This is a genomic window from Rhodopseudomonas palustris, from assembly GCF_003226555.1.
Classification (GTDB): domain Bacteria; phylum Pseudomonadota; class Alphaproteobacteria; order Rhizobiales; family Xanthobacteraceae; genus Rhodopseudomonas; species Rhodopseudomonas palustris_I.
Map to the genome: position 1 here is coordinate 775,789 of NZ_QKQS01000023.1, position 56,647 is coordinate 832,435.

Here is a 56,647-nt window from a genome sequence, read left to right on the forward strand (position 1 = left end):
CAATTGCGAGGTCTGGACGTCCTTGGTTTCGATGCCGGCGTTCTTCAACTCCAGCAGCACCTTGCCCATCGCAAGGTTGGTGGCATCCGCCGCAGCACGAGCGGACTTGGCGAAATTCGACACCCCGGCTTCGATCCGGGCGGTGTCGGGCGCGACCGATTTCTGGGCTTCGCCGCGCACGACGATGCCGGGCGGCGGGGCGTCCTGGGCGCGGGCCGGAAGCGCGACGAGCAAGCAGCAGGCGGCGACAGCGGCGGAGAGTGTACGGAGCATGTTCATTTCATCGGCACGTAAACGTTGATCACCAGCTTGTCTTCGGCGGTCTTCAGAGGATCGGTCATGTATTCCTCGATGAACGTGTCTTTGGCTTCCAGCTTCTTGTCGTCGAGGAAGTTGGTGATCGCCTCGTAGGTGTTGTCCATGTTGTCGTAAGAGCCGCGATGGACGAATTTCAAAGCCTTGCCGTCGGGCGATTTGCCGATGCTCATCGACTTGCCGAGGTTCTTCGGCTCCTGCGGCACCGGCACCTGGGCCTGGAACGTGAAGCCGGCATCGTCGGTGGAGGTGTAGACGATCATCGGGTTGCCGTTCGGCACGATGCCCTGCTTGTCGAGCAGCACGGTCAGCGACTTGAAGGCGTCCATCAGGCTGTCGAAGGCGTTGTCCCAGTTCGCCTTGCCCTTGAAGATCACCACCGTCTTCGGCTCCAGCGTGGTCTCTTCGCCGAACGGATCGGCGGTCTGGACCGGCGCAGGCGTGGTCGGTGCCGCCGGGGTCTCGGCCGCTGACGGGGCCGGCGTTGCGGGAGCCGGGGCAGCCGTCGGCGCCTCGCTCGCCGCAGGTGGTGTGGTGGGGGCAGGGGTCGACGGGGCTGCCGGCGTGGCCTGGGCCGGTGCCGAGACCGACGGCTTGTCCTTGGCGTCCTTGCTAGCGTCGGGGGCGGTCTGAGCCGAGGCGCCGGCGATCCCGAGCGTCAGCACCAGCGCCGGTATCAACCCGACACGCGTAAGACCAAACTGGCAGGGGCGTTCCATTCCATCTCTCCCAAGGCCACCGCGACCGTCGCCCGACCTTTCCGCGTGGCACGGCATCGGATGTCGCGCGAGACACCGAGTCGAGCGGCTTCTCATAACATCCGATCCACGATTTCGTCCTGTCCTGGCGAGCCATGCGATGGCGGTGTGGCTTCCCTGTGGCGTGCCGCCGCTGCGAGCGGCAGACTGGCCAAACCGGCCTCGGTTCGCCATATAGGCGCGGCGAGGACGAGAGCATGAGCGCGCTGAACAACCGCCTGTTCGCCAAGATGAACGGCATCGGCAACGAGATCGTGGTGGTCGACCTGCGCGATCAGCCGGCGCCGGTCACGCCGGCCGATGCGCGGGCGGTGGCGGCGCACGTGCCGTATGATCAGTTGATGCTGCTGCAGCCGGCCCGGTTGCCCGGCACCGAGGCGTTCGTCCGGATCTACAACAATGACGGCTCCGAATCCGGCGCCTGCGGCAACGGGATGCGTTGCGTCGCGCGGCAGATGTTCGCCGGCACCGACAAGAGCGGCCTGACCTTCGAGACCCGCGCCGGGCTGCTCAACTGCTGGCGCGGCCCGGCCGACGGCCTCTACACCGTCGACATGGGCGAGCCGAAATTCGGCTGGCAGGAGATTCCGCTTGCCGAAGAGTTTCGCGACACCCGCGGCATCGAGCTGCAGATCGGCCCGATCGACGCGCCGATCCTGCACACGCCGTCGGTGGTCAGCATGGGCAATCCGCACGCCGTGTTCTGGGTCGACGACATCGAGGCCTACGATCTCGGCCGGTTCGGGCCGCTGCTCGAGAACCATCCGGTGTTTCCGGAACGCGCCAACATCACGCTCGCCCACATCGTCGATCGCCAGCACATCACGATGCGGACCTGGGAGCGCGGCGCCGGCCTGACCAAGGCGTGCGGCTCCGCCGCCTGCGCCACCGCGGTCGCGGCGGCACGGCTGAAGCGCACCGACCGGACGGTGGAAATGACGCTGCCGGGCGGCCAGCTCACCATCGAGTGGCGCGACAGCGATAATCACGTGCTGATGACCGGCGGCGCCGAATTCGAGTTCGAGGGCCGGTTCGATCCGGCGCTGTTCGCCGGCGCGCTCGATTCCACCACCGCATAATGGCCGTCGAGGTCGTCACTTTCGGCTGCCGGCTCAACGCGTTCGAGTCCGAGCTGATCCGGCGCGAGGCGGAAGGCGCCGGACTCGCTGACACCATCGTGGTCAATAGCTGCGCGGTGACGAACGAGGCCGTGGCACAGGCACGCCAGCAGATCCGCAAGCTGAAGCGCGCCCGCCCCGAGGCCCGAATCATCGTGACCGGCTGCGCGGCGCAGACCGAGCCGGCGACATTCGCCGCGATGGCCGAAGTCGACCGCGTCATCGGCAACGACGACAAGACCCGGGGCGACGCCTGGCACGCCGCCAAGGGCGCGCTCGACGCCGGCGTAAATTTCGGACTCGACACCGAACAGAAGATCGCGGTCGCCGACATCATGGCGGTGCGCGAGATGGCGCCGCATCTGCTGGACGGATACCAGAGCGGACTGCCGCGGGTGTTCGTACAGGTGCAGAACGGCTGCGACCATCGCTGCACCTTCTGCATCATCCCGTATGGCCGCGGCAATTCGCGCTCGGTGCCGGTCGGTGCGGTGGTCGAGCAGGTCCGGCGGCTGGCCGAACGCGGCCACGCCGAGATCGTGCTGACCGGCGTCGACCTCACCAGCTACGGCGCCGACCTGCCGGGCGTGCCGAAGCTCGGCAGCCTGGTTAAGAAAGTGTTACGGCATGTGCCGGAGCTGCAACGGCTGCGGATCTCGTCGATCGATCAGGTCGAGGCCGATCGGGACCTGATCGATGCGCTCGCCACCGAACCGCGGCTGATGCCGCATCTGCATCTGTCGCTGCAGGCCGGCGACGATCTGATCCTGAAGCGGATGAAGCGCCGCCACTGCCGCGCCGACGCCATCGCGTTTTGCGCCGAGGTCCGCCGGCTGCGCCCCGACATCGCGCTCGGCGCCGATCTGATCGCCGGCTTTCCGACCGAGACCGAGGAGATGTTTCGGCGCTCGCTCGACCTGGTCGAGGCATGCGGCCTGACCTTTCTGCACGTCTTTCCGTACTCGCCGCGCCCCGGCACACCCGCAGCGCGGATGCCACAACTAGACGGCCGCGTGATCCGCGCCCGCGCCGCCCGGCTGCGCGCCGCCGGCGAAGCGGCGCTGCAGCGACGGCTGGCCGCGGAGGTCGGCGCAACGCGCTCGGTGCTGATCGAGGGCCCGACGCAGGGCCGCACCGAGCATTTCATTCCGGTTTCGGTTGGCGGCGAAACGCCCGGAACGGTGCGACGGCTGACGATGTCCGGGCACGACGGCACACGGCTTGTCGTCTAGATCAGCGAGACTTTTCCTTGACGAACCGCGCCGCGATGCGGCCGGCCTCGATCCGCACCACTGCGCACAGCCGACTGGCCATGCCCTGCGGCTTGAACTCCAGCAGGAATGTTCTGAGGTCCAGTCCCTGCACCGACTCGGTGTGGCTCAGCAGGACTCCGGATTCCGAAATATCCAGGAGCTTGCCGTCGCGTCGCCATAGACCGTCGGTGCCGACGATACGGATATCGATGCTGGTACTAGGTTTGAATTGCACGCGCTTGGCCTTGCGTTTGTCCCAGCTCATGACCGCTTCTCTCCCAATGCTTGATCACACCGAATGTGGCGGCTTGCGCTATGCGCTCGCTTGCGTGCTTTCCCGCACTTTCCAGAACCTGAGCATCCGCTGCGCGCTGGCTTTCGACAGCTTGGCGAACTCCTGCCCGATCCGGTCGAGTTCGGGCGCCGCGAGGGTGGCGCCCGAAAAGCGCATCTGCAGGATTGCGCTGACCGTCTCCCATCTGAAGTCGGCGGCACGGCACGGCACCAACAAGCCGTCGCAGCGCGGACTCTGCATCAGCGGTTTGAGAATATCGATCGGAGTCGATGCCAGCAGCGACAGCGCGGCGACCGTTTCCTCGTACTGGCCGGCTTTCGCGAACCGCAGCAGGTCCTTTTCCTGGAGTTCGCCCTTTTCCTTCAGAAGCTCGACGAACCTGCGGGCCGCCGCATAGTCGCGCGGCTGCGAGACCTCGTGATCGACGGCGCGGACCACTGAGTTCAGGATATTCTGGACCTCGTCCCGGACTTTCGCCGGCATCACCGCCAGCAGCCGCTCGCGAACCGCTTCCTTCGCCCTCAACAACAGATCGCGTAGCAGCTTGATCGGGATATCGATGCGCCGGCCCGCCTTTTCGGCAAGGAGCTCGTCCTGCTCGGCAGCTTTGGTCAGCACAGCGAAGCCGGCAGCCGAGATCGACGACGTCTCGTTGCTCAAGAGCCGATGAAACACCTCCATGTTTCCTCGCGCAACCAGCACATCCGTCACCGGGTCGGTCAGAGTCGGGCGTCCGGAAATCGCCAGCAGGTGAGCCTGCCCCTTGGTCCTTGCGATTTCCACGAGATCGCTCGTCGTCAGGCGCACCGATTCTTCGAGCACTGGTCCGGCGACCTCGATATCGTCGTTTCTCGCCAGGCTTCTAATCGTCTCCAGTGGCGCATTGTCGATCGGAGCCAGCCGGACGCTCAGCTCGGCCAGTGCCCGTGTTTCGATCTTCCGGATCAGCTGGCCGAGGACCTGATCGAAAACGGCGATCTGATCTTCGTTGAACTTGTTGCTGCCACCCAGGAAAAGGTCCGTGATCCGCCGCAGAGTCTCGAGACGACGCTCGGCCGAACCGGTCTGAATCGCGGACTCGAGTTCGTCGAGCAACGAGCCTTGGGTTTTTGCCGCCGTGGAATTGGGCACGTCGAATATCCTTGTAACTGATCGCTCTCGTCGACTACGCCATCGCTCGCTTATTTCCGTAGCGCGGTGATACGCAGTCGACACCCACTGCAATCTTTCAAGCACGGGTTAGACGGACATTAATGAGCAGCAAAATCGATATCGAAAATCTGCAAACACCTGGACATCCCGACGGCGCAGTCCTCAAATACTATTCGTACCATTGAGCCACCCAGACGTTCTGCTCAACACGCCGAGCGAGCAAACGGCCTGCTCGTGTCTTAAGCACTCCTAGCGGGCGCTGCTTCCAAGTTTGCTTTGAAGTACGATGAAAACCACGCTGTCATTGGCCCCATCGGCTGCGCTGCGGATATTTCATTTCGACGACATCGACCTGTACCGATCGGGTGCGGCTGCGCTGCAGTTTGAATTGACGCCGCTCGTCAGAAAGATCTCGGCTCGGCAGTTCATGTTGACCATGCCGGGTTGTGACATGTTGGTGGAGCGGTCGTTTCCGCGCCTGACCGGAGGGACGCTGATGCCGGGTCGCACGGTCATCGGTTTCTCGATGACCGACGAAGCTACGGGCCTGTTCAACGGCATCGATCTTAAGGTCTCGACACTCGTCCTCGGACACAGCGGCGCCGGTTATGTTGCGTATGAAAGTACGCCCCATTGCTTCGCACGGGTAGCGTTTGAGCCGGAGGTGCGAGACCGCGGATGGCCGGCCGCGGAGAACGGCTTTGCCCAGTTCTTCATGTCGCAGTCTGCCCATGACAGACTTCGCTGTCTGGTGATGGAAATCATGACTCTCGCCTCACGTTCCGCCGGCGACCTGCAGAGACCGGAAGTCGCACAAGGCGCCAAGGAATCGCTGCTCGCAGCGGCGGACGACGCTTTCGAGAACTCGTCCTTGGCGCTCGGTGCTCGGTCAGCTCATGCCGATCGGCTTCTGTGGATCATCAAGAGCATCGATGAGATCATCGCCGCCAACCCGGCGAACCCGATCTATAGCAGCGAGCTGGCGCACGCTCTTGGCGTTTCGGTCCGGACCTTGCACAACGCTGTGCTGCGATATCGCGGCATGAGCCTGCATCGTTACCTCAGGCTCAAACGGCTTTGGCAGGTCAGGCAACGTCTGTTGGTCGGCAACATCAGCGTCAAGGCCTGCGCCCTGGCATACGGCTTCTGGCATCTGAGCGATTTTTCGAGAAGCTACCGGACTCTCTTCGGTGAGCTGCCATCCCAAACCCTCGCCCTGGCGCATTAGATGCGCCGAGCCGATGCGCCAGCGGGCACCATGCAGGACCTCGAGATCACGGGGCACGATGCTTCGCGGCTAACCCAATAGGTTCACCAGCTACTTCAGTGTCCACACGCCGGTGTGCTTGATTTCGGAATCTTCCAGTTCGCGCGTCACCGGCACGCCGTAACTGGCGAGCTGGACGAGCTGGTCCTTCGGCAGATAGTAACGGCCGGGATCGCCGATCAGCACCCGTGCGCCTTGCGCCGCTCGCCTTTGCAGAAACGCAAAGGCCAGCCCGGCGATATTCTGCTGATAGAAGATATCTCCGGCGAGGACGGCCTCGGCCGGCAGCGGATGCGGCCCGGCGAGCAGATCGTCGCCGCAGACCTCGATCGCGACGCCGTTCGCCGCGGCATTGACCAGAATCGCCTCGCGCGCAAAGCCGTCGATATCGAACGCGGCGACGCGGCGCGCACCGGCCTTCATCGCCGCGATCGCCACCAGCCCGGAGCCGGAGGCAAGATCGATCACGTCCTTGCCGGCGACATCCTCCGGATGATCCAGCACGTAGCGCGCCAGTGCCTGTCCGCCGGCCCAGGCGAACGCCCAGAACGGCGGCGGCAGCCCGGCCTCGCCGAGTTCTTCCTCGGTCTTGCTCCACAGCGGCAGCGCCTCGTCGGCGACATGCAGCAGCACCTCCGGCACCAGCGGCACCTCGCGGAGCCGGGTGTTGGCATGGATGAAGGCGATGGGATCGGTAATGGCGGAGCTGCTCATCGCGCGGTGATGCGGGAGCGGGGGAGAGATGTAAAGCGTTGCTCTAAGGCCAACCACGTCATCGCCCGCGCAGGCGGGCGATCCAGTATCGGAGGGAGCCCGAGGTCGATCACGAATGCTCTGGAATACTGGATCCCCCGCATCCGCGCGGGATGACATCAGAACGCGCAGCGTGCGCTGTTCACTACAATCCGCCCATCTTGCAGACCAGTTTCCATTCCTCGGCCGTCACCGGCTGGACCGACAGCCGCGAGTATTTCAGCAGCGCCATGTCGGCGAGGCGGGGCTCGGCCTTGACGGCGGCGAGCGTCACCGGGGTCTTCAGCGGCTTGTCGGCCTTGATGTCGACGCAGACGAACTTGCCGCTGGCATCGGTCGGATCCGGATAGGCTTCGCGGATGATCTCGGCGATGCCGACGATCTCCTTGCCCTCATTGGAGTGATAGAAGAACGCGCGGTCGCCGCGCCGCATCGCCACCATGTGCAGCTTGGCGGAGTGATTGCGCACGCCGGTCCAGGCTTCGCCTTCGGCGCCCTTGGCGACCTGCTGGTCCCACGACCACACCGACGGCTCGGATTTCACCAGCCAATACGCCACGTCTATTCCTCCGCCTTCAGCGGCCGCGTCAGCAATCCTTCGATCGCCGCCTCGACGCCGATCTTGCCGTCGAGGATCGCGGCGACCGCGGCCGAAATCGGCATCTCGACGCCCTTGGCCTGCGCCATCTCCATCAGCACCGGCGCGGTGAAGAAACCTTCGGCGAGTTTGCCGTGCGAGGCGGCGTCGATGCTCTCGCCGCGGCCGAGCGCGGCGCCGAACGAGAAGTTGCGCGATTGCGACGTGCCGCACGTCAGCACCAGATCGCCGAGCCCGGACAGGCCGTGCATGGTCTCGATCCGCGCGCCGTAAGCCCTGCCGAACCGCACCAGTTCGGCGAAACCACGCGTCGTCATCGCGGCGAGCGCCGAAGCGCCGAGCTTCTTGCCCTCGACGATGCCGGCGGCGATCGCCAGCACGTTCTTGGTGGCGCCGCCGAGCTCGACGCCGCGCACGTCGGTCGAATGATAGGGGCGGAAGCTGCCGCAATTCATCGCCTGCGCCAGCGCCTGGGCGCAGGCCGCGTCGGTCGCGGCGATCGTCACCGCGGTCGGCAGGCCGCGCGCCACGTCGGCCGCAAAGCTCGGCCCCGACAGGATCGCCGGGATCGCGGCCGGCGCGCATTCGGCGATGATCTCGGTCATGAACCGATGGGTGCCGTGTTCGATGCCCTTGGCGCAGGCGACCAGCGGCGTCTTCGGTGCGACCAGCGGCTGCAGCGACGTCGCCACCTGGCGCAGCACCTGCGCCGGCACCACCAGCAGCAGCGCGTCGGCGCGCGCCGCTTCGGCCAGATCGCGCGTCACCTGGATCGACGGCTCCAGCGTCACGCCGGGCAGGAAGCGGCTCTCACGCGCCGCGATCAGATGCTCGGCATTGCCGGGGTCGTGCTCCCACAGCGTCACGTTTCGGCCCGCGCGCGCGGCGGTTTGCGCCAGTGCGGTGCCCCAGGCGCCGCCGCCGAGCACGGCAATCGAATTCAACGAACTCATCGCAATATCATCCAAGCCACCAACACAGCATTGCCGGCCTTAGAACCCGGCGCGCGTGTTGGCAAATTTGGCCGGCGCGGTAGCGCCAGCGTCGAGCAGCCAGCGCGCGCGCGGCGCGGTATCCATCGGGTCGGTGAGGCCGAGCGCCAGCCGTTCGGCGCCGGCCCAGGCGATCATCGCGCCGTTGTCGGTGCACAGCGCCGGCGGCGGCACGATCAGCGTGGTCTGCGCTTTGGCGGCGACCTCGCGCAGCATCCGCCGGATCGCCTGGTTGGCGGCGACGCCGCCGGCCGCGACCAGCGCCTTTGGCGGGCCGAACCGCTCCTTGAACAGCCGCAGGCCGGCGCCGAGCCGGTCGGCCACCGAGTCCAGCACAGCCGCCTGAAAGCCGGCGCACAGATCGGCGATGTCCTGCGGATCGAGCGGCGTCAGCTTGCCGGCCTCGTTGCGCACCGCCGTCTTCAACCCGGACAGCGAGAAATTGGCGTCCTGGCGGCCGAGCATCGGGCGGGGAAATGCAAACCGGTTCGGATCGCCGGCCTCAGCCGCTCGCTCGACCTGGGGGCCGCCGGGGTAGGGCAGGCCGAGCATCTTGGCAATCTTGTCGAACGCTTCGCCGACTGCATCGTCCACGGTGGTACCGAGCCGGACGTAGTTACCGACGCCGAGCACCGCGACGATCTGGGTGTGACCGCCGGAGGCGAGGAACAGGCAATAGGGAAACTCGACCGCATCGGTCAGCCGCGGCGTCAGCGCGTGGGCTTCGAGGTGATTGACTGCGATCAGCGGGGTGCCGTGGACCAGCGCGATCGCCTTGGCGGTGGTCAACCCGACGATCACGCCGCCGATCAGGCCAGGACCCGCGGCCGCCGCGACCCCCGACAGGCTGGCGAACGCCACGCCGGCTTCGTTCATCGCCGCCGCAATGATGCCGTCCAGCACGTCGACATGGGCACGCGCCGCGATCTCCGGGACGACGCCACCAAAGGGCGCGTGTTCGTCGGTCTGGGAACGTACGATATTGGAGAGAAGCCGGCCGCTGCCGTCGGCGCGGCGCTCGACCACGGCGGCTGCGGTTTCATCGCAGGTGGTCTCGATCCCCAGCACCAGCAAGGCTTGTTCACTAGTCAAATTGAGCCCTTGCGTTTGCGCCCGAACCGGCGTTCTCCTTGCCTCGCGTAGCATTGCGGGGTCTTGGAATGCAATCATCCCCTTGGCGCCCCGCAGCCCCGGCAGATTGCATGGGAGCACCGATGCGGGGCACTGCAACGCGACCGGTTTTCACGCGGCTCAGAATCTTGCGGCCGGGGCTCATCGGATTCATTCTCATCAATCGACAGCCGAGGACGTAACGCGTGGCTTTGCTCGTCACCCGCCCGCAACCCGACGGCGACGCGACTGCGAAGACGCTGCGCGCCAAGGGCTACGACGTGTTGCTGGCACCGATGCTGCGGTTCGAGCCGGTGCCGTTCCCCGACGATCCGGACGCACACTTCACGGGCGTGATCGTCACCAGCGCCAACGCGCTGCGGGCGCTGGACGACCAGCCGGTGCTGGCGCGGCTCCTCAAACTGCCGCTGTTCGCGGTCGGCAAGCAGACCGCCCGCAAGGCGCAGGAAGCGGGGTTCAGCGACGTCATCATCGCCGACGGCGATGCGGCCAAGCTCCGGATCAAGATCGGCGACAGCCTCAGTGGGACCGACAAGCGCGCCGGCGCGTTGCTGTATCTGGCGGGCGCTGATCTGTCGCGCGACCTCGCCGGCGAATTGCGCGAAGATGGCTTCGAGGTGGTGATGCAGACCGCCTACCGGATGGTGCCGGTGCCAAGCCTGCCGGGAGAGGTGTGCGATGCCTTCGCGGCCAATCACATCGAAGCTGTGCTGCACTATTCGCGGCGCAGCGCCCGGGCGTTCATCGACGCCACGCGAACGTCCGGCATCGAGATTTCGGCGCTGGCGATTCCGCAGTGCTGCCTGTCCGAGGCAGTCTCCGAGGTGGTGCGTGAGGCGGGCGCCAACCAGGTGATGGTGGCGCGCAAGCCGGACGAAAAGGCGCTGCTCGAAGCGCTGGATCGGGCCCTCGGCCCGACCAAAGTGAATTGATGCCGCGCCGGACCGCCGGCGCCGACAGGTAGCGACGAGGAAAATCCAGGGATGGTCCAGAACAGGCCCGAACACGAACAGGCCGCGGAACCGGCCGAGCAGACCCAGCCGACTGGCGAGGAAACCAACGCCACGACCGCCGAAACCGAGGCGGGGGCTACTGCGGAGACGCCGCCCGAGACCGAACCGGCTCGAGGGCCGGAGCAAGCCTTCGACATCGCCGCCGACCAGCGCGAGCAGGCCGAACAGGCCGCCGAACTGCCGGAGCCGGAATTCGCCACCACGACCGCTGCAGCCGATGCGTCGGCGACCGCGCACAGCTCGGCGCCGCCGCGCAGCAGCATCGCGTCGCTGATCCTGCCGCCGGTGCTGACCATCGCGATCGCCACCGGCCTCGTCGTCGGCGCCGCCAAGATGGGCCTGCTGCCGCAATTCCTGTCGTCGACCAGTGTCAACGCCCCGCAGGCCGATCCTGCGGCACTCGACGCGCTGAACGCACGCATTGCCAGGCTCGAAGCGGCTCCCGCCGTCGGTGGCGCCGGAGCGACGCCGGGCGACAGCCCCGCGTTGGAAGCGCTCGCACTCCGGATCACCAATCTCGAGGCGCGGCCGAAGGCGGCGTCCGATGGGGGAGGCGCTGCAGATCCAGCCGCCGCAGGCCGGATCGACGCGCTGGAAAAGACCGTGGCTTCGCTGCGGGACGATCTGACTGCGCTGCGTGGCCAGACCGATCAGCTCGCGACCACCGTCAAAGAACTGCAGACATCCGCAGCGCCCGACGGCGCCAAGCCGAGCACTGAGAACGCTGACGCAGGCAAGACGGCTGCGCAAGAATCCACCACTGCGGCCCTCGCAGCGATTGATCAACGGATCGGCGCGCTGGAGTCCGCCGCGAAAGCTGAAGCGGAGGAACCTGCGGCGAAGCCGGCGCCCGCCGAAGACGGCGCGCTGCGCCGTGCGGTCGCCGCCACCTTGCTCGACCTCGCCGTGACCCAGGGCCAGCCGTTCCAGGCCTTGCTGAAGGCTGCGACGCCGCTGGCGCCCGATGCTGCGGCGCTGAAGCCGCTCGATCGCTTCGCCGCGACCGGCATTCCGAGCGCCAAGGCGCTGGGGCAGGAGCTGATCGACGACTTGCCCAAGCTTTGGCCCGACAAGACCAGCGCCAGCACCAGCTTCATCGACCGATTCCAGGCCAACGCCGAGCGGCTGGTGAAGATTCAGCGCTCCGACGCGGTCGAAGGCATCGATCGCACCGCGATCGCGGGCCGGCTGACTGCGGCGGCCAAGCAGGGCGACATCGCCACCGCGCTCAAGGAGCTGAAAGCGCTTGCACCGGGTGACCGCGCTCCTGTTCAATCCTGGATCGACAAGGCCGACGCGCGTGAGAACGCGCTGGCCGCGTCCCATCAATTCGCCACCGCGGCGCTCGTCGCGCTGCAGAAACCGTCGCCATAGGTCTGCCCATGCTGCGCATCGTTCTGTTTCTCGTGATCATCGCGCTCGCGGCAGCGGGCGCTGCCTGGGTGGCCGATCAGCCCGGCGAAGTCGTGTTGTCATGGAACGACTGGCGGGCGTCGATGACGCTTCCGGTGTTCGCATTGGTGGTCGGTGCGGCGATCGTCGGCACGATGCTGACCTGGGCGATCATCCTCGGCGTGCTGCGCGCGCCCGGCTGGATGAAGCGCGGCCGCAGCTCGCGGCGCAGCGCCCGCGCGCGCGACGCCATCACCCAGGGCCTGCTCGCGGTCGGCCATGGCGACAGCAGCGCCGCCCGCGCCCATGCCAACACGGCGCGGCGGCACGCGCCGCATGATCCGCTCGCTTTGCTGCTGCAGGCGCAGTCGGCGCAACTCGAAGGCGATCGCGAAGGCGCCCGCCGCGCGTTCCTGGCGATGGCCGCCCGCAAGGACACCAAATCCCTCGGCATGCGCGGGCTGTACATCGAAGCGCAGCGCGCCGACGATCCTTACGCCGCCTTGGCGATCGCCGAAGAGGCGCTGCGGCTGCAGCCGAATTGTGCCTGGGCGTCGCAGGCGGTGCTCGGCTTCCGCTGCGCCCGCGCCGACTGGACCGGGGCGCTGGAGATTCTGGAGCGCAACCTGTCGGCGGGGCTGATCGACAAGAAGGCGTTTCGCCGGCAGCGCGCGGTGCTGCTGACCGCGCGGGCGACCGATCTGGCCGAAAGCGACGAGAGCCTCGCCCGCGACAGCGCGCTGGAGGCCAACAAGCTGGCGCCGACCTTGGTGCCGGCGGCGGTGCTGGCGGCGAAGTACCTGGCCGATGCCCATCAGGTCCGCCGCGCCATGAAGGTGATCGAGACCGCCTGGCAGGCGCAGCCGCATCCGGATCTGGCTTCGACCTACGCCAACCTGAAGCCGGGCGACACTGCGACCGCGCGGCTCGGCCGGGTCGAGAACCTGATCGGCAAGGGGCCGCAACAGCTCGAAAGCGCTGTCGCCCTCGCCCGCGCGGCGATCGACGCCGGTTCGTTCGGCCGCGCCCGCGAGGCGCTGCTGCCCTATCTCGACATGCCGACCCAGCGAGTGGCGATGCTGATGGCCGAGATCGAGCATGGCGACCGTGGCGATACCGCGAAGGCGCGAGCCTGGACGCTGCGGGCGGTGCGCGCTCTGCACGACCCGGTGTGGACTGCGGACGGCTATGTGTCCGAGCAATGGCGGCCGGTGTCGCCGGTCACCGGACGACTCGACGCATTCCAGTGGCAGGTGCCGGTTTCGGCTCTGCCATCGACTAAGGCCGAGGTGATCGACGACAAGTTCCACGACGCGCTGATCGCCTCAGCGGCCAGCGAGACGCTGCCAGCCAGTTCGGCGTCGGATGAAGCCGTAACGGTGACCGTGGAGCCCGCAAACGAGGCTCCGATCGTGGCTCCGAAGGAAGTACCCTCCGCCATCGAAGAGCCGGCCAAATCAGACAAGCCCGCCAAAGCGGCGGACGCGACGACCGAAACCGTAGTAGCTACGGCAACGCCGTCTCCGGCGCCGCTGTTCCACCGCCGCAAGGAAGCCGCGCCGGTGATCCCGATCGTGCGAGCGCCGGACGATCCGGGTGTCGACGAAGACGCCGCCCCGGAGGATTTCACCGAACAAGCGCAGGCACCGGCCGGTCAGAGCGGGTGGCGAGGCTACCGGCCACCGCGCTGAGCTTCCGGGTCGAAGTTCGATCGTCCAACGACGGAACAGAAAACGACATCGGCGGACGCTCCGACCGCCGGTTGTGACGCCCAGGTTCTTGCCAATCCGGCCGCCGCCCGATATCAGGAGCCGACGTTTCGGGCCGCTTCGTCAGCGCGCTCGCGGTCGCCGCAATAGCTCAGCTGGTAGAGCACGTCATTCGTAATGACGGGGTCGGGGGTTCGAATCCCTCTTGCGGCACCACCCTTCTCTTTCAATCGTCACGCCAGGCATCACAAATTGCGCGCGGCTCACCGGCCGGCGCGCAGTTGCGGTTCCACACGCCGTCTGCTGTTGGCCAGGTGTTTCCCGCTTCCGCCCCCGCGTCGCTGCACGGCGTGTTTGAGCCGGCCAGGGAACGCCTTCCGTGCGACGACCAGGCTGGCGCTCGACCGAATTGTTGCGGCTCCCGCCCGGCCGATGCGGTCATCGCCCCTTGGAGCTGCGCCCGCTCCAAATAGAAAAGCCCGCGGCGATGCGCGGGCTTTTGTTGGTGCCGGCTCACCCGCCTGGGTGAGCCTCGATGGTATTGATCTCAACGCGTGGTCTTGATCATCGCGCCTTCAATAACTCCAGGAGGCGCGTTCAGGGTTGCGAGGCGAGGCGCCGATCAGGCGCGCTTCGGGACGCCCAGGCCGTTGTGTAGCCAGTTGCTCCACGATCGCGATAGCGTCTCGCTGACCGTCCGTCCGTCCGTGAACAGCATCTCGCGGGCATTGCTGACCGCCCCCTTCAGATCCATCCACATTTCCTTGAGATTGGCCAGAATGCCGCTGGTGCCGTCGAGCACGCGATGACTCTTCAGCTTCGCCAGCTCGATCAGCGACTGCTGGATCTTGGCGATCGACCGCGCGATCCGGCCGATTTCATCCGAGCGGCTCAGCGCATGAATGCGAACGCTGGTGTCGCCGGAAGCGAGGCGTTCGACGTCCTTCTCGAGCTCACCGAGCGGCGCCAGCAGGCCGCGCGAAATCCGGGTCCCAACCAGACCGACCACGGCGAACACCACGACACCAGCAAGCAGCAGCATGGTGCGGGCGGCGCCGACACCGTAGTCAGGCGTCGAAGTCACGACCGTCTCGGAGGCCTGAACCACCAGCCCCTGGCCGTCGAACGAGGCAGGCATCACCACGGGTCCGGAATCCTGCTGCATTACCAGCATACCGACAATGCTGCCGTCCGCGGCGCGGACTGGCGACAGTGTCGCACCTCCTTGGCCCACCAGACGGTCCAGCGACGCGACGCGCGCCGTCTGCTTGGCGTGGCTATCGGTCACTTTGTGCAAGACCATTTCCCCAACGCCACCGATGGCGACCGAGGCGAACAGCGTAATTCCCAAGACGAGGATCGAGATCTTCTGGGCTAGGTTTCGGTTGGACAGATCGAATTGCATCGTAGTTCTCCAGCTTTCTTCAATTAGGGGCGGCTTGCCCCCTAAGGTGAACAGCGTGAACAACGCTTTACTTATTAACGTTAACGGTTCGCTAACTCCCGCATGGACCTGTTTCGGACATGCTAAGAAAACGCCTCACGCTGGAACGGTGAACGAGCGACTGGTAACCAGACACTCGTTCGAGAGAATCGCGAATCACCACGAGTCAATTAGCCGTCTAACTCTTTGATTAAACAGGTAGTTGCTCAGTAAGTCACGATCCGTGGAATCAGTTTTGCTCCGATTCGCGCGGCTGTAAATATACAGACAAGTCCGCAATCTCGCTTGACCCAAGACAATGGAGTAAGCGCTGGCTTCACTCCTTAGCGGCAAGTGATTCGAACGGTGTTTGCGTACTAATTCTCAGCACCGCGCTTCGGTATCAGGGTCGCTCTCGAGGTGCGGGAGCCCCAATTCTGAGCGGGCCTTCGCCTCTGAATCCGCCGCAGCTGAACTACACGTCGCGGCGTGAAGCAGGACTGTTTTGGCCCAGGCGGCGTGACCACGACGCCGGGCCCTCACCGGCCTGCCGCGACCCTATGCCGCTATCGCAGGCAGCCTCGCCCCGGTCGCGGGCGTTGCCGCCGCCGGCGAGGCAATTCCCTCCTTTTGATTTAGAGCAAGGACGACCGTGCGATTCCGGGGCTCCCTTCGCAACGCGGCAACGGTGCTGGCAGTTTGTGAACCGGCTCCCAGCCGCACGAGGCGATCCACTCCCTGCTTCCCCTCGGCAGCGGCTACGGTTCCATCGCATTCGTTCAGCTTCGTTTTCCTGTGTTTGAGGGCAACCAGATCGAGTGCATGCCGTGCAGACCGAAAGCATTGTCTCGACTGTTATTCCGCATCTCGTCGTCAAGCACACCGCCAAGACGCGCCCCGCGCAGGATCCGGCGGAAGCACGAGCCGCAGAACTGGCCCGGCTCCTGATCGCGCCGAATCTCACCGACGCGTTCGACCTGATCGACAGATCGCTCGCGCGGGCGTCGTCGCCGACCGCGATGTTCACCGGTCTGTTCGAACCGACCGCCCGCGGCCTCGGCAATCTGTGGAGCGAAGACGCCTGCAGCGAGTTCGAGGTCACCATCGGGCTTTGCCATCTTCAGACAGCGATGCGCCGGATCAGCTTCGATTTGCTGTCGGCGCCGCTCGCTCGCTCGCAGCCGCGCACCGTGCTGTTGGTGTCGCAGCCCGGCGAACCGCATTCATTCTGTGCAGCGCTGCACGCCGAGCTGCTGCGCCAGGCCGGGTGGAATACGGTCTCCGAGTTTCCCGACTCCGATCGCACGTTGTCCGACCTGGTCGCGAGCGGCTGGTTCGACGCTGTCAACATCTCGCTGTCGCCGGCGCTCCGCCGTGAGCATTGGCTGCCACGCATGGCGGAGACCATCCGCAAGATGCGCGCCGCATCGCGCAATCCGGCACTGGCCGTGGTCGCCAGCGGCCGGGTATTCGCCGAGCGCAGCGACGCAGGCGCGCTGGTCGGCGCCGACTCAGCCACGATCTCCTCGGTACAGATCGAACGCTGCCTGATGCGCTCGCTGCTCAACCGCAGTGCACGACCGGCGGCGAACTTCGCCTGGATCTGATCTGCGCCGGGCCTTCCGACATCTCGCGGCCGCTTCGGATACCGAGGCGGCCGTTGCGTTGAGTCGCGCACGAGATCTGTGTTGGCCGGATTGCCAACTCGCCCGACTCGCGCCCCACCGCCATATTCAATTCGTGCGTCAGTGCTATCGGTGATGCCTTCAGAGGGGCTGGTCATGCAATCCGAAACGAAATCCTATCCGTTCGATCACCTGCCGACGATCGACTACGACGCCCACCCGGCCTATGGGCGCGTGATGTCGATGCCGATGCTCGGCGCCCGGCTGAAGGCGATCACGATTTTCGGCTACGGATTCTGTCTCACCACCGCACAGCGGATGATCGATGTCGAGCATCTGCCGCGTCCCGCCGAAACCGGCAACCGCTTCGTCACGACGCTGCGCAGCCTGCCGACCTATTTGCGTCTGATCATGCTGCAGCGGCTCGGCCGGTTCAGCGCCGGCGCGGCCTATGCGCCGAAGACCGAGCGCGGCAGCGCTGTGTTCGCCCCGCTCGCCCGCGACGGCTTCGCCGCCGTGCAGCTCGGGCCCGATAAGATCGTCGAGCTGCGCAATCAGCTCGATGCCGCGTTCAAGACGCTGGAGCATCGCGTTGCGATTCCCGGCGATCCGGATTCGACCCGCGTGGTGATCGATCCGGCCACGGCTCCCGACCTGTACAAATGGTTCAACCAGGTCGCCGCGGATGCCGGCCTCACCGAAGCTGCCAGCGGTTACCTGAAGCGCCCTGTCGGCATCGGTCGGATCACCGCCGAGATGACGGAAGCGCCGAACGGCGCACTGTCCAGCCCGTTCGCCGATGTCAGCGTCGATGCCTCGCCGTGCGATGGCTTCAAGGTCGATACAGGCTACAACGTGCTGAAGATGGTGGTGTATCTCGGTGAGACCGGCACTACAAACGGCCCGCTGACGTATGTGGCAGGCAGCAACCGCGCCGGCCGCCGGTTCTGGGACGCGATGATCCGCCGCGCCAACGACCTGTGCGGACTGTCGTCGACGCTGCCAGCGGCACGCGAGACATTCTACGCATTGCCCGCCGGCCTGCAGCGCAAGGCGGCGTTCGGTGCCGATCTGGTCGCCGACAACAACTTCACCGCCGCGATTGCCGAGAACCAGGTCGCAGTGACCAGTAGCCAGGGCAATGCGGTGATCTACGATCCCGCCGGCATTCACCGCGACGGCGTGCCGAGCCAAGGGCGGCGCAGCGCCGTGATCGTCAGCTTCACCGAACTGCCGCGCTAAGGCGCGGGCAATCGCGGCGGGTGTCGGTCAGCGCCCGCCGAACGTCTGCAGCGCCGCCGCCAGCTCCGGATGGCCGGCAGCGTGATCCGCTACCGGAATGCCTGCCGCGATGGCGTCCCAGGCTTGCCGGATCGATGCTGCGCCGGCGGCCGGGCCCATCGGGTGGCCGAACACGCCGCGGCCGGGCACGAAGCCGAAATCGGCGCTGCCGACCTTGCGATACACAGTCTCCAGCGTCGCAGCGGAGTCGCTGCCGCCCGGCACTGGAAGACACGGCTTGATCGGTCCCATCGGCTCCAGGCAGGCGCGGATGCAATCGAGCACCTCGTGCTCCGGCGTCATCATCCGCGGACCGAAGCCCGGCATGATCACGACGTCGAAGCCGGCCAGCCGCTGCAGCCGCGTCATCACCCGCGAATGGATGCCGTAATTCGCCAGCCGGCTGAACGCGGCGATGAACGGGAAATGCGCCATCAGCGGCACGGTGGCGTGCTTGCGCAGCATCCGCACGGCGGAGAGGCCCACCGGCATCGCGTTGACCAAGAGCGCACCCGCGCCGTTGTTCACTGCGACATCGTGCAGCTCGATCAGGCGATCGACCTCGTCGGTGATGTTGGCGAGATAGATTTTCGGCACGCCGGTCTCGGATGCGGCACGCCGGCAGGCGTCGCCGAGCAGCGCGGCGCGTTCGGCGAGCGGACACCAATCGACGTCCGCCAGCATCTCGTCGTCCTTGGCGATGTCGAGACCGCCGCTCCAGCTCTGATAGCCGAGCTCGGCGAACGGCTGCGGCGGCAGACCGATATTCGGCTTGATCACGCCGAAGAAGATCGGGCGATCGAATGCCTGCAGCCGCTCGCGTAAGCCCGCGATGCCGAACCGCGGGCCATCGAACGCGGCGAGATACGCCTCCGGAAATCGGATGTCCTGCAGCCGGATCAGCGGAATGCCGGGCGAGAAGAACACGCCCTCGCCGCACACCGCCGACAACAGGTTCGGAATCTTGGCGCCGAAATTGCCGTGCGGATGCGCGATGGTGACGCGGCAGGCATGCACCGGGCCGCGCGCCGCGCACTCGACCGGAATGCTGAAGCCCGACGGGCGCGGCGCGACCGACAGCTCCAGAACCTTGGCGGCGAAGCGCGGCCGGAAATCTTCATCGAAGCCGACCCGCCGCCACTGCGCGGTCGACTGCTCGCTGCACAGATGCGCCGCCGCTTCGCGCGGATCGCCGGCGCATTCGAAATCGAAATCGAGCTCGATGTAATTGTCGAGGTCGAGATCCGCGCGCTTGGCGTAGAAGCCTGCGATGTCGTCCGGCGTCATGGCTGATGACCTGTTTGGTGATACCGCTGCGGTCATACGCGGGCGCAGCTCGCGTATCCATCCGTAGCACCCCGTTCTTTCGGTGGAGGCGCGGTCGCGACTAGCCCTGACCGATGATCTGCAATTCGACGCCGCGGCGCTCGCGCGGACCGTCGAGCTCGATGAAGAACACCGATTGCCATTCGCCGAGCACCATCGCGCCTTTGGCGACCGGGATCGTCTCCGACGAATTCATGAACAGCCCGATCAGATGCGAGTGTGCGTTGTCGCGGCCGTCGACCGGATCGAGATTGTGCAGATAGTCGCCGTCACGCGGCACGAACCGCTTCAGGAAGGTCAGCATGTCGCGCTCGAGCTTTTCCTCGCGCTCGTTGACGTTGATCCGCGCCGTGGTGTGCAGGCAGCTCACTGTGATCAGACCATCCTTGACGCCGCTCGAGGTGACGAAGCGGCGGACCTGATCGGTGATGTCGATCAACTGGATTGAAGCCGTGGTGGCGAGTTCGATGCGGTGACGTTGAATCTGCATGGCGTCGTCCTGACTGGAACCAATTCGAGTGTTAGCCCGGCCACCACGATGGGGCAACGCACTGCGATTCCTGCAGAGAAGACCTGCGACGAATTCGCAACGACCGACCCGTAACTTGACAGCTCCGGACCACTTCGCGATGACGCCGGGCTCGCATCGGTCCGCTCTGACCGCACACGCCGCGCTCAAATCGACTGAATTGCTCTTCCCAGGACGATAGTTCCCAATGAGACCTGCCTATCGCAGCGATATCGATGGCCTGCGCGCAATCGCAGTTCTGCTGGTGGTTGGGTTCCACGCCTTCCCTGCGGCGGTTCGTGGTGGTTTCATCGGCGTCGACGTGTTTTTCGTGATCTCGGGATTCCTGATCACGTCGATCGTCTGCCAGGCGCTCGACCGCGGCGACTTCAGCTTCGCGACCTTCTATGCGCGCCGCATCAACCGGATTTTCCCGGCGCTGCTGCTGGTGCTCGCGGCGTGCGCGATCGGCGGCTGGTTTCTGCTGTTTCCGGTCGATTATCGCGACGCCGGCAAAGCGATCGGCTTCGGCGCCGCGTTCCTGGCCAACATCGCGCTGCTGCATGACGCCGGCTATTTCGACACCGCGTCCGAACTGAACCCGCTGCTGCATCTATGGTCGCTCGGCGTCGAGGAGCAGTTCTATCTGCTGTGGCCGCCGGTGATCGTTCTGGCGTGGCGCTGGAAGAACGGCGCCGTGGTGGCGGCGGTGGCGATCCTGCTGGCATCCTTCGCGACCAATCTGCTGCTGACGCCGACACACCCGACCGCCGCGTTCTACCTGCCGGTGACGCGGTTCTGGGAACTGATGACCGGCTGCCTGCTGGCGATCGCCACGGCGAACCGCATGGCGCCATTCGCGCAGCACGCCGTCACGTTGCGCAATATCGGCGCGATCGCTGGCCTCGCGCTGATCGCAACCGGCGCTGCCCTGATTGACCGCAGCCGCGCCTTTCCGGGTTGGTGGGCCGTGCTACCGGTGCTCGGTGCTGCACTGCTGATCGCAGCGGGTCCGGACACCTGGATCGGACGGCGGCTGCTCGGCAACCGCGCGATGGTCTATGTCGGGCTGATCAGCTACCCGCTGTATCTGTGGCATTGGCCGGTGCTGGCCGCGATCCGGATCGCGCGGCTCGGCGAGGAGCCGCCGCCGCTGATGAAGCTGATCGCGGTGGCGGTGGCGTTCGGACTTGCCGACTTCACCTATCGGTTCGTCGAGCCCAAGATCCGCTATCGGCCGACCCGGGCGAAAACCGCCGCGGCCTTCGCCGGCGTCGCGATGGTCGGCCTAATCGGGGCCGGCATTTACCTGGCTGACGGCGTTCCGTCGCGCTTTGGCGCCAGCGTGCAGATCGTCACCCGCGACCATCAGGCCGAGGCGATGCCGGCATACCGGCTGGCAAGCTGCTTCCTTGGGTCAGGCTCGAGCTTCGCGCCCGACTGTGACGATGCAGCTTCGCCTAGCCTGCCGCGGATCGCACTGTGGGGCGACTCGCACGCCGCGCATCTTTATCCCGGCTTGCGTGCCTTGCAGCAAAGCGATGGCGGCTTCAGCCTCTCGCAATACACCACCGCGGGCTGCCCACCGATCTTCGGTTACGTCAGCACGCAGACGCCGGGCTGCACGGCCGCCAACGACAATGCGCGCGAACGCCTGAAGGCGCTGAAGCCGGACACCGTCGTCCTGGTGGCCCGGCAGTGGCACGATTACGACGGTCCCGACCGTGATCCCGCGGCGATCGACACCATGATCAAGGCAACGCTCGCCGAACTGCGCAGCATTGGCGTCCGGCGAATCGTGGTGGTCGGCAAGTTTCCGAGCTGGCGAACGCCGCCGAAGCGCGTTCTCGCTCAGGCCTACCGCGCCGAGGCCGCCGGCCTGATCACCGCGGCCGAGATTCCCACACGAGACGGCCCGCCGCGATTGGACCGCTCGGAAGCAGACGCCAACGAGCGGCTGCGCGGGTTCTTCACCGCGCAGGGCGCCGAGTTCATTTCGCCGACACCGGTCTATTGCAACGATCAGGGCTGCCTGCTCGCCGTGCCCGGCGACGGCGCGCCGGTGACGTTCGACGGCAGCCATCTCACCATCGCGTCGTCGCAGTTTTTCGTGAAGAAAGTGGCGAAGGAGCTGCTCGGCCGCTGATCGGTCAGGCGGGCAGAACCGCCGCACAGGCGCGCCCGGCGACGTCGGCGGCGGATGGATCGCGGGTCACCAGCGCCATCACGATCGCGCCGTCGATGACCAGGCCGAGGGTATGGGCGACCTCGGTCGGCTGCTCGATGCCGGCCTCGGCGCAGAGCGCCGTGAGACGATCGAGCACGATGGTCTTGTGCGCGATCGCCAGACTTCGCATCCGGTCGTCGTTCTTGTCGGACTCGCCGACCGCATTGATGAACGGGCAGCCGTAGAAGTCGCCGCGGGTGAACCACTCTTTCAGCGCAGGACCAATCCGCCCCAGCCGCTCGCGTGCAGTGCCGCCGGGCCCGTCGATCGACTCCAGAAACCACGCGCGCCAGCTCTGACCTTCACGTTCTAGCACGGCTTCGACCAGGCCGTCCTTGGAGCCGAACAGCTTGTACAGCGTCGTCTTGGCTGTGCCGGCCTGCTCGATGATGGCGTCGACGCCGACCGAGTTGATGCCGTAGCGGCAGAACAGACTGCGGGCGCTGTCGATCAGCCGGTCGCGTGGCGACAGCTTCGCCTCACGGGCGACATCGATCACGAGGTTCGCTGCGTCTGCCATGCTTGGCACATATCGCGACATTCGGGATTCCGCAATCGAGGAAACCTAATGGTCTGTTCACAGCGGAACTTTTGCCGCGCAAGCGGGCAATTGCCGCGGCGCGTGAACGGAAATGTGGCGCGCTCAAAGATTGAGCTCCGGGTCCAGATACCACCGTCATTGAAACTGCTCGGGTTTTTGTGAAGCGGGAATCTGGCACGCTTCGTGCTGATACAGAACGGTCTGTAGCTAATAGCGCTGCCGACCGAATGGCAGCCAGAGGAGATCCCATGACAAAAGCCGCCACCGCCGTGACCGCCTGCCTGACCCCCGATAGCCCGACCGCCCTGACCGGCTGCCTCGCACCGATCGACAAGGCCGGCCTCGACGATCTGATCGCCAAGGGCAAGGCCGACCCGACGGTGATCAAGACGCTGAAGTGCAAGACCATCGCCGAAGGCCGCTTCCGCCACCTCAACTTCATCCGCACCCTGCCGCCCTACATCGTCGACGAGCCGCCGGGCCTGCTCGGCGACGACACCGCGCCGAATCCGTCCGAAGCCTCGCTTGCCGCGCTCGGCTCCTGCCTCGCGGTCGGCATCCATGCCAACGCGGTGGCCCGCGGCATCACCGTCTACAAGCTCGAGATCGAGCTCGAAGGTGACCTCAACATCACCGGCGTCTGGGGCACCGGCGACCTGTCGGAGAAGCCGGTAGGCTTCACCGACGTGCGCGCCAAGGTGAGCTTCGAAGCCGACCGGCCGCGCGAAGAGCTGGAAGCGCTGGTCGCGCATGCGCGGCTGTGGTCGCCGGTCGCCAACACCTTCTCCCGCCCGGTCAATCTCGACGTCGCGATGGCCTGACCGACCAGCCCCTTCAAAACGGACGAGAACAACGATGTTGGATGTCCAGTCAGTGAGCAAAGGCGACGGCACGGTGCTTCCCGGCGCCGAAGTCGTCGAGGCGGTGCGTGCGCTCGCGGCACGCGAACTGCCCTCGCTGGTCAACACCATCGACGTCGACGGCCACTACCCGGAGCAACAGATGCGCGCCTTCGGGCGCCTCGGCGCCTATGCGCACCATCTGCCGGGCATGAGCCCGAACATCGATCTGATGACCGCGATCAACGCGATGGCGGCGGCCGGCGAACACTGCCTGTCGACGTCATTCTGCATGTGGTGCCAGGACGCACTGGGTTGGTACATCTACGCGTCCGACAATCAGCATCTGCGGACCAGCGTCGGCCCGCAGATCGCCACCGGCGCGGCGCTCGGCGGCACCGCGCTGTCGAACCCGATGAAGTCGCTGTTCGGAATCGAACCGATGCGGCTGAAAGGCCGCCGCGGTGACGGCGGCTATGTCGTCAAGGGCCTGCTGCCCTACGTTTCCAATCTCGGCGCCGATCATTACTTCGGCGCGATCTTCGAGGTCGAGGACGGCGGCAGCACCCGCAACGTGATGGCGGTGATTCCTTGCAACGCGGAGGGCGTGAGCCTCGCCGACAATGCCAAGTTCACCGCGCTCGACGGCACCCGCACCTTCGCGGTGCAGATGCGCGACGTGGTGGTGCCCGAAGCCTGGGTGCTGGCCGATCCGGTCGATCCGTTCATCAAGCGGATTCGCGCCGGCTTCATCCTGCTGCAGGCCGGCATGGCGTTCGGCCTGATCCGCGATTGCCTGCGGCTGATCCAGCAGACCAAGGGACCGCTCGGCCACGTCAACAAATATCTCGACGTGCAGCCCGAGCCGATCGCCGAACAGCTTGAAGCGATGGAGGTGGAGGTCGCGCGCCTCGCCGCCACGCCGTTCGAGGACGACCTCGGCTATTGGCGCGCGGTGATCGAGGCGCGCCTCGCCGCCGGCGATGCCTCGGTCGCCGCGGCACATGCGGCGATGCTGCATTGTGGCGCCCGCGGCTATGTGGCCGGCGCCGCCGCGCAGCGGCGGCTGCGCGAGGCTTACTTCGTCGCCATCGTCACCCCGGCCACCAAGCAACTGCGCAAGATGCTCGCGGACATGGCGCACTAGCCCGCGACGATAGACCGACGCGGCCGCGATCCGTCGCGGTCGCTCTTCATAAGCTCGGCCCCAGGGAACCGCCCTGGGCGATAGGCCAGACCAAACGTCTTGCAACAACAACGAGCACTGGAGCGACACATGACCGACAAAGTTCTCGTCACGCCTGCCGAACTTTCCGAGATGATCGCCGCGGGCGGCACCATGGTGATCGACACTCGCGATCCGGCGACCTATGCGGCCGGGCACATTCCCGGCGCCGTCAACATCCACGACATCTTCACCTATCTGGCGACCTCGACGCCCGACGGCGTCGCCGAGATGCGCGACAAGTTCGCGGCAATCTTCGGCGCCGCCGGCCTGTCCGGCGAAGAAACCGCGGTGATCACCGAGCAGTCGATGAACACCGGCTTTGGCCAGTCGTGTCGCGGCTATGTGCTGCTGAAATATCTCGGCTATCCGAAAGTGCAGATCCTGCATGGAGGCTACGTCGCTTGGACGGCCGCGAGCCTACCGACTACGATCGAGGTACCGACGCCGGCACCCAAGACCTTCAAGGTCGATCCGGCCGCCGCATCGATCCTGGTCGATCTCGAAGGCATGAAGGCCGCGGTCGGCGATTCCAGCAAGGTCAAGCTCGATACCCGCGACGTCGACGAATGGGTCGGCGAAAGCTCCTCGCCCTACGGCAAGGATTTCTGCCCGCGCAAAGGCCGCATCCCCGGCGCGGTGTGGATCGAGTGGTACCGGATGATGAAGCCGTCGCCGGCGGGTCCGATGTTCAAATCGCCGAGCGAGATCCTCGCGGAATGCGCAACGGTCGGCATCACCCCGGACACACCTGTCGTCCTGTACTGCTTCAAGGGTGCCCGCGCCTCCAACACGCTGGTGGCGCTGAAGGAAGCCGGCATCAAGGACGTCAGCCTGTATTTCGGATCCTGGAACGAATGGTCGCGCGATCCGTCGCTGCCGATCGAGCAGGGCCCGCCCTATGCGGCGCAGCCGCTGATGGCGGCTGAGTAATCGAGCCTTGGTACCGGCCGCGGCTGTGGCCGGTACCCTCCCTTCCCGATCTGCACGATACGAAGGAGCAGCGGCCCGCATGCCTGCATATCACTCGAAGAAATCATGGCCGGGCGCGCATATCGCGATCCAGGGCGTCAACCATCGCTACCGCCGCTCCAGCAGCAACGTCCTCAGCAGTATCGATCTCGAAATCAAGCCGTGCGAGCAGCTCGCACTGGTCGGTCGCTCCGGCTGCGGAAAGTCGACGTTGCTGCACATCATCTCCGGTCTGACCAAACCCACCACCGGCGAGATCCGGATCGACGGCGCGCTGGTCGAAGGTCCGTCGCCGCATTGGATCGTGATGTTCCAGCAGCCCAATCTGTATCCGTGGATGAGCGTGGCGCAGAACGTCGGACTCGGCATGAAGTTCGCCGGCCGTTCGAAGAAAGAGATCGCCGCGCGCGTCGATGAATTGCTGCATCTCGTCGAGCTCGACGGCTACGCGGGCCGCAACGCGCAGGAATTGTCGGGCGGCCAGCAGCAGCGTGTCGCGCTGGCGCGGTCGCTCGCCGTCGACCCCGAAGTGCTGCTGCTCGACGAGCCGTTCTCCGCGCTCGACGCCGTCACCCGACGCGCGCTGCAGCGCGACGTCCGCCGCATCGCCGAAGAGATGAAGATCACGCTGGTGATCGTCACCCACGACATCCCGGAAGCTGTGGCGATGGCCGACCGCGCGGTGGTGATGGCCTCCGATCCCGGACGGATCGCCGAGATGGTCATGGTCGAGATCGACCGCCGCGATCCTGATCCCGAACGCCGCGCCGCCAGCGTCGCTGCCGCCCAGGCGAACCTGCAGGCCGCATTCGAGCGCGCTACCGGCCGCGCGCTGCACGGCGGCGCAAGCCCAGCCGTTTCCGAAACCCCTCGCCCCGAATCGCTGAAGATCGTCGCCGCCGGCGCCCGCTAACAGGAGAACACCATGTGCATCAATTGCGGAGATGACGTCGTCCACTCCGAAGACGATCGCTTTCGGATCACCCGGCGGCAGACGCTCGACATGCTGGCCGCGGGCGGGCTCGCCGCGCTCGGTACGATGCTCGGCGGCTTCGGCCAAGCCGCGCGTGCGGCCGACGACGACGTGGTGCGGATCGGTTATCTGCCGATCACCGACGCCACCGCGCTCTTGGTGGCGCACGGCATGGGTTACTTCAAGGACGAAGGGCTCGAGGCCGAGCGTCCGACGCTGATCCGCGGCTGGTCGCCGCTGGTGGAGAGTTTCGCCGCCGGCAAGTTCAACCTGGTGCATCTGCTCAAACCGATCCCGGTGTGGATGCGCTACAACAACAACTTCCCGGTCAAGATCATGGCCTGGGCGCACACCAACGGCTCCGGCCTCGTGGTCGGCAAGGAGACCTGCATCGAATCGTTCAAGGACCTCGGCGGCAAGCAGGTCGCGGTGCCGTTCTGGTACTCGATGCACAACATCGTGTTGCAATACGCGCTACGCAAATCCGGCATCAAGCCGGTGATCAAGGGACAGGGCGAAGCGCTCGCCGCCGATGAATGCAATCTGCAGGTGATGGCGCCGCCCGACATGCCGCCGGCGCTGGCCGCCAAGAAGATCGACGCCTACATCGTCGCAGAGCCGTTCAACGCGCTCGGCGAAATCAAGGCCGGCGGCCGGATGCTGCGTTTCACCGGCGACATCTGGAAGAACCACCCCTGTTGCGTGCTGTGCATGAACGAGGAGGTGACGAAGAAGAAGCCGGAATGGACCCAGAAGGTGATGAACGCACTGGTCCGCGCCGAGATCTACGCCAGCGCCAACAAGAAGGAAGTCGCCAAGCTGCTGTCGAAGGACGGCGAGGGCTACCTGCCGCTGCCCGCGCCGGTGATCGAGCGGGCGATGACCTATTACGACGACAAGGCCTATGGCGAGACCCACGCCATCACCCACCCCGAGTGGAAGCTCGGCCGGATCGATTTCCAGCCCTGGCCGTATCCGTCGGCCACCAAGCTGATCGTCGAGTCGATGAACGACACCGTCGTCTCCGGCGACACCACCTTCCTGAAGAAGCTGGACCCGGAATTCGTCGCCAAGGATCTGGTCGACTACGACTTCGTCAAGGCGGCGATGCTGAAGTATCCGGACTGGAAGAATTCACCGAGCGTCGATCCGGCCGATCCGTTCACCCGAACCGAGGTGCTGGCGCTGTGAGTCTCGACCTGACCCTCGACGATACGACGGCTGTCACGCCGTCGCTGAGAACGGGTAGACAGCTCGTCGGTCCGGCGCGCAGCTTCGGCTATGTGCTGCTCGGCATCGCTGCGCTGCTCGCGGTGTGGTGGATCGGCGGAGCGATCATCGCCGCCAATCCTCGCACGGCCAGCTTCGCCGATTTCGCTCCGCTGCCGACGTTTCAGCGGCTGTGGTCGATGCTGCTCTCCGGCGAGGCGATCAAGATGGCGCTGCCGAGCCTGGCGCGGATCGGCGGCGGGCTCGCCTGGGCGATCGTGCTCGGCGTGCCGCTCGGAATCCTGGTCGGCCGGTTCAAGGGCATGCGCCAGGCCAGTTCGGTGCCGTTCCAATTCCTGCGGATGATCTCGCCGCTGGCCTGGATGCCGATCGCCGTGATGGCGTTTTCGAGCTGGAACGGCGCGATCGTGTTTCTTATCGGCGTCGCGGCGATCTGGCCGATCCTGTTCTCGACCGCGCACGGCTTCCGGCGGATCGATCCGGCCTGGTTCAAGGTCGCGCGCAATCTCGGCGCCCGGCCCTGGCACATGCTGTTCACCATCATCGTGCCGGCAATCATGCAGGATTCGCTGGCCGGCATCCGCCTCGCCGTCGGCGTCGCCTGGATCGTGCTGGTGCCGGCCGAATTCCTCGGCGTCACCTCCGGGCTCGGCTACGCCATCAACGACGCCCGCGACACGCTCGAATACGACCGGCTCGCCGCCACCGTGGTGATCATCGGCCTGATCGGCTTCACCCTCGACTTCCTGTGCGAACGCGCCGTCCGGCGGGCGAGTTGGGCGCGGGAGGAGTGATCGGGATCGGTCGTGCGGCATCCCGCAAGGCCACCAGTTGTCGCCGGGTCCTGCGCCGGCGATGCAGCGGGCTCCGCGCGGCGTCATCCCGTGCGGGGCCCGCTTTCATTCGGCAAGATCAAACTCAGGGCGTCGTGACGATCTGGTGCAGCAGCGACAAGTACTGCTGCCGTCCGATCAGGCTTTCATTCTCTTCGAGCAGCATCAGATCGACGTCGCGGACTTCGCGCAGATCGGCGTCGGACAGATGGTCCTGGCGCACGCCGCCGCGGGAGCGGCCGAGCTTGAGATAGAAATATTGCCCCAGCTTGGTCAGACACGCCTGCTCAGTCAGGACTTCGCTGACCGGGTCGATAAAGCTGGTCCCGACCAGGGCGGCATCGATCCGGGTCGCCTCGCGGCCGGCGCAAGGCGAATGACTGAAAGTCAGCTTCGGCGTCGGATAGTCGATCGGCGCCACCAGCAGATTGGCGAGTTCGGCCAGATCGCGGTCGCGTCCCTCTGCTGGTCGGCTGACCGTGACGGTGAAGCTGAACGGCGACAGCAATTCGCGCCCGGCCTCGGCGTTGATCGCATCCACGATCTGCCGGCTGCCACGCGCCATCGCCAGCTCGTTCCAGTGAACGCCACCGCGCGGGAACGGAGGCGTGGCGTCGCTCTGCATCGCATGGGTCGAGGTCGCCAGATCGAGCACGTCGATGCCGGCGGCCCGGAGCCGTGCCACATAGGCGGGGACGAGCTCCGCTCGCGCCTGCGGACTGCTCGGACAGGCGATCAGATGCGTGAACTTGTCCGGCATGTCGGCGACTTTGGACGGCGTCACGATGTAGAGGAACAATTTGCCGCGACCGCGATAGTAAGCCTGAATGTCGCGCAGCAGCGGGATCGCGGCATCCGCCATCGCGTCGGCCTGGCCGATCGTACGCGAGCAGTATTCCTCCAGATAACTCCGCTGCACGAGCTCGCCATCGCGCCCGATCAGAATACCGGGGGCGGTAATCTCGCCGAACAACGAATAGACGATCTGATTGTTGAGCCGGATCAGCGTTCGCCGTAGCGGCATCGCGTCCGCAATTCGCAGCGCTGCCGCTTTCTGCAACGCGCCGTCGAGGAAGCCGTGCAGTGAGAGGTCGAACGGCACCTCCTGGGTGACCCCGACCAGCGCCGGCCCGATCCGAACGGCGTGCGACGGCACCGCGAGATTCCACAGCGTCCACGCCGGCATCGCCACAAAGGCTGCGGCCGCGAAACGTCGGAGCCATCGTCCCGGTGATAATTTGATCGCCGCCATGCTCAGAACCGGAAGTAGATGAAGGGCTGAAACGGGATGGCCACCGCACGCGCGATCGCGATCGTTCCCAGTGCACCGAGGCCGACATAGCCGGCGAGCCGCAGCACGCTACTTCCGCGCCAGGCTGCGCACAGCGAGCCAAACGCCGGCAGAGCCGGGCTCAGGCTCAGCGCTGCGCCGAGCGCGGCGGTCCAGAGCACCGAGTCCGACGGAGGCAGCCACGCGGTTGCGTGACCGAAACCGGCGAGCGCAACAAAGAAACCACCGAGGTGGGCCGCACCCGGCGAGCGGAAGATCACCCAGCCGAGCATCACGATCAGCAGGGTCGCGATGGTGGCAACCACGGCGCCGCTGCGTTGCAGCCAGCGTTCGAGGAACACCCGGTCGAGCGTGAGGAACAGACCGTTATAGGCGCCCCACAGCACGAAGTTCCAACTCGCGCCGTGCCACAAGCCGGACAGCAGGAAGCAGATCCAAAGATTGCGATAGGTGAGAAACGCGCTGCCGCGGTTGCCGCCGAGCGGGATATACAGATAGTCGCGGATCCAGGTGGTGAGCGAGATGTGCCAGCGCCGCCAGAACTCGGTGATCGAGCGGGAGATGTACGGCATGTTGAAGTTCTCGCGCAGCGAGAAGCCGAGCATCCGGGCGATCCCGATCGCCATGTCGGAATAGCCGGAGAAGTCGAAATAGATCTGCAGCGTGAAGCAGACCGTGCCGAGCCATGCAGTGCCCATCGATAGCGTCGTAGGATCGGCGCCGAACACCTGGTCGGCGTGGTGCCCGAGCGGATCGGCGATCAGCAGCTTCTTGAACGCGCCTTGGGCGAACCGCGCCAGGCCTGCGCCGCAATCGCTCCAGTCAAAACCCCGTGGCACAGCGATCTGGCGATCGATCTCATGATATTTGAGGATCGGGCCAGCTAGCAGCTTCGGAAAGAAGAACACGAACAGGCAGTAGTCGGAAAACCGCCGCGCCGGCTTCGACACGCCGCGATAGCTGTCGACCAAATAAGTGATCTTCTCGAAGGTGACGAACGAGACGCCGATCGGCAACGCGATGTGCCAGACGGGCAGCGCGCCGAGCTTGCCGGCGGTGAGCAGCACGTTCAGGCTCTCGAGCGCAAAGCTGGTGTATTTGTAGACGATCAGGATCGCGAGGTTCTGCACCACGCCGAGCGCCAGCAGTGCGCGCCGGGTCGAAGCGCCTTCGCTCCGAACGATTTGTTGCGCCAGCAAATGGTCGATCAACGCCGAGGCGATCACCACCGGAACGAACAGCGGCTCGCCCCAGAGGTAGAACAGCCCGCTGCCGATCAGCAGGATCCAGCGCTTGGTCCGCGCCTCGCGCGCCGAGAAATACAGCACATAGAGAAACGGAAAGCAGGTCAGGAACAGGGGTTCGTAGAAAAGCATGGCGGATGGGTGGTTCCTGGTGCCTGCAGGCGATCGACCGGCCACCTATTCCAGATTCCGCGGGCTGCGCCCAGCCGAAGCAACCGGCCGCATCAAAGCAGCGCGCTTAAGACGTGACTGGTTGGGAAAGCAGGCGCCGGAACCGGCAGATCTCTGGAGCGGGCGAAGGGATTCGAACCCTCGACCCCAACCTTGGCAAGGTTGTGCTCTACCCCTGAGCTACACCCGCATCCGAGAAACGGCGCGCCGTGGGCACGACCGTGGGCAGTCCTATGCCAAATGCCGCGGGCGATTGCAACAGCCGTTCGACATTTCATCTGCCGGCTTTTTGACGGACGGGTACCCCGAGGCGATTTTGCCGCAAATACGACCGAGTGGCCCGGCTGCCACGTCCTTCGGCAGCGAAATCGGGGTCAAAACGGCCCGGGCGACCACAAGCCGCCATACCCGGTTCCCGTTGCAAATCGAACTTCCTGCGCCATCTAGAGGGGGCCGTGCTAAAACGGCGAACCGACGGAAACCAGCGAGGACGACGTGACGATTTTGGAGCAGGGCAGCGGTGCGGCGCCTCAGGCCGCCGATCTGATCAAGGACACCACGACCCAGAGCTTCGTCCGCGATGTGATCGAGGAATCCAAGCGCCAACCGGTTCTGATCGACTTCTGGGCGCAGTGGTGCGGTCCATGCCGGCAGCTCACCCCGATCCTGGAAAAGGCGGTCCGGGCCGCGAACGGCAAGGTCAAGCTGGTCAAGATGAACATCGACGAGCATCCGTCGATTCCGGGCCAGATGGGCATCCAGTCGATTCCGGCCGTGATCGCCTTCGTCGACGGCCGGCCAGCCGATGGCTTCATGGGCGCGGTTCCGGAGAGTCAGGTCAACGCCTTCATCGAGAAGCTGACCGCCGGTATGCCGGGCGGTGCGCCGACCGCCGCTGAACTGCTGCAGGAAGCCGAAGCGATCCTGGCGGAAGGCGACGTCCAGACCGCGGCCTCGATCTATGCCGAAGTCCTGCAGGCCGACGGCACCAATATCCCCGCGATCGCCGGGCTGGCCCGCTGCTATATGCAGAACGGCGCCACCGAGCAGGCCAAGAAAACCCTGGCACTGGTGCCCGAAGCCAAGCGCGAGGATGCCTCGGTCAAAGCCGTGCAGGCGATGATCGATCTCGCCGAACAGGCGGAGTCGCTCGGCCCGATCGCCGAACTCGAACAGAAGGTCGCTGCCGATCCGCTCGACCATCAGGCGCGATTCGATCTGGCGATCGCGCTGAATGCCGCCGACCGGCGCGAGGACGCGACCACGCATCTGCTCGACATCGTCAAGCGCGACCGCAAATGGAACGACGACGGCGCGCGCAAGCAGCTGGTCCAGTTCTTCGAGGCTTGGGGACCGGCCGACGACGCCACGGTCGACGGCCGCAAGCGGCTGTCGACGATCCTGTTCTCGTAGTTGCCATTCAAGCGGGGGAGCCGGCGATGCCGATCAATGCCGCCTATCGCGGGCCAGCCGACCTTCCCGAAGTGATTCCGGTGTTCCCGCTCGCCGGGGCACTGCTGCTGCCGCGCGGGCAGATGCCGCTCAACATCTTCGAGCCGCGCTATCTGGCGATGATCGACGATGCGCTGCGCGATGGTCATCGGCTGATCGGGATGATCCAGCCGGATGCGGCGCATTCGTCCGAAACGGCTGAGAAGCCGTCGCTGTTCAATGTCGGCTGTGTCGGACGAATCACCCAGCTCGCCGAATCCGGCGACGGCCGCTACATCCTGGAGCTGACCGGGGTGTCACGCTTCAAGGTCGTCGAGGAACTGCAGGTGCTGACGCCGTACCGGCAGTGCAAGGTCGACTATTTCCCCTTCGTCGATGATTTTACCGCTCGCAAGGGCGAGGACGAAGTCGACCGCGAAGCCCTGCTGTCGGTGCTGACCGACTTTCTCAAGGCCAACAATCTGAAAGTCGACTGGGACGGTGTCGAAAGTGCGCCCAACGAGGCGCTGGTCAATGCGCTGGCGATGATGTCGCCCTACGGGCCGGCGGAAAAGCAGGCGCTGCTGGAGGCACCGGATCTGAAGACCCGCGCCGAGATCCTGGTCGCCGTCACCGAGATGGACCTGGCCAAGAAGCGCACCAGCGGCGACCCTCCGCTGCAGTAAGACGCGCAGCAATTTGCGCGAACGCGTTGACGGCGCGGCACGTCCGTCCGATCAAATCCGACACCACTCCGTTGCTCTGGAGCCTGAAGCCATGACCCTTTCGCCGTCCGAGCGGCCCGACGCCGTCGACCGCAAGCTGCTCGACATCCTGGTCTGCCCGATCACCAAGGGACCGCTCGAATTCGACGCCGCCCGGCAGGAGCTGATCTCGCGCGGCGCCAAGCTGGCCTACCCGATCCGCGACGGCATCCCGATCATGCTGCCCGAAGAGGCGCGGCGGATCGACTGAGTCTCGGTCACGCCACCAATCTTGCCAGATCCGGCGCCGGCATGCCACGCTGAAACGACATCAGATCCAGCGACGGTGGCTCGGCCCCGGTCAGGATCGACAGGCAGGCATGGGCCTGGCCGCGGTGATGGGTCTGGTGATTGAAGAAGTGACTGAGGATCGCGGCGCGCGGCTGGCTGAACGACTTGCCTGAGGTATTTGAGTAGTCGACCACCTCGGCAAACGCTGCGGCGTCGTGGCCGTCGATCATCCGAACGATGCGTTCGTCCTCCGCGGCACGGGCACGGGCCAACTCACGAAGATCGTCGAACAGAATCACGTCGAGGCGGGTTGGCGGCTCACCCTCGCCGGTCAGCCGCTTCAGCCAAATCCGATCGGCCACGAGCAGATGGTTGAGGGTGCCGTGAAGGCTGCCGAAGAATACCCCGACAGACCGTCGATAGGCCTCGTCCGGGAGCGCCAATGCGGCCTGATACAATCTGGCGTTGGCCCAGCGGTTGTAGGCGGCGAACTGTGCGAAATGGCGTCTATCCATGCCTGTCTCCTTCGGCAGCACAGTAGACAGGAGCCACGTGGAGCAAGGCTGAGATATTCTCAGCCTGTCGCAACTCGCTGAGCGACGGCGCGCAGCCCGGGCCGTCGCTTGAAGACGAGCCAGCGCCGCGTTACAGCGCCTCGCCTCTCAGCAGCCGCGGCGTCTCGCCGGCGAGGCCGGCGGCTTGGCGGATGAAGGCGCCCTTCAGCGGCGGCAACCGGTCGACCAGGCCGAGGCCGATATCGCGGATCCCGCGCAGCAGCGGAGAGTTGTTCGAAAACAGGAAGTTGAGCCCGTTGGTGGCGACGCCCATCGCCATGGTGTCGAACCGCCGCCAGCGCTGATAGCCCTCCAGCACGTCGGCCTGCCCCGGATCGATGCCGAGCCGAGCCGCGTCGACCACCACTTCGGCCAGGGCCGCGACATCGCGCAGGCCCATGTTGAGGCCCTGCCCGGCGATCGGATGGATCACGTGCGCGGCGTCACCGATCAGCGCCAGCCGCGGCGCAATGAACGATTGCGCGACGAAATAGCCGAGCGGAAACGCCTTCGGCTTGTCGAGCGGTTTGACGTCGCCGAGCCGCAGCCCGAACCGCTTCTCCAGCTCGCGCTGAAAGTCCTTCTCGGGCAGCGCCAATATCCGCTCGGCATCGCGCCGGCTCTCGCTCCATACCAGCGACGAGCGCTTGCCGGTCAGCGGCAGAATCGCAAACGGCCCGGAGGGGAGGAAATGCTCTTCGGCGCAGCCATTGTGGTCGCGCTCGTGCTCGACCGTGACGACGATGCCCGATTGGTCGTAATCCCAGCCATAGGTCGCAATGCCGGCGCGCTGGCGCAGCTTCGACTTGGCGCCGTCCGCCGCAACCAGCAGGCTGGCATCGATCACGCTGCCGTCGCCGAGCGTGACGCCGATCGCTTCAGGCCGCGCATCGTAGGAGGTGACGGGCGTGGCGCGCAGCTCGACGCCTTCGGCCTCGGCACGCTTGGCCAGCGCCTCGACCAGATATCTGTTCTCGACCATGTGGGCGAACGGCTCGCCTGGCTGCACCTCGCCCGCGAAGGTCAGGAACACCGGTCGGGTCGCATCTTCGAGATGGCTGTCGGTGACGATCATGTCGATGATCGGCTGCGCGGTCGGCGCCACCTCGCCCCAGACCCCGAGCGCCTCGAACAACCGCCGGCACGCCGCCACGATCGCGGTGGCGCGCGGATCGCGGGAGGGCCGCAACGCCAGCGCCGGATCGGCGACAATCACCGGCACCTCCGGCCCGAGCCCCTGGCGCAGCGCGAGTGCCAGCGCCAGACCGGCGAACGCGCCGCCTCCGATGACAATGCTTCGCGGTGCCGTCATTTTTCTCACTCTTGCGCCATGGTCGGAGCTGGGCGAAACAGGCTCAGGAACAACCCCGCCGATCGCCGGGGGTTCTAACAGACATCGCCGGCAGTGTGAAATCACGGCCCGGCGCTTGAAGGGAGCGCTCGCCGGTGTCCAAAGGCCTGATCGACCTGATCTCGATTCTCGACCTCGAGCCGATCGAGGTGAACCTGTTTCGTGGCACCAGCCCGAAGACCAGCTGGCAGCGGGTATTCGGCGGCCAGGTGATCGGCCAGGCGATGGTGGCGGGATGCCGCACCGTCGAGAACCGGCTGCCGCATTCGCTGCATTGCTATTTCATCCTGCCGGGAGACCCGCAGGTGCCGATCATCTATCAGGTCGAGCGGCTGCGCGACGGCAAGAGCTACACCACCCGGCGGGTCACCGCGATTCAGCACGGCAATGCGATCTTTTCGCTGATGATGTCGTTCCACGACGACGAGCCGACCAATTTCGATCATCAGGACAAGATGCCCGACGTGCCGCCACCGGAGGCGCTATCGGCCGAGGAGATCATCAAGCAGCCGTTCTTCAAGGAGATGCCGGACTTCATCAAACGCTATTACGAGTCCGACCGGCCGATCGAACTGCGCCCGGTCGAGCTGTCGCGCTATTTCGGCCAGAAGATCGACGACGGGCGAATCCACGTCTGGATCAAGACCGCCGCCAAACTGCCCGACGATCCGGCGCTGCACATGTGTGCGCTGGCCTACGCGTCGGACTTCTCGCTGCTCGACGCCGCGATGGCGCGCTACGGCCGGACCCTGTTCGACAAGCGGATGATGCCGGCCAGCCTCGACCACGCGATGTGGTTTCACCGCCCGTTCCGCGCCGACGAATGGCTGCTGTACGCCCAGGACTCCCCGTCCGCCCAGGCCGGCCGCGCGCTGACCCGCGGCCAGATTTTCAAGACCGACGGTACCCTGGTCGCCTCCGTCGTGCAGGAAGGCTCGATCCGCGAACGCCGCGAGAGTCCGAAGAGCTGAGGGACGACGGGCTTCAAGCACGTTCGTTGAGCAGTCAATCGGCTTATTTTCTGCGCGCCTTGCCGCGAAACCCGGCATATACACGGGATCGGAGCACCGCCGCGGCGGTGCCAAGGGCTTTGCGTGAATTAAGGGGGCCAACGCATGAAACTCGTCGTCGCCATCATCAAACCGTTCAAGCTTGACGAGGTCCGCCAGGCGCTGACCGAGGTCGGCGTCCACGGCATGACCGTCACCGAGGTCAAGGGCTACGGCCGCCAGCGCGGCCACACCGAGATCTATCGCGGCGCCGAATACATCGTGAATTTCCTGCCCAAGCTGCGGATCGAGATCGCGGTCGATTCCGCGCTCGCCGACAAGGCGGTCGAGGTCATCACCCGCGGCGCCCGCACCGGCCAGATCGGCGACGGCAAGATCTTCGTCACGCCGATCGACCGCGCCCTGCGGATCCGGACCGGCGAGACCGACGTCGACGCGCTGTAAGCCGGCGTTCGACAGCCACTTCCCAAACCCCGCGGAGCCGGGGGGCGCCGCGCACAGTTCCAACAGGACGGGCATCATGACCTTGTTGCTACGCCGTGCGGCGCCGGCCGCGACGGGCTACATCCTTGCAACATTCGGCCTTGCGGCAGCCGGCGTGACGCCGGCTCTGGCGCAGGGAACGGCCACGGCGGCGCCGGGCATCAGCCCGGCCGATACCGCCTGGATGACGGTGGCCACCGCCTTCGTGCTGATGATGACGATCCCCGGCCTGGCGCTGTTCTACTCCGGCATGGTGCGCAAGAAGAACGTGCTGGCCACCATGGCGCAGAGCCTCGCCGCGGTGGCGCTGATCTCGATCCTGTGGGTGGCGTTCGGCTATTCGCTTGCGTTCACCGGCGGCGGCAGCCTGATCGGCTCGTTCGATCGGATCTTCCTCGCCGGCATGACGATGGACAGCGTCAACCCGGCGGCCAAGACCATCCCGGAAGCGCTGTTCATGCTCTATCAGATGACCTTCGCGGTCATCACGGTGGCGCTGGTCGCCGGTTCGGTCGCCGACCGGATGCGGTTTTCCGCCTATCTGTTGTTCTCGATCGGCTGGTTCATCTTCGTCTATGTGCCGCTGGCGCATTGGATCTGGGGCGGCGGCTTCCTGGGCGCGATGGGCGTGCTGGATTTCGCCGGCGGCCTGGTGGTGCACCTGTCGGCCGGCACCGGCGGCCTCGTGGCGGCGCTCGTGATCGGCCGACGGCACGGATACGGCATGGAGAACCTGTCGCCGTTCGACCTGTCGCTGGCAGTTATCGGCACCGGCCTGTTGTGGGTCGGCTGGTTCGGCTTCAATGGTGGCTCGGCGCTGGCGGCGGATTCCCGCGCCGTGTTCGCCATCACCGCGACGCATCTGGCGGCCTGCTCGGGGGCGCTGACCTGGGGCGCGATCGAATGGATGGCGCGGCGCAAGCCGTCGGTGCTCGGCATGATTTCCGGCGCCGTCGCCGGGCTCGGCACCATCACGCCGGCGTCGGGCTATGTCGAACCCTGGCACGGCGTGGTGATCGGCATCGTCGCCGGCCTGATCTGCTACTGGGCCTGCACCTGGCTGAAGCACCGCCTGCGCTACGACGACTCGCTCGACGTGTTCGGCGTCCACGGTATCGGCGGCCTGACCGGCACGTTCCTGGCCGGCATCTTCGCCACCGCCTCGATCGGCGGCGTCTCGGGTGCCATCGAGGGCTCGTGGATGCAGCCGCTGACCCAGCTCGCCGGTATTTTGGTGACTTTCGTCTGGTCGGCCGTGGCAACCTATGTGCTGCTGAAGCTGGTCAGCCTGTTCGTGGCCCTGCGCGTCTCCCGCGAGCACGAGATCGAAGGTCTCGATATTTCGCAGCACGGCGAGGCGCTGCAGTAGGCGCAGCGCCCGACTTTTGGCTAAGCGTTATGCCCTTCGGATGGGCAGCCATTGTGTCAGCACCCTGGCATGCCTGATTCTTGATCAGGCATGCCCACCTGTTGGGCGCGACCGAATAGCGCAGCTGGTGTCTCAGTGCCGCGCCGTGAAAAAGGCGCCGATTCCGAAATGATTCCAAGGCCCGGCCCGACTGGCACGGCATTTGATTCTAACGGGCCGGCTGTGCCCGCGTAGTGATGCTCTCCGCGTGGGGAATTTCAGTCGAGATCATTTCCTGGCCAGTTCGGCTGGGACCTAGCGGGGATAGGACCCATGAAAATTGTTATGGCGATCATTAAGCCATTCAAACTCGAAGAAGTCCGTGACGCGCTGACCGCCATCGGCGTTCACGGTCTGACGGTGACGGAAGTGAAGGGATACGGCCGGCAGAAGGGCCACACGGAAATCTACCGTGGCGCCGAATACGCCGTGAGCTTCCTGCCCAAGATCAAGATCGAGGTCGCGATCGCCAACGAGCAGGTCGAGAAGACCATCGAGGCGATCACCAGCGCCGCCAAGACCGGCCAGATCGGCGACGGCAAGATCTTCGTCCTCGGCCTCGACCACGCCGTGCGGATCCGCACCGGCGAGGCCGACGCGGCTGCCCTCTGATCGCCTCACCTTCATTGCTTCACTCAGGAGACAACAAATGACGTTCAAACGTCCCTACGGTGCGGGATTGGCCGTGCTCGTCGCCGGTACATTCGCGACGACAGCCGCCTTCGCAGCGCCGACCGTCAACAAGGGCGACAACGCCTGGATGATGACCTCGACGGTGCTGGTGCTGTTGATGACCATCCCCGGCCTGGCGCTGTTCTACGGCGGTCTGGTCCGCTCCAAGAACATGCTCTCGGTTCTGGCCCAAGTGTTTTACACCGTATGCGTCGCCTGCATCATCTGGGCGCTTTACGGCTACAGCCTCGCCTTCACCGGCGGCTCCGAGTTCATCGGCGGCTTCTCGAAGGCCTTCCTGTCGGGCATCACCACCGACTCGATGGGCGGCACCTTCACGGTCGACGCCAACATCACCGAGCTGATCTTCGTCTGCTTCCAGATGACGTTCTGCGCCATCACCCCGGCTCTGATCGTCGGCGCCTTCGCCGAGCGGACCCGCTTCGCCGCGGTGGCGCTGTTCATCCCGCTGTGGATCACCCTGATCTACCTGCCGATGGCGCACATGGTCTGGTACTGGGCCGGTCCGGATGCGGTCAACGACGCCGCCAAGGCGCTCGCTGCTGCGACCGACGAAGCCGCCAAGGCGGCTGCGCAGGCCAAGCTCGATGAAGTGATGGCCGACGGCGGCTTCCTGTTCAAGAAGGGCGCGCTGGACTTCGCCGGCGGCACCGTGGTGCACATCAACGCCGGTATCGCCGGCCTGGTGGGCGCCCTGCTGATCGGCAAGCGCACCGGCTACGGCAAGGAGCTGATGGCCCCGCACTCGCTGACCATGACCATGATCGGCGCCTCGCTGCTCTGGGTCGGCTGGTTCGGCTTCAACGCCGGCTCCAACCTCGAAGCCTCGGGCGGCGCCGCCCTGGCGATGACCAACTCCTTCCTCGCCACCGCCGCGGCGGCCCTGGCCTGGATGTTCGCGGAGTGGATCTTCAAGGGTCATCCCTCGGTGCTCGGTGCGCTGTCGGGTGCGGTCGCCGGTCTGGTCGCGGTCACTCCGGCCGCCGGCTTCTCCGGCCCGATGGGCGCGATCGTGCTCGGCCTCGTCGCCGGCGTGGTCTGCCTGTTCTTCTGCACCGTGATCAAGAACGCGCTGGGTTACGACGACTCGCTCGACGTGTTCGGCGTCCACGGCATCGGCGGCATCATCGGCGCGCTCGGCACCGGCATCCTGGTGAACCCGGCGCTCGGCGGCACCGGCGTGTACGACTACACGCTCGGCAAGGTCGGCGAATACGACTTCGGCGCCCAGATGATCTCGCAGTGCTGGGGCGTCGGCACCACGCTGCTGCTGTCCGGCATCGGTTCGGCGATCCTCTACAAGGTGGTCGACGTGATCGTCGGTCTGCGGGCCCCGGTCGAAGTCGAACGCGAAGGCCTCGACCTCGTCGAGCACACCGAGCGCGCTTACAACATGTAAGTTCTCCCGAGGGCGCGGTGTTCTCCAGAGAGCGCCGCGCCAACACCTACGGTTCGGGCAGATACCCGGCAATGCCCGAACCGTCGAGGGGTCCCAGCGCAAGCTGGGGCCCCTTTCTTTACGGCGCCCTCCCTGCATTCTGCGGGGTCCGAAGTCTGCTATACTGCGTTGATGGACCGCCGTACCGCACTCGAGATCCTGCGAAACTCCGAGGCCCCGCTTCGCGCGCGGGGCGTGCGTCGGGCGGCGCTGTTTGGATCGGTGGCCCGGGGCACCAACCTTCCCGACAGCGATATCGATGTACTGATCGAGATCGACCCGACGGCGCACATCACGGTGTTCGACTACGCGGAGCTGAAGGACTACATCGCTGGCCTGTTCGACCATCCTGTCGACGTCGTGAACCGCGACCAGCTCAAGCCGTCCGTCGCGCCGACCGCGGCGCACGATGCCATCTATGCGTTCTGATGCAACGGACGTCGCTTTGCGCGACATCCAACATCACATCGAGCTCGCGATCGAGTTCTCCCGCGGCCTGACCGAGACGGAGTTCAAATCCGACCTCCGGACTGTGTACGCGGTGACACGCTGCCTCGAGATCATCTCAGAAGCGTCCCGCCGCGTGCCCGAGGAGGTGAAGCAGCGACACGCCGCGATCCCTTGGAAGCAGATTGCCGGATCGGGCAACGTCTACCGGCACGACTACGAGGACGTGGCGGCGCAGATGATCTGGGATACCATCCATCGCGCTCTGCCGGCACTGAAAGCTGTCGTGACAGAAGAGCTTGTCCGTTCCGCCTAAGAGCGGGCGGAACGAAGTCCCTGTTGCCGCCCGTCGATGGTTAATCGCGTCTTAACCTCGCCGCACCTATGGTGGCTGATCTGTTTCCGCCCGATCCACCATGGCGATCGGGTGCGGTGAAAACTGGCGTAATTCGAATGGCTTTGTCCGCTTCCACCTCACCGGCGCGTGCGGCCGGCAGCGTCGACGCTACCGGGCAGAGCGAACGCTCGCCGTTCGCGCGGCTGACCGAACTGCTGGCGCCGTATCAGCCGGGCCAAAGCCTGATCAATCTGTCGGTCGGGGAACCGCAACATCCGGTGCCGGATTTCGTCGCTGCCGTGCTGGCGCGGCACACCGCCGAGTTCGGCCGCTATCCGCTCGCCAAAGGCATCGAGCCGTTCCGAACGGCCGCCTCCTCCTGGCTGACGAAACGCTTCGCGCTGGGTCGCGCACCCGATCCTGAAACCGAAGTGCTGGTGCTGAACGGCAGCCGCGAAGGCTTGTTCCTCGCAGCGATTGCGGCCGCGCGTTACGTCCCGAAGCGTGACGGCACGCCGGCGATCCTGATGCCCAACCCGTTCTATCCAGCCTATGCGGCGGGCGCCCGCGCTGCCGGCTGCGAAGCGGTGTTTCTGCCGACCACGCTCGCCAATGGTTTTCTGCCGGATCTCGACGGTCTCGACGAGGCGACGCTGAAGCGCACCGTGGCGATCTATCTCGCATCGCCCGCGAACCCGCAGGGATCGGTCGCGTCCCGTGATTATTTCGTGCGACTGAAGCAGCTCGCCGATCGCTATTCCTTCATGATCCTCAGCGACGAATGCTACTCGGAGATCTACACCCAGGTCGCGCCCGGCAGCGCGCTGCAGGTCGCAGGTCCCGATTTCCGCAACGTCGCTATTTTCCAGTCGCTGTCGAAGCGATCGAATCTGCCCGGCATGCGGGTCGGCTTCGTCGCCGGCGATGCGAACTTTCTCAAAGCCTATCACGAGCTGCGCAATGTCGCGGCGCCGCAGGTACCGATCCCGCTGCAGCACGTCGCGGTCGCGGCCTATTCGGATGAGGCCCATGTCGAGGAAAACCGGCGGCTGTATCGGCTGAAGTTCGATCTTGCCGATCAGATCCTCGGCGCCCGCTATGGCTATCGACGGCCGGCCGGCGGCTTCTGTCTGTGGCTCGATGTCTCCGCGCATGGCGGCGACGAGGCCGCGACGGTGAGCCTGTTCAAGGATGGCGGCGTCCGCGTGGTGCCGGGCAGCTATCTGGCCCGGCAGCAGAGCGACGGCAGCAATCCCGGCGCCGGCTATATCCGTGTCGCGATGGTGCAGGACAGTGAAACCACCGCAGAGGCGCTGCATCGCCTGGTGCGGATTCTCGGATGATGCGCAGGGCCCCATGAGCATGCCGGCGATCGAACGAGCCTTTCCTCTGGTCGGCCATCTGCCGCCCTCGGTGCGCGAAGTGCTGGCGCGGCGGCTGCGCGAACTCGCCGGATTCGGCCTGATCGCGCTCGCCGCAGTCGCTGCAGCCGCACTCGCCACCTGGTCGGTGCAGGACCCCAGCCTCAGCCACGCCACCTCGCGGCGCATCCACAATCTACTCGGCTATCCGGGTGCGATCGGCGCCGATCTGGCGATGCAGATACTCGGCCTCGGCGCGATCGGTCTGTTGATGCCGGTCGCGGTGTGGGGCTGGCGGATGCTGAATCACCGGCCGTTCGACCGCACCGCGCTGAGAATGGGCGCCTGGTTCCTGTGCACGATCTTCGCCGCGGGCTTTGCCTCATCGTTTCCGCACGACACCGCCTGGCCGCTGCCGACCGGGCTCGGCGGCGTGGTCGGCGACGCATTGGTGCGGGCACCATCGCTGGTGTTCGGCCCCGGCCTGATCTTCCGCATCATCCTCACCATCATCCTCGGCATTGCGGTGCTGGCGACGTTCGTGATCGCCGGCGGATTCGGATCGCGTGAACGCGAGCCCGAGGAGGCATCGGCCGACGAAGATCTGCCGCTCGAGGAAGAAGACGAAGACGACCGCGGATCCGTATCGCTCGGCTGGCTGGTCCACGCGCTGCTCAGTGCCAAAGCGCGGTTGTGGCGGCTGGCCAAGCTGTCCTACCAGGGCCTGGTCAGTAGTGCGCCTGCCACCAGCAAGCAGGCGTTCGAACGACAGGAGCCCCGGCTCGGCGGCCGCTCGGCGCCGCCGATCGCCCCCGAAGCCGATGATCACGACGACTACGAACCCGAGCCCGTCGACGAGATCGAGGAAGACGAGGACGAAGAGGAAGCCCCTCCGGTCGCTCGCACGCCCCGCAAGAAGGTCGCCCCCAAACCGGTGGCCAAGAAGGCCCGGTTCGACCTGCCCTCGGTCAACGTTCTATCGGCGCCAAAGGCGTCGGACCGGCAGCCGCTCAACAAGTCCGAGCTCGAGGCCAATTCTCGTGCGCTCGAAGGCGTGCTGCAGGACTTCGGCGTGCGGGGCGAGATCATCAAGGCGAGCCCCGGTCCGGTGGTCACGCTGTACGAGCTGGAGCCGGCGCCCGGCATCAAGTCTTCACGCGTGATCGGCCTCTCCGACGACATCGCCCGGTCGATGAGCGCGCTGTCGGCGCGCGTCGCGGTGGTCCCCGGCCGCAACGCGATCGGCATCGAACTGCCCAATGCTCATCGCGAGAAGGTGTATTTGCGCGAGCTGCTCAGCGTGAAGGACGCCAACGAGACCGTGCACAAGTTGCCGCTGTGTCTCGGCAAGAATATCGGCGGCGATTCGATCATCGTCGACCTCGCCCGCATGCCGCATCTGTTGATCGCAGGTACCACCGGCTCGGGCAAATCGGTCGCGATCAACACCATGATCCTCAGCCTGGTGTACCGGCTGCGGCCGGATCAATGCCGGTTGATCATGGTCGATCCGAAGATGCTCGAACTGTCGGTCTATGACGGCATCCCGCATCTGCTGACGCCGGTGGTCACCGATCCGAAGAAGGCGGTGGTGGCGCTGAAATGGGCGGTCCGCGAGATGGAGGAGCGCTACAAGCGCATGGCCAAGCTCGGCGTGCGCAACATCGACGGCTACAATACCCGGCTCGGCGAGGCCAAAGCCAAGGGCGAAGAGCTGACCCGCACGGTGCATACCGGCTTCGACAAGGAGACTGGCAAGGCGATCTACGAGGAAGAGAAACTCGACCTCGAACCGCTGCCCTACATCGTGATCATCGTCGACGAAATGGCGGACCTGATGATGGTCGCCGGCAAGGACATCGAAGGCGCGGTGCAGCGCCTCGCGCAGATGGCCCGCGCCGCCGGTCTGCATGTGATCCTCGCCACGCAGCGTCCGTCGGTCGACGTCATCACCGGCACCATCAAGGCCAACTTCCCGACCCGCATCTCCTTCCAGGTGACGTCGAAGATCGACAGCCGCACCATCCTGGGCGAGATGGGCGCCGAACAGCTGCTCGGCCAGGGCGATATGCTGTACATGGCGGGCGGCGGCCGCATCAGCCGCGTCCATGGCCCGTTCGTGTCCGACGAGGAAGTCGAGAAGGTCGTCAAGCATCTCAAGGCGCAAGGCGCGCCCGAATATCTCGAAGCGGTCACCGCCGAAGAGCCGGCCGAAGGTGAAGACGGCGCAGTGTTCGACGCCACCGGGATGGGCGGCGACGGCGGCGGCGATCTGTTCCAGCAGGCAGTGGCGATCGTCAAACGCGACCGCAAGGCTTCGACCAGCTATATTCAGCGTCGCCTGCAGATCGGCTACAACCGCGCCGCTTCGCTGATGGAGCGGATGGAGCTCGAAGGCATCGTCGGCCAAGCCAATCACGCCGGCAAACGCGAGATCCTCGTCGCTGAAGAGGATTCGAACTTTTGAACGGCGGGATCACGGGAATGCAGATGTCCGATATGGGGTCGCGAAATCGCCATAGCGTCCCTGTAGCGGCAGACGGACAACGCGACGGAGTTGTCGCAACCGTGCAGGACATGAGCTTGATCAAGCAATTCAATGGTTTGAAGCCGGTGTGGGCGACCGGAACCAACCTGCGGCGCGCCTGCGCGGCCGCCGCAGCGATTGTGATCGCCAACATTGCGCAGCAGCCGGCGAATGCCGAACCGATCCCGGCTCCGAAGCCATCGCCCCGCGCGCTGAAGCTCAGTGCCGCAGAGCCGAAACAGCGTTCGCCGCAGGCTCCAGCGCAGCCGCCGGTCGCGAAGCTGACCGCGCCGCCCGAGCCGGTGATCCCCGATCCGCGGCGCAACGTGCCGGCGTCGATCTTCACCACCTTCGATGCGGCTCAGAAGGCGGAGGCCGCCAAGGCCAGCGCGTATCTGTCGTCGCTGCAGACGCTGGTCGGCCAGTTCGTCCAGGTCGGACCGGACGGCAGCAAGCTCACCGGTGATTTCTACATCATGAAGCCCGGCCGGGTGCGGTTCGAGTATGACGACCCCAGCCCGATCTCGATGATCGCCGACGGACAGTCGGTGGTGGTGCGTGATCGCAAGCTGGCGACCCAGGACGTCTATCCGCTGTCGCAGACGCCGCTGCGCTATCTGCTCAGCGACCGACTCGATCTACTACGCGACACCAACGTCGTCAGCATCACCTCCGACGACCTGTATTCGAACATCATCATCGAAGAGAAGAATGCCGTCATCGGCACCAGCCGGTTGTTGCTGATGTTCGGCGCCAAGGACGGTCAGCTCAAGCAGTGGACCGTCACCGATCCGCAGGGCTACGACACCACGGTTGCGGTCTATAATCTCGACACGACCAAACGCCCCGATCCGTCGATGTTCAAGATCGACTACACCAACTATCAGACCCCGCCGGGTTAGAGCGGTTCATCGTTTGATTGAGACGATCCGATCTTTCCGAAGGCACTGAGTCCTCATCCTGAGGAGCTCGGCGAAGCCGGGCGTCTCGAAGGATGAGGAGACGGAAGAGCCTGCGGTTCATGCAGGCCCGTCATTGGCGGACTTGATCCGGCAATCCATCCCCTTCGCAGAATCCCGGACTGAATGCCCGGCCGGTTGTTCACACCATCGGCTTGCGTCCGACTCCATGCCGCGCAACAAGGATGCATCGCACCTCTTTCGGTGCCGTCCTGCCTCCTGCGACCGAGCTCCCATGCGCCTCACGCTCTCCACCTGGAACATCAACTCGGTGCGTCTGCGCATCGAGCTGGTGGCGAAGTTTCTCAAAGCCCAGCGCCCGGACATTCTGTGTCTGCAGGAGACCAAATGTCCGGATGACGCGTTTCCGCTGAAGCGGTTCAAGCGGCTCGGCTACGAGCACATCGCACTGAACGGGCAGAAGGGCTATCACGGCGTCGCGGTGATTTCGAAGCTGCCGTTTCTCAGCACCGACATCCGGACCTTCTGCGACATCATCGACAGCCGTCACATCTCGGTGGCGGTGAAAACGGCCGACGACGCGCCGCCGCTGGTGCTGCACAATTTCTACGTCCCGGCCGGCGGTGATATTCCCGATCCGGCCGTCAATCCGAAATTCAAGCACAAGCTGTCGTTTCTCGATGAGATGAAAGCCTGCGTGCCACTGCATCCGTCGGGCGATCAGCGGCACATCCTGGTCGGCGACCTCAACGTCGCACCGCACGAGCACGACGTCTGGTCACACAAACAGCTTCTCAAGGTGGTGTCGCACACGCCGATCGAATGCGAGAAACTGCTCAAAGTGATGACCGCCGGCAACTGGGTCGACGTCGCGCGCGATCGCATCCCGCTCGATCAGAAGGTCTATACATGGTGGAGCTATCGGGCCGCCGATTGGACGGTCGGCGACCGCGGCCGCCGGCTCGACCACATCTGGGTGTCGGAAGCACTGAAGGACCGTGTCATCGACTTCAAGATCCTGCGTGACGCGCGCAGCTGGGAACGCCCCAGCGACCACGTCCCGGTCACGATGACGATGGAGTTGTAGTTGGAGCGCTTCATCGATCGATCGAATTGGTTCGACGCGTTGTTGTCGCGCGACTCGGCAATCCAATTCGCTACGACGTCAGCTTGCTGCCGACTGTGACGATATCATTGGCGATCTGACTGGTGCGGGCGGCGAATTCGTCGCGGAGCCTCAGTGCCGCTCCGGGATCGCTTTCGAGCACCCGCTGGAACAGGCTGCGGGCGATCCGGACCGCAGACGAGTACTCGAGCGCGACCGCCGTCGACGGGCGCCGCATCGGCATCACCAGCGCCAGCTCGCCGATCAGATCACCCGGCCGCGCCACCATCTCGTGGAGGCCGTCGTCCTCCATGGTGATCTGAAATGCGCCGCGCTGCACCACGTAGCCGGCATCGGCCGGCTCGCCGGCATTGAACATCACGTCGCCGCGGGCAAAGTCGCGCTGCTCCGAGCCGATCGCCAGCATCCGCAGCGCCTGCTCGCCGAGCAGCCGGAGCGTCGGGACGCGCGCGAGCAGAGCAACATCATCTTCGATCGACATGCGGGACCGGGCAGCGGGTGAATCGGCCCCGTATTGGTATCACGGCACGAGTTTGTAGCCACCGGCCTCGGTGACCAGAATCTCCGGATTCGCCGCATCTCGCTCGATCTTTTGGCGGAGCCGGTAAATGTGAGTCTCCAGCGTATGGGTGGTGACGCCGGAATTGTAACCCCACACTTCCTGCAGCAGCGTCTCGCGCGAGACCGGCGCCTGTCCGGCGCGGTACAGGAAGCGCAGGATCGCGGTCTCCTTCTCGGTGAGCCGCACCTTCTTGGCATTGGCACCGGTCAGCATCTTGGAGCCGGGCCGGAACGAGTACGGCCCGACCGCGAAAACGGCATCTTCGCTGGCTTCGTGCTGACGAAGCTGGGCGCGAATCCGCGCCAGCAGCACGGCGAACCTGAACGGCTTGGCGACGTAGTCGTTGGCACCGCTTTCCAGGCCCAGGATGGTGTCGGAATCAGTGTCGTGGCCGGTCAGCATGATGATCGGCGCCTTGAACCCGCCCTTTCGCAGGGATCGCACCACCTCACGACCGTCGGTGTCGGGCAGGCCGACATCCATCAGCACCAGGTCCGGCGACAGCGCTTTGGCGGTCTGAACGCCCTTGGCACCGGTATCGACAGCGGACGCCTCGAACTCCTCGTGCAGCGACAATTGCTCGACCAGCGCATCGCGCAGATCGTTGTCGTCGTCCACGATCAGGATCTTGCGGGCGTTCGGCATGGGCGCTGTCCTTCCGTCGTCTGGCGGCGCACGGCTGTTAGCCGGGAGCGCACGCAAATCACGCGCGATTGTATCGCAGTTCAGCAGATAGGGAGCGATTCCGCGGAATTTAACTGCGGCAGCCTAAATTTGCCTCCATGATGCCGGCGGCAGACCTCCGGGCGCATGAAAAAGACAGCCAGACCAGAAGCTTCGCGAAGATCGCCGCAACCGCTGGCACGGCTGCAGGTGCGCGCCGCTGCCGGCCAGCGCAGCCGCGGCTGGCTGATCGCGGGCGGGCTGACCATCCCGGTGGCGCTCGGCCGCGGCGGCATTCTGGCGAATAAGCGCGAAGGCGATGGCGGCACACCGCGCGGCATATTTTGGCCGCTGCGGCTGTGGTGGCGGCCCGATCGCGGCCCGCGCCCCCGCACCCATCTGCCGATCCGCATCATCGGTCCCGACGATGCCTGGTGCGAAGACCCGGTCAGCCGGCACTACAACCGGCCGATCCGCCGGTCGGCGGCAGGCGACGGCGATCGCCTGATGCGCGACGACCACCTCTACGACCTGATCATCGAGATCGACCACAACACCCGGCCGCGCATCGCCGGCCGCGGCAGCGCGGTTTTCCTGCATCTGGCCCGCGACAATTTCGGGCCGACGGCGGGCTGTGTGGCGATGACCCGGCCAAACCTCACCCGCCTGCTGGCGCGGCTCGGCCCCAACACGAAGATCGTGATCGGGTAGATTGGTCCCATCGGCAGCGGCGCTGGTGTGATTACGCGGAGCATCGCTCCGTAACCGTCATCGCCCGCGCAGGCGGGCGACCCAGTATTCCAGAGCGTCGGAATTGGTCAGCAGCGCACTGCAATACTGGACCACCCGCTTTCGCGGGTGGTGACGGCAAAGAATGAGATCGCGCGGCAGCCGCCCTATCGATGCCCGAAGATCGCCGAACCCACCCTCACATGGGTCGCACCGAACGCGATGGCGGTGGCGAAGTCGGCGCTCATGCCCATCGACAGTTTCGACAGCCCGTTGCGCTTGGCGATCTTGGCGCACAGCGCGAAATGCGGCGCCGGGGCTTCATCCACCGGCGGAATGCACATCAGCCCGCCGATCGTCAGCCCCCAACGCTCGCGGCAGGCGGCCAGAAAAGCGTCGGCGTCCTGCGGCGCGATCCCGGCCTTCTGCGGCTCCTCGCCGGTGTTGATCTGCACGAACAGATCGACGTTGCGACCGGCCTGCGGCAGCACCTTGCTCAAAGCCTCGCACAGGCTGTCGCGATCCACCGAATGGATCGCGTCGAACAGCGCGACCGCGTCCTTGGCCTTGTTGGACTGCAACGGCCCGATCAGATGCAATTCGGTACCAGCAAACTCCGCGACCAGCGCCGGCCATTTGCCCTTGGCTTCCTGAACGCGGTTTTCGCCGAACACCCGCTGGCCCGCGGCCAGCACCGGGCGGATCGCGTCGGCCTCGAAGGTCTTCGACACCGCGATCAGCGTCACCTCGCTGCGATCGCGCCGTGCATCCTTGCAGGCGCGGGCGATCTCGGCCTCGACCGTCGCCAGATGATCCGCCGCGCTCATCGTGTCTCGGCTCCCTGAAGCCTGCGGAGACATGGTGAAGGCAACGTAAACGGCGAGAAGTGGGCAGCGAATTCTCTCACGAGGCGACTTTCGGTCAAATTGTAACGAATCGCGGAAAGGCTTTTTGAAGCCTTCCACCTAGGGTGATTGCGGGGGATCGAGGGGCAACGATGTCACGCATCGCAATCGTCCGCAACAAAGCCAAACTCAGAGCCTTGCTCGGAATCCGGGCCAGACTGGTGGTGTTGGCACTGATTCTGGTGTGTCCGCTGATGCTGGACCGGGTGCGTCTGCTCGAGCAGACCCGGGCTGCCCAGCTCGCCGCGATGACCAAGGAAATATCGACCCTGGCGCAGCGCACCGCCGACGCCGAGCGCGAGGTGATCTCCTCGGTCGAGGCCGTCCTGAAATCCGCCGCCTATGTGCATGCCGCGGCCGCGCAGGCCGGGCGGGGCTGCAGCATCCTGCGGGCAAGCCTGCGGGTCGACCTGCCTTCGATTCGGATGTTGATGGTGGCCGATCCGGACGGTGTCGTGCGCTGTTCGACCGCGTCGATGTTCGTCGGCAGCGATATCAGCGATCGGCCTTACTTCCGTAAGGCATTAGAAACGCGCGACTTTGTGGTCAGCGACTTCCTGGTCGGGCGCCAAACCCAGAAGGGCACCATCCTGGCCGCCTACCCGGTGTCGGCGATCGACACCGGCAAGGAAGCGGTGATCGTCGCCGGGATCAACCTCGACTGGCTGTCCGACATGATGAGCAATCTCGCCGGGCGAACGGGCGTCAGCGCGGCGCTGATCGACGGCGAAGGCACGGTGCTGGCGACGCCGCCTGACGAGCGCAGCCTGATCGGCAAAAAACTGAACAGGCTGGCGCTGTTGCCCGCGATGGCGGAAAATCCGCAGGGACAGCAGGCCGCCATCATCCGGGACGAGGCCGGACGGCTGCTCTCGATCAGCCGAATTCCCGGGACCAGCGCACGACTGGTGGTCACCATCGACGAAAGCAAAGTCTCGGCCGGCATTAATCACGAGATCCGCACCGCCTATCTGCAGCTGGCGCTGGTCTGCCTGTTCGTCCTGCTCGGCGCGTTGATTGCGGCCGAACGGCTGATCGTCCAGCCGATTTCGGTGCTGACCGCGGTTGCCAAAAGGTTTGCCGCGGGGGATTGGTCGGCCAGGGTCGCCCGGAAACGGCTGCCCTCGGAATTCGTGCCGCTGGCCCGGGCCTTCAACGCGATGGCGGCGCAACTCGGCCAGCGCGAGCGCGAGCTGGTCGCCAGCAACAGCCGCCTCAGCGTGATGGCGTCGATGGACCTGCTGTCCGGCCTCGCCAATCGCCGCGGCTTCCAGAGCCGGCTCGAGTTCGAGTGGCTGAGAGGCCAGCAGACCGGGCATCGGCTGGCGCTGATGATGATCGACGTCGACCACTTCAAGCTGTTCAACGATTCCTACGGCCATCCCGAGGGCGACGCCTGCCTGAGCCGGATCGGCGAGACGCTGGCGGCGATCGCCGACCAGACCAGCGGCTTTGCGGCGCGCTATGGCGGCGAGGAATTCTGTCTGCTGCTGCCGGACACCGGCACCGCACGGGCGATCCAGGTCGGCGAGCTCCTGCGCTCGACCGTCGAACAACTCGCGCTGCCGCACCGGACCAGCACGTTTGAGCACGTCACCGTCAGCATCGGCGTCGCCTGTGCGCTGCCGAGCGAGCAGGCCTCGCCGGCCGAACTGGTCGAAGCGGCCGACGCAGCGCTGTACGCGGCTAAACATCGCGGTCGCAACAATGTGGTCGAGCACGGCTTCACCCGCGCCTCCGACGGCCCGGTGGCCATGGCGAGCTGAGGCCGCAAAGGGGCGCCCGGCGGCGCTGCCGGCTTGCGCCATCCCATTGACCCGACACCATGTTTCATGGCCTAGTCCGCGCGCTTCGCGCGCGATTTGAACCGAGCCCCCGCACCGGTTGGCGACCTCGGCCGCGCCCTGTTTTCCGCCCTGATGATCCGCGCTCGAACCGGCCGGCCGTCTTCTGATGTTTCGAATCCTGATCCCATGAGCAACGAACGATACAACGCCCGCGAATCCGAGCCGAAATGGCAGGCGAAATGGGACGAAGCGAAGATCTTCGCCACCCGGAACGACGACCTGCGCAAGAAGTACTACGTGCTGGAGATGTTCCCGTACCCGTCGGGGCGGATCCACATGGGCCACGTCCGCAACTACACCATGGGCGACGTGGTGGCGCGGACGATGCGGGCGCGCGGCTACAATGTGCTGCATCCGATGGGGTGGGACGCATTCGGTCTGCCGGCCGAGAACGCTGCGATCGAGCGCAAGGTCGCCCCGAAGGCGTGGACCTACGACAACATCGCGGCGATGAAGAAGCAGCTCCAGACCATGGGGCTGTCGCTGGACTGGGCGCGTGAATTCGCGACCTGCGATCCGACCTACTACAAGCACCAGCAGAAGATGTTTCTCGACTTCCTGAAAGTCGGGCTGGTCGAGCGCGAGAAGCGCAAGCTGAACTGGGACCCGGTCGACATGACCGTGCTGGCCAACGAGCAGGTGATCGACGGCCGCGGCTGGCGCTCGGGCGCGGTGGTCGAGCTGCGCGAGATGAACCAGTGGGTGTTCAAGATCACCAAATACGCCCAGGAGCTGCTGGACGCGCTGGATACGCTGGACCGCTGGCCCGACAAGGTTCGGCTGATGCAGCGCAATTGGATCGGCCGCTCCGAGGGCCTGATGGTGCGGTTCGCGCTCGACAGCGCGACCACGCCGGCCGGCGAGACCGAGCTGAAGATCTTCACCACCCGCCCGGACACGCTGTTCGGCGCCAAGTTCATGGCGATCGCGGCCGACCACCCGCTGGCGCAAGCGGCGGCGGCGAAGGACCCGAAGGTCGCGGCGTTCATCGAGGACTGCAAGAAGCGCGGCACCGCGCAGGCCGAGATCGACACCGCCGAGAAGCAGGGCATCGACACCGGCATCCGCGCCGTGCATCCGTTCGACCCGAATTGGAAGCTGCCGGTCTACGTCGCCAACTTCGTGCTGATGGAATACGGCACCGGCGCGATCTTCGGCTGCCCGGCGCACGACCAGCGCGACCTCGACTTCGTCAACAAGTATCAGCTCGGCAATACGCCCGTGGTCTGCCCCGAAGGCCAGGATCCGGCGAGCTTCGTCATCACCGACACCGCCTATGACGGCGACGGCCGCCTGATCAATTCGCGCTTCCTCGACGGCATGACGATCGCCGAGGCGAAGGAAGACGTCGCCAAGCGGCTGGAGACGGCGCAGCTCGGCGGCGCACCGGTCGGCGAGCGCAAGGTCAACTTCCGCCTGCGCGACTGGGGTATCTCGCGCCAGCGCTATTGGGGCTGCCCGATTCCGATCATCCACTGCCCGAAATGCGATGTGGTGCCGGTGCCGGACAAGGATCTGCCGGTGGTGCTGCCGGAGGACGTGTCGTTCGACAAGCCGGGCAATGCGCTCGACCATCACCCGACCTGGAAGCACGTCACCTGTCCGCAGTGCGGCGGCAAGGCGGTGCGCGAAACCGACACCATGGACACCTTCGTGGATTCGTCCTGGTACTTCGCGCGCTTCACCGATCCGTGGAACACCGAAGCCCCGACCACGCCGGACGTCGTCAACCGGATGATGCCGGTCGATCAATATATCGGCGGCGTCGAACACGCGATCCTGCATCTTTTGTACAGCCGGTTCTTCACCCGCGCCATGAAGGCGGCCGGTCACATCGACATCCAGCATGACGAGCCGTTCGCCGGCCTGTTCACGCAGGGCATGGTGGTGCACGAGACCTATCGGAAGGCCGATGGTCACTTCGCCTCGCCCGCCGAAGTGGCGATCGTGGTCGATGGCGATCAGCGCCGCGCCACGTTGATCGATGGCGGCAGCCCGGTCGAGATCGGCCCGATCGAGAAGATGTCGAAGTCCAAGCGCAACACCGTCGATCCCGACGACATCATCGGGACTTACGGTGCCGACACTGCGCGCTGGTTCATGCTGTCGGATTCGCCGCCGGACCGCGACGTGATCTGGAGCGAGGAAGGCGTCAAGGGCGCGTCGCGCTTCGTGCAGCGGCTGTGGCGGATGGTGAACGATGCCGCTCCGATCGCCGCCGCGGCTCCTTCCGAAAAGCCGGCCAGCTTCGGCGCCGACGCGCTCGGCTTGCGCAAGGCCGCACACGGCGCGCTGGATAAAGTGCTGTCCGGCATCGAACGGCTCGCCTTTAACGTCAGCCTGGCGCACATTCGCGAGTTCTCGAATACCCTCGGCGACGTGCTGGCCCGGTCGCCGACGCCCTCACCCGATCTCGCCTGGGCGATCCGCGAATCGGCCATGATCCTGGTTCAGCTCTTCCACCCGATGATGCCGCATCTTGCCGAGGAGTGCTGGACAGTGCTCGGCCAGACCGGCCTCGTTTCCGAAGCCCTGTGGCCACCGATCGAACCGGATCTGCTGGTCGAGGACAGCATCACCCTGCCGGTGCAGGTCAACGGCAAGAAGCGCGGCGAGGTGACGGTGCCCCGTGACGCCCCGACCGGTGAAATTGAGGCTGCCGTTTTGGCGCTCGATGCGGTAAAACAGGCCCTGGGCGACAAGCCCGTTCGCAAGGTGATCGTGGTTCCGCAGAGGATCGTGAATGTCGTCGGCTAAGCCCGCGGAGCTCAAGAAGTTCGTCGCCCGGTTGGCGTTGGCGGTTGCGCTGGCGGCATCGGTCGCCGGTTGTTTCCATCCGATGTACGCCGATCGCGGCGACGGTTCGCCGACGCTGCGCGACAAGCTCTCCGCCATCGAAGTGCCGCCGCTCGACATTCCGAACGGCTCGCGCAACTCGCGCCTCGGCGTCGAGCTGCGCAACAAGCTGATGTTCAAGCTTTACGGCAGCGCCACCGGGGCGCCGGCGCTGTACACGTTGAAGATCGCGATCTCGACCTCGCGCTCGTCGCTGATCGTCGATCCCAGCACGCAGCTGCCGACGATCGAGAACTACGCGATCGATGCCAGCTACCAGCTCAAGGACATCGCCACCGGCAAGACGGTGATGACCGGCAACACCTTCTCGCGGGTCGAATACGACGTGCCCGGCCAGTCGCAGCGTTTCGCCCGTACCCGCGCGGGGCGCGACGCGGAAGACCGCGCCGTGCAGGAGATCGCCGAGAACATCAACACCCGGCTGGCCTCGTTCTTCTACGCCGGCATGTGAACCGCGATCGCTCCGAGCACGCGGTGGTGGTTCAGGTTCGGCTCTGGCGCTGAGTGATGGTTGCGCTGCGCGGCAAAGACGCCACTTCGTTTCTGACCCGGCCCGATCCCGGTCGGCCGATCGTGCTGTTGTACGGGCCGGATGCCGGCCTGGTGCGCGAACGCGCCGATGCGCTGATCGCGGCCTCGCTCGACGATCCCAAAGACCCATTCGCACTGGTGCGGCTCGACGGTGATGAACTCGCCGCGGAGCCGTCACGGCTGGTCGACGAAGCCCTCGCCATTCCGATGTTCGGCGGCCGCCGCGCGATCCGGGTTCGCGCCGGCTCACGCAGTTTCGTCGCCGGCGTCGAAGCGCTGATCGCCTCACCGCCGAAGGAATGCCGGGTGGTGATCGAGGCCGGCGACATCAAGCCCGACAATGCACTGCGTAAGGCCTGCGAAAAGGCGGTCACCGGCGCGGTCGCGATCGGCTGCTACCCGGATGGCGAAGCCGACATCGCCCGGCTGATCGACGACGAATTGCGCGGCTCGAATCTGCAGATCGCCAAGGACGCAAGAGCGGTGCTGGCGACGTTGCTCGGCGGCGATCGCCAGGCCTCGCGCAATGAACTGCGCAAGCTGGCGCTTTACGCCCACGGCAAGGGCGAGGTCACACTCGACGACGTGATCACTTGCGTATCGGATGCATCCGACCTGAAGCTCGATGTCATCGTCGACGCGGCGTTCTCGGGTAAGCCCGTCGTGGTTGAAAGCGAATTCGCCAAGGCCATGGTGGCCGGCACTTATCCGGGCCAGATCATCCTCGCGGCGCAGCGCCATGCGGCGTTCCTGCACAAGACCAGCCTGGCGGTCGAAGGCGGCACACCGGCCGCGGTGGCCCTCGACTCCGGATTCCCGCGGCTGCACTTCTCGCGCAAGACCGCGTCGGAAACTGCGCTGCGCAATTTCTCGGCGACGCGGCTGGCGCAGATCATCGATCAACTCGCCAGCGCCGCGCTCGAAACCCGCCGCCAGGCCACACTCGGCGCCGCCATCGCCCAGCGCACGCTGCTGTCGATCGCGGTCAGTGCGAGGCGACGGAGTTAGTTGGTATCAT

53 protein-coding genes and 2 tRNA genes (1 of these 55 cut by a window edge) are annotated in these 56,647 nt (G+C 65.6%); 35 read left to right on the plus strand and 20 right to left on the minus strand.

The genetic code is table 11. The annotated features are described in order from the left end of the window. Positions 1–279 carry the 5' end (the start) of an SIMPL domain-containing protein gene (locus DNX69_RS16105; RefSeq protein WP_110786961.1) on the minus strand. Its footprint begins 420 nt before the window's first position, so 279 of the gene's 699 nt are visible here — the first part of the coding sequence; its start codon is at positions 277–279; its stop codon lies off the left edge, out of view. Then, the gene (locus DNX69_RS16110; RefSeq protein ID WP_110786962.1) at positions 276–1,034 is read right to left on the minus strand and encodes a GyrI-like domain-containing protein; all 759 of its coding nucleotides are present in this window, start codon (positions 1,032–1,034) and stop codon (positions 276–278) included. Before DNX69_RS16110 ends, DNX69_RS16105 begins: the two co-directional genes overlap by 4 nt. 236 nt (positions 1,035–1,270) lie before the next feature. On the opposite strand from DNX69_RS16110, the gene dapF reads away from it, so the two are divergent. Together dapF and mtaB are read left to right on the plus strand one after the other, a co-directional pair. Next, complete coding sequence (gene dapF, locus DNX69_RS16115) at positions 1,271–2,152, plus strand: diaminopimelate epimerase (RefSeq protein WP_110786963.1); 882 nt, start codon at positions 1,271–1,273, stop codon at positions 2,150–2,152. Continuing rightward, a complete protein-coding gene (gene mtaB / locus DNX69_RS16120) occupies positions 2,152–3,423 on the plus strand; it encodes a tRNA (N(6)-L-threonylcarbamoyladenosine(37)-C(2))-methylthiotransferase MtaB (protein WP_110786964.1) in 1,272 nt (423 codons plus the stop codon). Before dapF ends, mtaB begins: the two co-directional genes overlap by 1 nt. Before the next feature lies 1 nt (position 3,424). Here the strand turns inward: mtaB and DNX69_RS16125 are convergent, their stop codons facing one another. Together DNX69_RS16125 and DNX69_RS16130 are read right to left on the minus strand one after the other, a co-directional pair. Continuing rightward, on the minus strand, positions 3,425–3,709 hold the full coding sequence (locus tag DNX69_RS16125; RefSeq protein WP_110786965.1) for a PilZ domain-containing protein: 285 nt from the start codon (positions 3,707–3,709) through the stop codon (positions 3,425–3,427). Positions 3,710–3,757: 48 nt separating this feature from the next. Beyond that, positions 3,758–4,954, minus strand: coding sequence for a DUF2336 domain-containing protein (locus tag DNX69_RS16130; protein WP_165825274.1), 1,197 nt, complete (start codon positions 4,952–4,954; stop codon positions 3,758–3,760). 223 nt (positions 4,955–5,177) lie between these two features. Between DNX69_RS16130 and DNX69_RS16135 the strand changes: the two genes are divergently transcribed. Then, positions 5,178–6,119 carry an AraC family transcriptional regulator gene (locus DNX69_RS16135; protein ID WP_110786967.1) on the plus strand — a complete coding sequence of 314 codons (942 nt, stop codon included), beginning with the start codon at positions 5,178–5,180 and terminating at the stop codon, positions 6,117–6,119. Between the two features lie 90 nt (positions 6,120–6,209). Here the strand turns inward: DNX69_RS16135 and DNX69_RS16140 are convergent, their stop codons facing one another. The 4 genes from DNX69_RS16140 to tsaD form a co-directional block, all read right to left on the minus strand. Then, positions 6,210–6,872, minus strand: coding sequence for a class I SAM-dependent methyltransferase (locus tag DNX69_RS16140; protein ID WP_110786968.1), 663 nt, complete (start codon positions 6,870–6,872; stop codon positions 6,210–6,212). 184 nt (positions 6,873–7,056) lie between these two features. Continuing rightward, positions 7,057–7,470 carry an EVE domain-containing protein gene (locus DNX69_RS16145; RefSeq protein ID WP_110786969.1) on the minus strand — a complete coding sequence of 138 codons (414 nt, stop codon included), beginning with the start codon at positions 7,468–7,470 and terminating at the stop codon, positions 7,057–7,059. A gap of 2 nt (positions 7,471–7,472) precedes the next feature. Beyond that, positions 7,473–8,462 (minus strand): NAD(P)H-dependent glycerol-3-phosphate dehydrogenase, encoded by a 990-nt coding sequence (locus DNX69_RS16150; protein WP_110786970.1) that lies wholly within the window; start codon positions 8,460–8,462, stop codon positions 7,473–7,475. A gap of 39 nt (positions 8,463–8,501) precedes the next feature. After that, positions 8,502–9,575 carry a tRNA (adenosine(37)-N6)-threonylcarbamoyltransferase complex transferase subunit TsaD gene (tsaD, locus tag DNX69_RS16155; RefSeq protein ID WP_110786971.1) on the minus strand — a complete coding sequence of 358 codons (1,074 nt, stop codon included), beginning with the start codon at positions 9,573–9,575 and terminating at the stop codon, positions 8,502–8,504. A 242-nt stretch (positions 9,576–9,817) separates the two neighbouring features. Here tsaD and DNX69_RS16160 point away from each other — a divergent pair, with 242 nt between their 5' ends. The 4 genes from DNX69_RS16160 to DNX69_RS16175 all read left to right on the plus strand — a co-directional run bounded on the left by DNX69_RS16160 (position 9,818) and on the right by DNX69_RS16175 (position 13,962). Then, on the plus strand, positions 9,818–10,564 hold the full coding sequence (locus DNX69_RS16160) for a uroporphyrinogen-III synthase (protein WP_110786972.1): 747 nt from the start codon (positions 9,818–9,820) through the stop codon (positions 10,562–10,564). A gap of 51 nt (positions 10,565–10,615) precedes the next feature. Next, positions 10,616–12,019 carry a COG4223 family protein gene (locus DNX69_RS16165; RefSeq protein WP_110786973.1) on the plus strand — a complete coding sequence of 468 codons (1,404 nt, stop codon included), beginning with the start codon at positions 10,616–10,618 and terminating at the stop codon, positions 12,017–12,019. An 8-nt stretch (positions 12,020–12,027) separates the two neighbouring features. Further along, a complete protein-coding gene (locus DNX69_RS16170) occupies positions 12,028–13,728 on the plus strand; it encodes a heme biosynthesis protein HemY (protein WP_110786974.1) in 1,701 nt (566 codons plus the stop codon). Positions 13,729–13,886: 158 nt separating this feature from the next. Next, positions 13,887–13,962: transfer RNA gene (locus DNX69_RS16175), tRNA-Thr, on the plus strand. 406 nt (positions 13,963–14,368) lie between these two features. On the opposite strand, the gene DNX69_RS16180 is transcribed toward DNX69_RS16175, so the two are convergent. Beyond that, positions 14,369–15,151 carry a HAMP domain-containing protein gene (locus DNX69_RS16180; RefSeq protein ID WP_110786975.1) on the minus strand — a complete coding sequence of 261 codons (783 nt, stop codon included), beginning with the start codon at positions 15,149–15,151 and terminating at the stop codon, positions 14,369–14,371. Positions 15,152–15,996: 845 nt separating this feature from the next. Here DNX69_RS16180 and DNX69_RS16185 point away from each other — a divergent pair. Both DNX69_RS16185 and DNX69_RS16190 read left to right on the plus strand, forming a co-directional pair. Continuing rightward, on the plus strand, positions 15,997–16,776 hold the full coding sequence (locus DNX69_RS16185; RefSeq protein WP_234826988.1) for a cobalamin B12-binding domain-containing protein: 780 nt from the start codon (positions 15,997–15,999) through the stop codon (positions 16,774–16,776). 174 nt (positions 16,777–16,950) lie between these two features. Then, positions 16,951–18,036: a hypothetical protein gene (locus DNX69_RS16190; RefSeq protein WP_110786977.1), complete on the plus strand. Its 1,086-nt coding sequence runs from the start codon at positions 16,951–16,953 to the stop codon at positions 18,034–18,036. A gap of 27 nt (positions 18,037–18,063) precedes the next feature. On the opposite strand, the gene DNX69_RS16195 is transcribed toward DNX69_RS16190, so the two are convergent. Together DNX69_RS16195 and DNX69_RS16200 are read right to left on the minus strand one after the other, a co-directional pair. Next, a complete protein-coding gene (locus DNX69_RS16195) occupies positions 18,064–19,362 on the minus strand; it encodes a RuBisCO large subunit C-terminal-like domain-containing protein (RefSeq protein ID WP_110786978.1) in 1,299 nt (432 codons plus the stop codon). A gap of 100 nt (positions 19,363–19,462) precedes the next feature. Next, the gene (locus DNX69_RS16200) at positions 19,463–19,891 is read right to left on the minus strand and encodes a secondary thiamine-phosphate synthase enzyme YjbQ (RefSeq protein WP_110786979.1); all 429 of its coding nucleotides are present in this window, start codon (positions 19,889–19,891) and stop codon (positions 19,463–19,465) included. A 226-nt stretch (positions 19,892–20,117) separates the two neighbouring features. Between DNX69_RS16200 and DNX69_RS16205 the strand changes: the two genes are divergently transcribed. Beyond that, a complete protein-coding gene (locus DNX69_RS16205; protein ID WP_110786980.1) occupies positions 20,118–22,055 on the plus strand; it encodes an acyltransferase family protein in 1,938 nt (645 codons plus the stop codon). Positions 22,056–22,059: 4 nt separating this feature from the next. Here the strand turns inward: DNX69_RS16205 and DNX69_RS16210 are convergent, their stop codons facing one another. Next, complete coding sequence (locus DNX69_RS16210; RefSeq protein WP_110786981.1) at positions 22,060–22,656, minus strand: TetR/AcrR family transcriptional regulator; 597 nt, start codon at positions 22,654–22,656, stop codon at positions 22,060–22,062. Positions 22,657–22,925: 269 nt separating this feature from the next. Here DNX69_RS16210 and DNX69_RS16215 point away from each other — a divergent pair, with 269 nt between their 5' ends. From DNX69_RS16215 to DNX69_RS16240, 6 genes are all read left to right on the plus strand, one after another. Next, the gene (locus DNX69_RS16215) at positions 22,926–23,498 is read left to right on the plus strand and encodes an OsmC family protein (RefSeq protein ID WP_110786982.1); all 573 of its coding nucleotides are present in this window, start codon (positions 22,926–22,928) and stop codon (positions 23,496–23,498) included. A 34-nt stretch (positions 23,499–23,532) separates the two neighbouring features. Then, entirely contained in the window at positions 23,533–24,663 is a 1,131-nt protein-coding gene (locus DNX69_RS16220; protein ID WP_110786983.1) for an acyl-CoA dehydrogenase family protein, read from the plus strand. 129 nt (positions 24,664–24,792) lie between these two features. Next, a complete protein-coding gene (locus tag DNX69_RS16225) occupies positions 24,793–25,674 on the plus strand; it encodes a sulfurtransferase (RefSeq protein ID WP_110786984.1) in 882 nt (293 codons plus the stop codon). A gap of 79 nt (positions 25,675–25,753) precedes the next feature. Then, positions 25,754–26,626 carry an ABC transporter ATP-binding protein gene (locus DNX69_RS16230; protein WP_110786985.1) on the plus strand — a complete coding sequence of 291 codons (873 nt, stop codon included), beginning with the start codon at positions 25,754–25,756 and terminating at the stop codon, positions 26,624–26,626. A gap of 12 nt (positions 26,627–26,638) precedes the next feature. Continuing rightward, on the plus strand, positions 26,639–27,877 hold the full coding sequence (locus DNX69_RS16235; RefSeq protein ID WP_110786986.1) for an ABC transporter substrate-binding protein: 1,239 nt from the start codon (positions 26,639–26,641) through the stop codon (positions 27,875–27,877). Continuing rightward, positions 27,874–28,710, plus strand: coding sequence for an ABC transporter permease (locus DNX69_RS16240; RefSeq protein WP_110786987.1), 837 nt, complete (start codon positions 27,874–27,876; stop codon positions 28,708–28,710). Before DNX69_RS16235 ends, DNX69_RS16240 begins: the two co-directional genes overlap by 4 nt. 124 nt (positions 28,711–28,834) lie before the next feature. Here the strand turns inward: DNX69_RS16240 and DNX69_RS16245 are convergent, their stop codons facing one another. From DNX69_RS16245 to DNX69_RS16255, 3 genes are all read right to left on the minus strand, one after another. Continuing rightward, entirely contained in the window at positions 28,835–30,001 is a 1,167-nt protein-coding gene (locus tag DNX69_RS16245) for an alginate O-acetyltransferase AlgX-related protein (RefSeq protein WP_110786988.1), read from the minus strand. 2 nt (positions 30,002–30,003) lie between these two features. Beyond that, entirely contained in the window at positions 30,004–31,416 is a 1,413-nt protein-coding gene (locus tag DNX69_RS16250) for an MBOAT family O-acyltransferase (RefSeq protein WP_110786989.1), read from the minus strand. A gap of 154 nt (positions 31,417–31,570) precedes the next feature. Next, a tRNA-Gly gene (locus DNX69_RS16255) sits at positions 31,571–31,645 on the minus strand. Positions 31,646–31,950: 305 nt separating this feature from the next. Here DNX69_RS16255 and trxA point away from each other — a divergent pair. The 3 genes from trxA (at position 31,951) to DNX69_RS16270 (ending at position 33,861) form a co-directional block, all read left to right on the plus strand. Then, positions 31,951–32,868 (plus strand): thioredoxin, encoded by a 918-nt coding sequence (trxA, locus tag DNX69_RS16260; protein ID WP_110786990.1) that lies wholly within the window; start codon positions 31,951–31,953, stop codon positions 32,866–32,868. Between the two features lie 26 nt (positions 32,869–32,894). Next, the gene (locus DNX69_RS16265; protein WP_110786991.1) at positions 32,895–33,572 is read left to right on the plus strand and encodes an LON peptidase substrate-binding domain-containing protein; all 678 of its coding nucleotides are present in this window, start codon (positions 32,895–32,897) and stop codon (positions 33,570–33,572) included. 91 nt (positions 33,573–33,663) lie between these two features. Continuing rightward, positions 33,664–33,861, plus strand: a complete 198-nt coding sequence (locus tag DNX69_RS16270) for a Trm112 family protein (protein WP_110786992.1) — start codon at positions 33,664–33,666, stop codon at positions 33,859–33,861. 7 nt (positions 33,862–33,868) lie between these two features. On the opposite strand, the gene DNX69_RS16275 is transcribed toward DNX69_RS16270, so the two are convergent. Together DNX69_RS16275 and DNX69_RS16280 are read right to left on the minus strand one after the other, a co-directional pair. Beyond that, positions 33,869–34,396 carry a DinB family protein gene (locus DNX69_RS16275; RefSeq protein WP_110787655.1) on the minus strand — a complete coding sequence of 176 codons (528 nt, stop codon included), beginning with the start codon at positions 34,394–34,396 and terminating at the stop codon, positions 33,869–33,871. Positions 34,397–34,526: 130 nt separating this feature from the next. Then, complete coding sequence (locus tag DNX69_RS16280; protein ID WP_110786993.1) at positions 34,527–35,747, minus strand: ubiquinone biosynthesis hydroxylase; 1,221 nt, start codon at positions 35,745–35,747, stop codon at positions 34,527–34,529. A gap of 134 nt (positions 35,748–35,881) precedes the next feature. Between DNX69_RS16280 and tesB the strand changes: the two genes are divergently transcribed. From tesB to DNX69_RS16335, 11 genes are all read left to right on the plus strand, one after another. After that, positions 35,882–36,757: an acyl-CoA thioesterase II gene (gene tesB / locus DNX69_RS16285; protein ID WP_110786994.1), complete on the plus strand. Its 876-nt coding sequence runs from the start codon at positions 35,882–35,884 to the stop codon at positions 36,755–36,757. A gap of 144 nt (positions 36,758–36,901) precedes the next feature. Continuing rightward, positions 36,902–37,240 carry a P-II family nitrogen regulator gene (locus DNX69_RS16290; RefSeq protein WP_110786995.1) on the plus strand — a complete coding sequence of 113 codons (339 nt, stop codon included), beginning with the start codon at positions 36,902–36,904 and terminating at the stop codon, positions 37,238–37,240. A 76-nt stretch (positions 37,241–37,316) separates the two neighbouring features. Continuing rightward, a complete protein-coding gene (locus DNX69_RS16295; protein WP_110786996.1) occupies positions 37,317–38,648 on the plus strand; it encodes an ammonium transporter in 1,332 nt (443 codons plus the stop codon). 312 nt (positions 38,649–38,960) lie between these two features. Beyond that, positions 38,961–39,299: a P-II family nitrogen regulator gene (locus DNX69_RS16300; RefSeq protein WP_013500194.1), complete on the plus strand. Its 339-nt coding sequence runs from the start codon at positions 38,961–38,963 to the stop codon at positions 39,297–39,299. Between the two features lie 37 nt (positions 39,300–39,336). Then, positions 39,337–40,779 carry an ammonium transporter gene (locus DNX69_RS16305; RefSeq protein ID WP_110786997.1) on the plus strand — a complete coding sequence of 481 codons (1,443 nt, stop codon included), beginning with the start codon at positions 39,337–39,339 and terminating at the stop codon, positions 40,777–40,779. Positions 40,780–40,950: 171 nt separating this feature from the next. After that, positions 40,951–41,247, plus strand: a complete 297-nt coding sequence (locus DNX69_RS16310; RefSeq protein WP_110786998.1) for a nucleotidyltransferase family protein — start codon at positions 40,951–40,953, stop codon at positions 41,245–41,247. Beyond that, positions 41,237–41,581: a HepT-like ribonuclease domain-containing protein gene (locus tag DNX69_RS16315; RefSeq protein WP_110786999.1), complete on the plus strand. Its 345-nt coding sequence runs from the start codon at positions 41,237–41,239 to the stop codon at positions 41,579–41,581. The genes DNX69_RS16310 and DNX69_RS16315 overlap by 11 nt, the downstream gene beginning before the upstream one ends. Before the next feature lie 137 nt (positions 41,582–41,718). After that, on the plus strand, positions 41,719–42,945 hold the full coding sequence (locus tag DNX69_RS16320; RefSeq protein ID WP_110787000.1) for an aminotransferase class I/II-fold pyridoxal phosphate-dependent enzyme: 1,227 nt from the start codon (positions 41,719–41,721) through the stop codon (positions 42,943–42,945). Between the two features lie 13 nt (positions 42,946–42,958). After that, on the plus strand, positions 42,959–45,430 hold the full coding sequence (locus DNX69_RS16325; RefSeq protein ID WP_110787001.1) for a DNA translocase FtsK: 2,472 nt from the start codon (positions 42,959–42,961) through the stop codon (positions 45,428–45,430). Positions 45,431–45,447: 17 nt separating this feature from the next. Next, positions 45,448–46,392, plus strand: coding sequence for an outer membrane lipoprotein carrier protein LolA (locus DNX69_RS16330; RefSeq protein ID WP_110787002.1), 945 nt, complete (start codon positions 45,448–45,450; stop codon positions 46,390–46,392). A 292-nt stretch (positions 46,393–46,684) separates the two neighbouring features. Continuing rightward, positions 46,685–47,497, plus strand: a complete 813-nt coding sequence (locus DNX69_RS16335; RefSeq protein WP_110787003.1) for an exodeoxyribonuclease III — start codon at positions 46,685–46,687, stop codon at positions 47,495–47,497. 70 nt (positions 47,498–47,567) lie between these two features. Here the strand turns inward: DNX69_RS16335 and DNX69_RS16340 are convergent, their stop codons facing one another. Together DNX69_RS16340 and DNX69_RS16345 are read right to left on the minus strand one after the other, a co-directional pair. Beyond that, positions 47,568–48,017 carry a cyclic nucleotide-binding domain-containing protein gene (locus DNX69_RS16340; protein WP_110787004.1) on the minus strand — a complete coding sequence of 150 codons (450 nt, stop codon included), beginning with the start codon at positions 48,015–48,017 and terminating at the stop codon, positions 47,568–47,570. A gap of 39 nt (positions 48,018–48,056) precedes the next feature. Further along, complete coding sequence (locus DNX69_RS16345) at positions 48,057–48,743, minus strand: response regulator transcription factor (protein ID WP_013500184.1); 687 nt, start codon at positions 48,741–48,743, stop codon at positions 48,057–48,059. A gap of 165 nt (positions 48,744–48,908) precedes the next feature. Between DNX69_RS16345 and DNX69_RS16350 the strand changes: the two genes are divergently transcribed. Beyond that, a complete protein-coding gene (locus tag DNX69_RS16350) occupies positions 48,909–49,472 on the plus strand; it encodes a L,D-transpeptidase family protein (RefSeq protein WP_110787005.1) in 564 nt (187 codons plus the stop codon). Between the two features lie 185 nt (positions 49,473–49,657). On the opposite strand, the gene DNX69_RS16355 is transcribed toward DNX69_RS16350, so the two are convergent. Next, the gene (locus DNX69_RS16355; protein WP_110787006.1) at positions 49,658–50,317 is read right to left on the minus strand and encodes a YggS family pyridoxal phosphate-dependent enzyme; all 660 of its coding nucleotides are present in this window, start codon (positions 50,315–50,317) and stop codon (positions 49,658–49,660) included. A gap of 170 nt (positions 50,318–50,487) precedes the next feature. Here DNX69_RS16355 and DNX69_RS16360 point away from each other — a divergent pair, with 170 nt between their 5' ends. The 4 genes from DNX69_RS16360 (at position 50,488) to holA (ending at position 56,637) form a co-directional block, all read left to right on the plus strand. Further along, positions 50,488–52,161 (plus strand): diguanylate cyclase domain-containing protein, encoded by a 1,674-nt coding sequence (locus DNX69_RS16360; protein WP_110787007.1) that lies wholly within the window; start codon positions 50,488–50,490, stop codon positions 52,159–52,161. A 207-nt stretch (positions 52,162–52,368) separates the two neighbouring features. Continuing rightward, on the plus strand, positions 52,369–54,999 hold the full coding sequence (leuS, locus tag DNX69_RS16365; RefSeq protein ID WP_110787008.1) for a leucine--tRNA ligase: 2,631 nt from the start codon (positions 52,369–52,371) through the stop codon (positions 54,997–54,999). Further along, a complete protein-coding gene (gene lptE, locus DNX69_RS16370; RefSeq protein ID WP_110787009.1) occupies positions 54,986–55,549 on the plus strand; it encodes an LPS assembly lipoprotein LptE in 564 nt (187 codons plus the stop codon). The genes leuS and lptE overlap by 14 nt, the downstream gene beginning before the upstream one ends. A gap of 56 nt (positions 55,550–55,605) precedes the next feature. Beyond that, positions 55,606–56,637, plus strand: coding sequence for a DNA polymerase III subunit delta (holA, locus tag DNX69_RS16375; protein ID WP_110787010.1), 1,032 nt, complete (start codon positions 55,606–55,608; stop codon positions 56,635–56,637). Positions 56,638–56,647: the final 10 nt, after the last annotated feature.

Bases quoted from the DNA above. Each gene is read 5' to 3' on its own strand.
- lptE (WP_110787009.1), top strand. From the start codon at position 54,986: ATGTCGTCGGCTAAGCCCGCGGAGCTCAAGAAGTTCGTCGCCCGGTTG.
- DNX69_RS16225 (WP_110786984.1), top strand. From the start codon at position 24,793: ATGACCGACAAAGTTCTCGTCACGCCTGCCGAACTTTCCGAGATGATC.
- DNX69_RS16245 (WP_110786988.1), bottom strand. From the start codon at position 30,001: ATGGCGGCGATCAAATTATCACCGGGACGATGGCTCCGACGTTTCGCG.
- DNX69_RS16135 (WP_110786967.1), top strand. From the start codon at position 5,178: ATGAAAACCACGCTGTCATTGGCCCCATCGGCTGCGCTGCGGATATTT.
- DNX69_RS16315 (WP_110786999.1), top strand. From the start codon at position 41,237: ATGCGTTCTGATGCAACGGACGTCGCTTTGCGCGACATCCAACATCAC.
- DNX69_RS16220 (WP_110786983.1), top strand. From the start codon at position 23,533: ATGTTGGATGTCCAGTCAGTGAGCAAAGGCGACGGCACGGTGCTTCCC.
- DNX69_RS16235 (WP_110786986.1), top strand. From the start codon at position 26,639: ATGTGCATCAATTGCGGAGATGACGTCGTCCACTCCGAAGACGATCGC.
- DNX69_RS16340 (WP_110787004.1), bottom strand. From the start codon at position 48,017: ATGTCGATCGAAGATGATGTTGCTCTGCTCGCGCGCGTCCCGACGCTC.
- DNX69_RS16180 (WP_110786975.1), bottom strand. From the start codon at position 15,151: ATGCAATTCGATCTGTCCAACCGAAACCTAGCCCAGAAGATCTCGATC.
- DNX69_RS16295 (WP_110786996.1), top strand. From the start codon at position 37,317: ATGACCTTGTTGCTACGCCGTGCGGCGCCGGCCGCGACGGGCTACATC.
- DNX69_RS16350 (WP_110787005.1), top strand. From the start codon at position 48,909: ATGAAAAAGACAGCCAGACCAGAAGCTTCGCGAAGATCGCCGCAACCG.
- DNX69_RS16140 (WP_110786968.1), bottom strand. From the start codon at position 6,872: ATGAGCAGCTCCGCCATTACCGATCCCATCGCCTTCATCCATGCCAAC.
- holA (WP_110787010.1), top strand. From the start codon at position 55,606: ATGGTTGCGCTGCGCGGCAAAGACGCCACTTCGTTTCTGACCCGGCCC.
- DNX69_RS16300 (WP_013500194.1), top strand. From the start codon at position 38,961: ATGAAAATTGTTATGGCGATCATTAAGCCATTCAAACTCGAAGAAGTC.
- DNX69_RS16355 (WP_110787006.1), bottom strand. From the start codon at position 50,317: ATGAGCGCGGCGGATCATCTGGCGACGGTCGAGGCCGAGATCGCCCGC.
- DNX69_RS16360 (WP_110787007.1), top strand. From the start codon at position 50,488: ATGTCACGCATCGCAATCGTCCGCAACAAAGCCAAACTCAGAGCCTTG.
- DNX69_RS16205 (WP_110786980.1), top strand. From the start codon at position 20,118: ATGAGACCTGCCTATCGCAGCGATATCGATGGCCTGCGCGCAATCGCA.
- DNX69_RS16165 (WP_110786973.1), top strand. From the start codon at position 10,616: ATGGTCCAGAACAGGCCCGAACACGAACAGGCCGCGGAACCGGCCGAG.
- DNX69_RS16335 (WP_110787003.1), top strand. From the start codon at position 46,685: ATGCGCCTCACGCTCTCCACCTGGAACATCAACTCGGTGCGTCTGCGC.
- DNX69_RS16265 (WP_110786991.1), top strand. From the start codon at position 32,895: ATGCCGATCAATGCCGCCTATCGCGGGCCAGCCGACCTTCCCGAAGTG.
- DNX69_RS16215 (WP_110786982.1), top strand. From the start codon at position 22,926: ATGACAAAAGCCGCCACCGCCGTGACCGCCTGCCTGACCCCCGATAGC.
- DNX69_RS16270 (WP_110786992.1), top strand. From the start codon at position 33,664: ATGACCCTTTCGCCGTCCGAGCGGCCCGACGCCGTCGACCGCAAGCTG.
- DNX69_RS16110 (WP_110786962.1), bottom strand. From the start codon at position 1,034: ATGGAACGCCCCTGCCAGTTTGGTCTTACGCGTGTCGGGTTGATACCG.
- DNX69_RS16290 (WP_110786995.1), top strand. From the start codon at position 36,902: ATGAAACTCGTCGTCGCCATCATCAAACCGTTCAAGCTTGACGAGGTC.
- dapF (WP_110786963.1), top strand. From the start codon at position 1,271: ATGAGCGCGCTGAACAACCGCCTGTTCGCCAAGATGAACGGCATCGGC.
- DNX69_RS16275 (WP_110787655.1), bottom strand. From the start codon at position 34,396: ATGGATAGACGCCATTTCGCACAGTTCGCCGCCTACAACCGCTGGGCC.
- DNX69_RS16230 (WP_110786985.1), top strand. From the start codon at position 25,754: ATGCCTGCATATCACTCGAAGAAATCATGGCCGGGCGCGCATATCGCG.
- DNX69_RS16190 (WP_110786977.1), top strand. From the start codon at position 16,951: ATGCAATCCGAAACGAAATCCTATCCGTTCGATCACCTGCCGACGATC.
- DNX69_RS16200 (WP_110786979.1), bottom strand. From the start codon at position 19,891: ATGCAGATTCAACGTCACCGCATCGAACTCGCCACCACGGCTTCAATC.
- DNX69_RS16345 (WP_013500184.1), bottom strand. From the start codon at position 48,743: ATGCCGAACGCCCGCAAGATCCTGATCGTGGACGACGACAACGATCTG.
- DNX69_RS16170 (WP_110786974.1), top strand. From the start codon at position 12,028: ATGCTGCGCATCGTTCTGTTTCTCGTGATCATCGCGCTCGCGGCAGCG.
- DNX69_RS16125 (WP_110786965.1), bottom strand. From the start codon at position 3,709: ATGAGCTGGGACAAACGCAAGGCCAAGCGCGTGCAATTCAAACCTAGT.
- DNX69_RS16325 (WP_110787001.1), top strand. From the start codon at position 42,959: ATGAGCATGCCGGCGATCGAACGAGCCTTTCCTCTGGTCGGCCATCTG.
- DNX69_RS16305 (WP_110786997.1), top strand. From the start codon at position 39,337: ATGACGTTCAAACGTCCCTACGGTGCGGGATTGGCCGTGCTCGTCGCC.
- DNX69_RS16150 (WP_110786970.1), bottom strand. From the start codon at position 8,462: ATGAGTTCGTTGAATTCGATTGCCGTGCTCGGCGGCGGCGCCTGGGGC.
- DNX69_RS16330 (WP_110787002.1), top strand. From the start codon at position 45,448: ATGCAGATGTCCGATATGGGGTCGCGAAATCGCCATAGCGTCCCTGTA.
- DNX69_RS16195 (WP_110786978.1), bottom strand. From the start codon at position 19,362: ATGACGCCGGACGACATCGCAGGCTTCTACGCCAAGCGCGCGGATCTC.
- DNX69_RS16320 (WP_110787000.1), top strand. From the start codon at position 41,719: ATGGCTTTGTCCGCTTCCACCTCACCGGCGCGTGCGGCCGGCAGCGTC.
- DNX69_RS16280 (WP_110786993.1), bottom strand. From the start codon at position 35,747: ATGACGGCACCGCGAAGCATTGTCATCGGAGGCGGCGCGTTCGCCGGT.
- DNX69_RS16310 (WP_110786998.1), top strand. From the start codon at position 40,951: ATGGACCGCCGTACCGCACTCGAGATCCTGCGAAACTCCGAGGCCCCG.
- mtaB (WP_110786964.1), top strand. From the start codon at position 2,152: ATGGCCGTCGAGGTCGTCACTTTCGGCTGCCGGCTCAACGCGTTCGAG.
- leuS (WP_110787008.1), top strand. From the start codon at position 52,369: ATGAGCAACGAACGATACAACGCCCGCGAATCCGAGCCGAAATGGCAG.
- DNX69_RS16250 (WP_110786989.1), bottom strand. From the start codon at position 31,416: ATGCTTTTCTACGAACCCCTGTTCCTGACCTGCTTTCCGTTTCTCTAT.
- DNX69_RS16210 (WP_110786981.1), bottom strand. From the start codon at position 22,656: ATGGCAGACGCAGCGAACCTCGTGATCGATGTCGCCCGTGAGGCGAAG.